51 protein-coding genes and 1 riboswitch (2 of these 52 running past the window's edge) are annotated in these 57,671 nt (G+C 66.2%); of the genes, 40 read left to right on the plus strand and 11 right to left on the minus strand.

What is annotated here, in order from left to right:
• From leuC to IAQ70_RS13395, 6 genes are all read left to right on the plus strand, one after another.
• Positions 1–945, plus strand: the 3' portion of a protein-coding gene (leuC, locus tag IAQ70_RS13370) for a 3-isopropylmalate dehydratase large subunit (RefSeq protein WP_190989796.1). The gene continues 510 nt to the left of window position 1, outside the view; 945 of the gene's 1,455 nt are visible here — the last part of the coding sequence; the start codon falls outside the window, past its left edge; its stop codon occupies positions 943–945.
• A gap of 10 nt (positions 946–955) precedes the next feature.
• The gene (gene leuD / locus IAQ70_RS13375; RefSeq protein ID WP_190989797.1) at positions 956–1,558 is read left to right on the plus strand and encodes a 3-isopropylmalate dehydratase small subunit; all 603 of its coding nucleotides are present in this window, start codon (positions 956–958) and stop codon (positions 1,556–1,558) included.
• Positions 1,559–1,784: 226 nt separating this feature from the next.
• The gene (gene murA / locus IAQ70_RS13380) at positions 1,785–3,110 is read left to right on the plus strand and encodes a UDP-N-acetylglucosamine 1-carboxyvinyltransferase (protein ID WP_190989798.1); all 1,326 of its coding nucleotides are present in this window, start codon (positions 1,785–1,787) and stop codon (positions 3,108–3,110) included.
• 10 nt (positions 3,111–3,120) lie between these two features.
• Positions 3,121–3,888 carry a lysophospholipid acyltransferase family protein gene (locus IAQ70_RS13385; RefSeq protein WP_190989799.1) on the plus strand — a complete coding sequence of 256 codons (768 nt, stop codon included), beginning with the start codon at positions 3,121–3,123 and terminating at the stop codon, positions 3,886–3,888.
• Positions 3,885–4,937, plus strand: coding sequence for an NAD(P)H-dependent glycerol-3-phosphate dehydrogenase (locus tag IAQ70_RS13390; RefSeq protein WP_190989800.1), 1,053 nt, complete (start codon positions 3,885–3,887; stop codon positions 4,935–4,937). The genes IAQ70_RS13385 and IAQ70_RS13390 overlap by 4 nt, the downstream gene beginning before the upstream one ends.
• Positions 4,938–4,939: 2 nt before the next feature.
• Entirely contained in the window at positions 4,940–6,088 is a 1,149-nt protein-coding gene (locus IAQ70_RS13395) for a D-alanine--D-alanine ligase family protein (RefSeq protein WP_190989801.1), read from the plus strand.
• Positions 6,089–6,092: 4 nt separating this feature from the next.
• Here IAQ70_RS13395 and IAQ70_RS13400 read toward each other — a convergent pair whose 3' ends face one another.
• Positions 6,093–6,602 (minus strand): DUF3515 family protein, encoded by a 510-nt coding sequence (locus IAQ70_RS13400; protein WP_190989802.1) that lies wholly within the window; start codon positions 6,600–6,602, stop codon positions 6,093–6,095.
• A gap of 136 nt (positions 6,603–6,738) precedes the next feature.
• Between IAQ70_RS13400 and thiL the strand changes: the two genes are divergently transcribed.
• The 4 genes from thiL to rsmD are packed head-to-tail and all read left to right on the plus strand — an operon-like array spanning position 6,739 to position 11,633.
• Positions 6,739–7,737, plus strand: a complete 999-nt coding sequence (gene thiL / locus IAQ70_RS13405; protein WP_190989856.1) for a thiamine-phosphate kinase — start codon at positions 6,739–6,741, stop codon at positions 7,735–7,737.
• A 22-nt stretch (positions 7,738–7,759) separates the two neighbouring features.
• Positions 7,760–8,770, plus strand: a complete 1,011-nt coding sequence (locus IAQ70_RS13410; protein ID WP_190989803.1) for a DAK2 domain-containing protein — start codon at positions 7,760–7,762, stop codon at positions 8,768–8,770.
• On the plus strand, positions 8,760–11,042 hold the full coding sequence (locus tag IAQ70_RS13415) for an ATP-dependent DNA helicase RecG (RefSeq protein ID WP_190989804.1): 2,283 nt from the start codon (positions 8,760–8,762) through the stop codon (positions 11,040–11,042). The genes IAQ70_RS13410 and IAQ70_RS13415 overlap by 11 nt, the downstream gene beginning before the upstream one ends.
• 9 nt (positions 11,043–11,051) lie before the next feature.
• Complete coding sequence (rsmD, locus tag IAQ70_RS13420) at positions 11,052–11,633, plus strand: 16S rRNA (guanine(966)-N(2))-methyltransferase RsmD (RefSeq protein WP_190989805.1); 582 nt, start codon at positions 11,052–11,054, stop codon at positions 11,631–11,633.
• Between the two features lie 3 nt (positions 11,634–11,636).
• Here rsmD and IAQ70_RS13425 read toward each other — a convergent pair whose 3' ends face one another.
• Complete coding sequence (locus IAQ70_RS13425) at positions 11,637–12,425, minus strand: spermidine synthase (RefSeq protein ID WP_190989806.1); 789 nt, start codon at positions 12,423–12,425, stop codon at positions 11,637–11,639.
• A complete protein-coding gene (locus tag IAQ70_RS13430; RefSeq protein ID WP_223860019.1) occupies positions 12,425–13,630 on the minus strand; it encodes an aminotransferase class I/II-fold pyridoxal phosphate-dependent enzyme in 1,206 nt (401 codons plus the stop codon). Before IAQ70_RS13430 ends, IAQ70_RS13425 begins: the two co-directional genes overlap by 1 nt.
• Before the next feature lie 65 nt (positions 13,631–13,695).
• Here IAQ70_RS13430 and coaD point away from each other — a divergent pair, with 65 nt between their 5' ends.
• From coaD to IAQ70_RS13470, 8 genes are all read left to right on the plus strand, one after another.
• Entirely contained in the window at positions 13,696–14,175 is a 480-nt protein-coding gene (gene coaD, locus IAQ70_RS13435) for a pantetheine-phosphate adenylyltransferase (RefSeq protein WP_190989808.1), read from the plus strand.
• A 144-nt stretch (positions 14,176–14,319) separates the two neighbouring features.
• Positions 14,320–14,844, plus strand: a complete 525-nt coding sequence (locus tag IAQ70_RS13440; protein ID WP_190989809.1) for a YceD family protein — start codon at positions 14,320–14,322, stop codon at positions 14,842–14,844.
• Positions 14,845–14,880: 36 nt separating this feature from the next.
• Positions 14,881–15,084 carry a 50S ribosomal protein L32 gene (gene rpmF, locus IAQ70_RS13445; protein ID WP_056738282.1) on the plus strand — a complete coding sequence of 68 codons (204 nt, stop codon included), beginning with the start codon at positions 14,881–14,883 and terminating at the stop codon, positions 15,082–15,084.
• Positions 15,085–15,105: 21 nt separating this feature from the next.
• Complete coding sequence (rnc, locus tag IAQ70_RS13450) at positions 15,106–15,831, plus strand: ribonuclease III (protein WP_190989857.1); 726 nt, start codon at positions 15,106–15,108, stop codon at positions 15,829–15,831.
• Between the two features lie 8 nt (positions 15,832–15,839).
• The gene (mutM, locus tag IAQ70_RS13455) at positions 15,840–16,811 is read left to right on the plus strand and encodes a bifunctional DNA-formamidopyrimidine glycosylase/DNA-(apurinic or apyrimidinic site) lyase (RefSeq protein WP_190989810.1); all 972 of its coding nucleotides are present in this window, start codon (positions 15,840–15,842) and stop codon (positions 16,809–16,811) included.
• 108 nt (positions 16,812–16,919) lie between these two features.
• On the plus strand, positions 16,920–17,621 hold the full coding sequence (locus tag IAQ70_RS13460) for a hypothetical protein (protein ID WP_190989811.1): 702 nt from the start codon (positions 16,920–16,922) through the stop codon (positions 17,619–17,621).
• A 15-nt stretch (positions 17,622–17,636) separates the two neighbouring features.
• Entirely contained in the window at positions 17,637–18,926 is a 1,290-nt protein-coding gene (locus IAQ70_RS13465; protein WP_190989812.1) for an MFS transporter, read from the plus strand.
• Positions 18,923–19,966 (plus strand): TolB family protein, encoded by a 1,044-nt coding sequence (locus IAQ70_RS13470; RefSeq protein WP_190989813.1) that lies wholly within the window; start codon positions 18,923–18,925, stop codon positions 19,964–19,966. Before IAQ70_RS13465 ends, IAQ70_RS13470 begins: the two co-directional genes overlap by 4 nt.
• Positions 19,967–20,342: 376 nt before the next feature.
• On the opposite strand, the gene IAQ70_RS13475 is transcribed toward IAQ70_RS13470, so the two are convergent.
• The 4 genes from IAQ70_RS13475 to IAQ70_RS13490 all read right to left on the minus strand — a co-directional run bounded on the left by IAQ70_RS13475 (position 20,343) and on the right by IAQ70_RS13490 (position 30,127).
• A complete protein-coding gene (locus IAQ70_RS13475) occupies positions 20,343–25,097 on the minus strand; it encodes a DUF4082 domain-containing protein (protein ID WP_190989814.1) in 4,755 nt (1,584 codons plus the stop codon).
• 316 nt (positions 25,098–25,413) lie between these two features.
• Positions 25,414–26,400 (minus strand): NAD-dependent epimerase/dehydratase family protein, encoded by a 987-nt coding sequence (locus tag IAQ70_RS13480; RefSeq protein ID WP_190989815.1) that lies wholly within the window; start codon positions 26,398–26,400, stop codon positions 25,414–25,416.
• The gene (locus IAQ70_RS13485; RefSeq protein ID WP_190989816.1) at positions 26,397–29,111 is read right to left on the minus strand and encodes an alpha/beta fold hydrolase; all 2,715 of its coding nucleotides are present in this window, start codon (positions 29,109–29,111) and stop codon (positions 26,397–26,399) included. Before IAQ70_RS13485 ends, IAQ70_RS13480 begins: the two co-directional genes overlap by 4 nt.
• Positions 29,105–30,127, minus strand: coding sequence for a 3-oxoacyl-ACP synthase III (locus tag IAQ70_RS13490; RefSeq protein ID WP_190989817.1), 1,023 nt, complete (start codon positions 30,125–30,127; stop codon positions 29,105–29,107). The genes IAQ70_RS13485 and IAQ70_RS13490 overlap by 7 nt, the downstream gene beginning before the upstream one ends.
• A gap of 236 nt (positions 30,128–30,363) precedes the next feature.
• On the opposite strand from IAQ70_RS13490, the gene smc reads away from it, so the two are divergent.
• Positions 30,364–33,954 carry a chromosome segregation protein SMC gene (gene smc / locus IAQ70_RS13495; protein WP_190989818.1) on the plus strand — a complete coding sequence of 1,197 codons (3,591 nt, stop codon included), beginning with the start codon at positions 30,364–30,366 and terminating at the stop codon, positions 33,952–33,954.
• A 55-nt stretch (positions 33,955–34,009) separates the two neighbouring features.
• Positions 34,010–35,221, plus strand: a complete 1,212-nt coding sequence (ftsY, locus tag IAQ70_RS13500; protein WP_190989819.1) for a signal recognition particle-docking protein FtsY — start codon at positions 34,010–34,012, stop codon at positions 35,219–35,221.
• A 59-nt stretch (positions 35,222–35,280) separates the two neighbouring features.
• Here the strand turns inward: ftsY and IAQ70_RS13505 are convergent, their stop codons facing one another.
• The gene (locus IAQ70_RS13505) at positions 35,281–36,429 is read right to left on the minus strand and encodes an MFS transporter (protein ID WP_190989858.1); all 1,149 of its coding nucleotides are present in this window, start codon (positions 36,427–36,429) and stop codon (positions 35,281–35,283) included.
• A 319-nt stretch (positions 36,430–36,748) separates the two neighbouring features.
• Here IAQ70_RS13505 and IAQ70_RS13510 point away from each other — a divergent pair, with 319 nt between their 5' ends.
• Both IAQ70_RS13510 and IAQ70_RS13515 read left to right on the plus strand, forming a co-directional pair.
• On the plus strand, positions 36,749–38,098 hold the full coding sequence (locus tag IAQ70_RS13510; RefSeq protein ID WP_190989820.1) for an ammonium transporter: 1,350 nt from the start codon (positions 36,749–36,751) through the stop codon (positions 38,096–38,098).
• Positions 38,095–38,433 carry a P-II family nitrogen regulator gene (locus tag IAQ70_RS13515; RefSeq protein ID WP_190989821.1) on the plus strand — a complete coding sequence of 113 codons (339 nt, stop codon included), beginning with the start codon at positions 38,095–38,097 and terminating at the stop codon, positions 38,431–38,433. Before IAQ70_RS13510 ends, IAQ70_RS13515 begins: the two co-directional genes overlap by 4 nt.
• Before the next feature lie 92 nt (positions 38,434–38,525).
• On the opposite strand, the gene IAQ70_RS13520 is transcribed toward IAQ70_RS13515, so the two are convergent.
• The gene (locus IAQ70_RS13520) at positions 38,526–39,929 is read right to left on the minus strand and encodes a glucose-6-phosphate dehydrogenase (RefSeq protein ID WP_190989822.1); all 1,404 of its coding nucleotides are present in this window, start codon (positions 39,927–39,929) and stop codon (positions 38,526–38,528) included.
• Between the two features lie 88 nt (positions 39,930–40,017).
• On the opposite strand from IAQ70_RS13520, the gene ffh reads away from it, so the two are divergent.
• Entirely contained in the window at positions 40,018–41,598 is a 1,581-nt protein-coding gene (gene ffh / locus IAQ70_RS13525; RefSeq protein WP_190989823.1) for a signal recognition particle protein, read from the plus strand.
• A 109-nt stretch (positions 41,599–41,707) separates the two neighbouring features.
• Positions 41,708–42,442 carry an alpha/beta hydrolase gene (locus IAQ70_RS13530; RefSeq protein WP_190989824.1) on the plus strand — a complete coding sequence of 245 codons (735 nt, stop codon included), beginning with the start codon at positions 41,708–41,710 and terminating at the stop codon, positions 42,440–42,442.
• Here the strand turns inward: IAQ70_RS13530 and thiC are convergent.
• Positions 42,425–44,269, minus strand: coding sequence for a phosphomethylpyrimidine synthase ThiC (thiC, locus tag IAQ70_RS13535; RefSeq protein WP_317983657.1), 1,845 nt, complete (start codon positions 44,267–44,269; stop codon positions 42,425–42,427). The genes IAQ70_RS13530 and thiC overlap by 18 nt on opposite strands.
• A riboswitch (TPP riboswitch) is annotated at positions 44,264–44,371 on the minus strand. It overlaps the preceding gene by 6 nt.
• 156 nt (positions 44,372–44,527) lie before the next feature.
• Between thiC and IAQ70_RS13540 the strand changes: the two genes are divergently transcribed.
• From IAQ70_RS13540 to IAQ70_RS13615, 16 genes are all read left to right on the plus strand, one after another.
• Positions 44,528–45,403, plus strand: coding sequence for a VOC family protein (locus IAQ70_RS13540; protein ID WP_190989825.1), 876 nt, complete (start codon positions 44,528–44,530; stop codon positions 45,401–45,403).
• A 114-nt stretch (positions 45,404–45,517) separates the two neighbouring features.
• Positions 45,518–45,955 carry a hypothetical protein gene (locus IAQ70_RS13545; protein ID WP_190989826.1) on the plus strand — a complete coding sequence of 146 codons (438 nt, stop codon included), beginning with the start codon at positions 45,518–45,520 and terminating at the stop codon, positions 45,953–45,955.
• Between the two features lie 211 nt (positions 45,956–46,166).
• On the plus strand, positions 46,167–46,583 hold the full coding sequence (gene rpsP, locus IAQ70_RS13550; RefSeq protein ID WP_190989827.1) for a 30S ribosomal protein S16: 417 nt from the start codon (positions 46,167–46,169) through the stop codon (positions 46,581–46,583).
• Position 46,584: 1 nt separating this feature from the next.
• Positions 46,585–46,827 (plus strand): RNA-binding protein, encoded by a 243-nt coding sequence (locus IAQ70_RS13555; RefSeq protein WP_056349097.1) that lies wholly within the window; start codon positions 46,585–46,587, stop codon positions 46,825–46,827.
• 113 nt (positions 46,828–46,940) lie between these two features.
• Positions 46,941–47,486, plus strand: a complete 546-nt coding sequence (rimM, locus tag IAQ70_RS13560; RefSeq protein ID WP_190989860.1) for a ribosome maturation factor RimM — start codon at positions 46,941–46,943, stop codon at positions 47,484–47,486.
• A complete protein-coding gene (trmD, locus tag IAQ70_RS13565) occupies positions 47,487–48,335 on the plus strand; it encodes a tRNA (guanosine(37)-N1)-methyltransferase TrmD (protein ID WP_223860021.1) in 849 nt (282 codons plus the stop codon). It abuts the gene before it with no gap.
• A gap of 250 nt (positions 48,336–48,585) precedes the next feature.
• Positions 48,586–48,945 carry a 50S ribosomal protein L19 gene (gene rplS / locus IAQ70_RS13570; RefSeq protein ID WP_190989828.1) on the plus strand — a complete coding sequence of 120 codons (360 nt, stop codon included), beginning with the start codon at positions 48,586–48,588 and terminating at the stop codon, positions 48,943–48,945.
• An 84-nt stretch (positions 48,946–49,029) separates the two neighbouring features.
• On the plus strand, positions 49,030–49,707 hold the full coding sequence (gene lepB / locus IAQ70_RS13575) for a signal peptidase I (RefSeq protein ID WP_190989829.1): 678 nt from the start codon (positions 49,030–49,032) through the stop codon (positions 49,705–49,707).
• A complete protein-coding gene (gene lepB / locus IAQ70_RS13580) occupies positions 49,708–50,529 on the plus strand; it encodes a signal peptidase I (protein WP_190989830.1) in 822 nt (273 codons plus the stop codon).
• A 14-nt stretch (positions 50,530–50,543) separates the two neighbouring features.
• Complete coding sequence (locus IAQ70_RS13585; protein ID WP_190989861.1) at positions 50,544–51,287, plus strand: ribonuclease HII; 744 nt, start codon at positions 50,544–50,546, stop codon at positions 51,285–51,287.
• Positions 51,288–51,362: 75 nt separating this feature from the next.
• Positions 51,363–51,689 (plus strand): DUF2469 domain-containing protein, encoded by a 327-nt coding sequence (locus tag IAQ70_RS13590; RefSeq protein ID WP_111909356.1) that lies wholly within the window; start codon positions 51,363–51,365, stop codon positions 51,687–51,689.
• 129 nt (positions 51,690–51,818) lie between these two features.
• Positions 51,819–52,175 (plus strand): YraN family protein, encoded by a 357-nt coding sequence (locus IAQ70_RS13595; RefSeq protein ID WP_190989831.1) that lies wholly within the window; start codon positions 51,819–51,821, stop codon positions 52,173–52,175.
• Positions 52,176–53,720, plus strand: coding sequence for a YifB family Mg chelatase-like AAA ATPase (locus IAQ70_RS13600; RefSeq protein ID WP_190989832.1), 1,545 nt, complete (start codon positions 52,176–52,178; stop codon positions 53,718–53,720).
• A 13-nt stretch (positions 53,721–53,733) separates the two neighbouring features.
• Positions 53,734–54,921 carry a DNA-processing protein DprA gene (gene dprA / locus IAQ70_RS13605; RefSeq protein WP_190989833.1) on the plus strand — a complete coding sequence of 396 codons (1,188 nt, stop codon included), beginning with the start codon at positions 53,734–53,736 and terminating at the stop codon, positions 54,919–54,921.
• Between the two features lie 47 nt (positions 54,922–54,968).
• Entirely contained in the window at positions 54,969–55,895 is a 927-nt protein-coding gene (locus IAQ70_RS13610) for a tyrosine recombinase XerC (protein ID WP_190989834.1), read from the plus strand.
• Between the two features lie 271 nt (positions 55,896–56,166).
• Positions 56,167–56,670: a DUF3145 domain-containing protein gene (locus tag IAQ70_RS13615; protein ID WP_190989835.1), complete on the plus strand. Its 504-nt coding sequence runs from the start codon at positions 56,167–56,169 to the stop codon at positions 56,668–56,670.
• A 121-nt stretch (positions 56,671–56,791) separates the two neighbouring features.
• Here IAQ70_RS13615 and IAQ70_RS13620 read toward each other — a convergent pair whose 3' ends face one another.
• Positions 56,792–57,671 carry the 3' portion of a beta-ketoacyl-[acyl-carrier-protein] synthase family protein gene (locus tag IAQ70_RS13620; RefSeq protein ID WP_190989836.1) on the minus strand. It continues 356 nt past the right edge of the window, so only the last 880 of its 1,236 coding nucleotides appear in the window; its start codon lies beyond the right edge, outside the window; it ends in the stop codon at positions 56,792–56,794.

The raw sequence follows: 57,671 nt of genomic DNA on the forward strand, positions 1-57,671 counted from the left end.
ATGGCCATCAATGTTGAAGGCACCCTCCGTCCGGGCGTCACGGCGAAGGACATCATCCTCGCGGTCATTGCCAAGATCGGCACCGGCGGGGGCCAGGGCTACGTCCTGGAATACCGCGGTTCCGCCATTCGCGCGCTGTCCATGGAAGCGCGGATGACCATCTGCAACATGTCCATCGAGGCCGGCGCCCGCGCCGGCCTGGTGGCCCCGGACCAGACCACGTACGACTACATGTTCGGCCGCCCGCACGCTCCCCAGGGAGCGGACTGGGATGCCGCCGTCGAGTACTGGGACACGCTGCGTACCGACGACGACGCCACCTTCGACGTCAAAGTGGACCTGGATGCCGACACGCTGGAGCCGTTCGTCACGTGGGGCACCAACCCTGGCCAGGGCGTTTCGCTGTCTGCTTCGGTGCCGTCACCGGAAGACTTCGGCGACGAAAACGCCAAGGCTGCCGCCGAGCGTGCGCTGCAGTACATGGGACTGGCTGCGGGAACGCCCATGAAGGACATCCGGGTGGACACCGTCTTCCTGGGTTCCTGCACCAACTCGCGCATGGAGGACCTCCGGGCCGCTGCGGATATCATCCGCGGCCGGCAGAAGGATCCGAACATCCGGATGCTGGTGGTTCCCGGTTCGGCCCGCGTGCGGCTCGAAGCCGAAGCCGAGGGCCTGGACAAGGTCTTCAAAGACTTCGGCGCAGAGTGGCGTTTCGCCGGCTGCTCCATGTGCCTGGGCATGAACCCGGACCAGTTGGAGGTGGGGGAGCGCTGCGCGTCAACCTCGAACCGCAACTTCGAAGGCCGGCAGGGCAAGGGCGGCCGCACGCACCTGGTTTCGCCGGTAGTGGCAGCCGCAACGGCCATCCGTGGAACCCTGAGCTCGCCGTCGGACCTTGATCCGGCACCCGAATCCGCCGCCATCCGCACCAGCGCAGCCTAGGAGACCCGCCATGGAAAAGTTCACCACCCACACGGGCATCGGCGTCCCGCTGCGCCAGAGCAACGTTGACACGGACCAGATCATCCCGGCCGTCTACCTCAAACGGATTACCCGCACCGGCTTTGAGGACGCGCTCTTCTCCGCCTGGCGCAAGGATCCTGCCTTCATCTTGAACCAGGCCCCGTTCAACGCCGGCTCCGTCCTGGTTGCGGGTCCGGACTTTGGCACCGGGTCCTCCCGTGAGCACGCCGTCTGGGCCCTGAAGGACTACGGTTTCAAGACCGTCCTGTCGTCCCGGTTTGCGGATATTTTCCGCGGTAACTCCGGCAAGCAGGGCCTCCTGGCCGCCGAACTTGCCCAGGACGACATCGAGCTGATCTGGAAGGAACTCGAGAACGCCCCGGGCACCGAAGTCACCGTTGATCTGGTGTCCAAAACAGTCATTTGCGGCAACATCGTGGCCCCGTTCGAGATCGACGATTACACCCGCTGGCGGCTCCTCGAAGGGCTCGATGACATCGGCCTCACGCTCCAGCACGAAGAGGACATTACGGCCTACGAAGCCACCCGTCCCGCCTTCAAACCAACCACCCTGCCGGCCCGGCTTTCCTAAGCACCCACTGAGGCAACGCGGGGTCACGTAACGCCCGATAACATCGAATTATCGGGCCTAAAGTGACCCCGTGTTGCTTCTGGCGGGACTGGCGGAACGGCGGAAGGAACGACGCCGCGCCGCAGGCTTTGACGCCGCCGTATTTCGGTTCGGTAACGCAACCTCCTATGCTTAGCTGGAGCCTTTGCAAGTGTTTGGGGGCGAGTAATCGTAAGGAAACCGGTATATGAGTAGTGTTCTGACAATCCGCGGCGGAGTCCCGCTTACAGGCCGCGTCAGCGTCCGGGGGGCCAAGAATCTTGTTCCCAAAGCGATGGTGGCAGCCTTGCTGGGCAACGAACCCTCGGTGTTGCGGAACGTTCCGGAAATCAAGGACGTCGAGGTCGTCACGTCCCTGCTGCAGCTGCACGGAGTGACGGTGGTCAAGGATCCCGTCACCGGCGATCTGACCCTTGACCCGAAAGCGGCCAAGACCGCGCCGAGCACCGCGATCGATGCCCACGCGGGGGATTCGAGGATCCCCATCCTGCTGTGCGGACCGCTCATCCACGCGATCGGTGAGGCTTTCATCCCGGACCTGGGCGGCTGCAAAATCGGCGACCGGCCCATCGACTACCACCTCAACGTGCTGCGCCAGTTCGGTGCCGTCGTCGAAAAGCGCCCGGGCGGCATCCACATCTCCGCGCCCCGGGGCCTGCAGGGAGCCAAGATCTCCCTTCCTTATCCCTCGGTGGGCGCCACGGAGCAGGTACTGCTCAGCGCAACCCGCGCCGAGGGGATCACAGAGCTTTCCGGTGCCGCCACCGAGCCCGAGATCATCGACCTGATTGCTGTGCTGCAGAAGATGGGCGCCATTATCAGCGTCCAGACCGACCGCACCATCCGCATTGAAGGCGTCAAGGACCTGGGCGGCTACAACCACCGTGCCCTCTCGGACCGCAACGAATCGGCCTCGTGGGCTTCGGCGGCGTTGGTCACCCGCGGCGACATCTTCGTCGAAGGTGCCTCGCAGCGGGACATGATGACGTTCCTGAACACCTACCGCAAGGTGGGCGGCGGCATGGACATCGGCGAGGACGGCATCCGCTTCTACCACCGCGGCGGCAAGCTCAACCCGCTGGTGCTCGAAACCGACGTGCACCCCGGATTCATGACCGACTGGCAGCAACCCCTGGTGGTGGCCCTGACCCAGGCCGAGGGCGTATCGATCGTGCACGAGACCGTCTACGAAAACAGGTTCGGTTTCACCGACGCCCTCATCCGCATGGGCGCCAACATCCAGGTGCACCGTGAATGCCTGGGCAGCGTGCCGTGCCGCTTCGGCCAGCGGAACTTCCTCCACTCAGCCGTCATTTCCGGCCCCACCCAGCTCAAGGGCACCGACATCGACGTCCCGGACCTCCGTGGCGGCTTCAGCCACCTCATCGCTGCGCTTGCCGCCACCGGCACGTCCCGCGTGACCGGGATTGACATCATTAACCGCGGCTACGAGCGCTTTAGCGAAAAGCTGGCCGGCCTCGGCGCCGATTTCGACATCACCTCGACGAAGTAGCGTTGGGGTCGTGAAGGAAACAGCCAAGAGCCAGGCCACATTCGTTGTGGTCGCAGCCATCGTGCGCACCCTGCTTAACGGCATGATGAACAAAAAGTGGGAGGGCCTGGAGAACCTCCCGGCCGGCGGCTTCATCGCCGCGCCCAACCATTGCACGGAGATTGATCCGCTCATCGTGGGCCACTTGCTCTACAACCAGAAGCGCGCGCCCCATTTCCTGGCCAAGGCCGGGCTCTTCAAGGTTCCGGTGGTGGGCGCCATCCTGCGGGCCACCCGCCAGATCCCGGTGGAGCGCTCGACGGCGGGAGCGAACCGCTCGCTGCAGCTCGCCCAGGAGGTCGTGGCCGACGGCGGGGCCATCATCATCTACCCCGAGGGGACGCTGACCCGTGATCCGGACCTGTGGCCGATGAAGGGCCACACCGGGGCAGCACGCCTCGCGCTTGAAGGTGGAATACCCGTGGTGCCCATCGCGCATTGGGGCGCCCACGAGGTCTTCCCGCGTTACGCAAAACGCTTCCACCTTTTCCCGCGCAAGACGTCGCGTGTAGTGGTGGGCAAACCCGTGGACCTCAGTCCTTTTATGGGCGGAACGCTGGACAAGGCAACCCTTACCGCTGCCACGGACGCCATCATGGACGCCGTGACGGAATTGCTGGCCGGCATCCGGGGCGAGGTGCCTCCCGCCGAGCGCTGGGATCCTGCCAAACACAACCAGGCCACGCACGGCCGCTTCGTTGACCGGAAACGGCCTGACGGCGCAGCGGACGCCACGTGACCGCTGAGGGAAGCCGTCCCGGCTCGGCCCGCTCTGTTGCCGTCCTTGGCGCAGGTTCCTGGGGAACCACGTTCGCCAAGATCCTTGCGGACGCCGCCAACGCGGCGGGCGTGGAGCGAAGCATCCGGCTGTGGGGCAGGCGCAGCGAGGTGGTGGAGCAGATCAACTCCTCCCATCGCAACGAGCAGTACCTGAAGGACACGGTGCTGCCCGCCAGCATCACGGCGTCCGTGGATGTGCGTGATGTCTTGTCCGGCGCGGACCTGGTGGTCCTGGCGGTCCCGGCACAGTCGCTGCGCCTCCAGCTCCGCGCATGGAAAGCCATGGTTGCCCCGGACGCGGTGGTGGTGTCCCTGATGAAGGGCCTGGAACTCGGAACGGATGCCCGCATGAGCGAGGTCATCAGTGACGAACTCGGGATTCCCGATCACCGGATCGCCGTGGTTTCGGGGCCGAACCTCGCCATGGAGATCGCCCGTGAAGAACCTACGGCCTCCGTGGTGGCGTGTACGGACGACGCGACCGCGGGCTGGATTGCCAGGAGCTGCACCGCTCCCTACTTCCGCCCTTACACCACCGGGGACGTGGTGGGCGTGGAGATCGGCGGCATCGTCAAGAACGTCATCGCGCTGGCTGTCGGCATTTGCGAAGGTAAGCAGATGGGGGACAACACCAAGGCCTCCGTCATCACCAGGGGCCTGGCCGAAACGTCCCGTCTGGCCCTTGCGCTCGGCGGTGAAGCACGGACCATGGCCGGACTGGCCGGTCTCGGGGATCTGGTAGCCACCTGCTCCTCGCCTCTGTCGCGAAACCACACTGCCGGCCGGCTGCTGGGTGAGGGACTCACCCTTGATGAGCTCGCCCTGAAGATGACGCAGACTGCCGAAGGCATAAAATCGGGCCAGGCCGTGCATGAACTCGCGGGGAAGCTGGGTGTCGAAATGCCCATTACCGCCGCCGTTGTAGCCGTCCTCGCCGGCAAACTTTCCGTTGACCAACTGGGGCCCCTGCTGCTGTCCCGGGACCTGAAACCTGAAGGCGATTACTGACAATGTCTGACCAAAACCTGGCCACACCGAACCCGGCCCACCGCGTCAAACCACGGGTGGCGGTGCTTTTCGGTGGCCGGTCCAGCGAACACGCGGTGAGCTGCGTGACGGCTGCCGGTGTGCTGGGGGCCATCAACAAAGACAAGTACGACGTGATTCCCATCGGCATCGCCAAGTCCGGGCAATGGGTCCTGGCCTCGGCGGACACTGCCCAGTGGTCGCTGTCCGCGGCGTCGCTGCCGGAAGTCCCGGCGTCGTCGGAGACTGTGACCCTTGCCGAAATCGGCGGGGAGCACCAACTGATTGTGGCCTCGCCGGACGCGGTTCCCCGCGAACTCGGCACCGTTGATGTGGTCTTCCCGCTGCTTCACGGCCCGTTCGGTGAAGACGGAACCATCCAGGGGCTGCTGGAACTCTCTGACACCCGGTACGTGGGCGCCGGTGTCCTCGCGTCCGCGGTGGGCATGGACAAGCACTACATGAAGGTCGTTTTCGAGGCTGCCGGCCTGCGGGTGGGACCGTATGTTGCCGTCACGGACCGGCAGTGGCTCAACGACGCCGAGGCTGTCCGCAAGCAGGTGGACCGTCTCGGCTTCCCGGTGTTCGTCAAGCCGGCACGGGCGGGATCGTCCATGGGCATCTCCAAAGTGGATTCGCTGGAGGAACTGGATGCCGCCGTCGGGGAAGCCCGCCGCCACGACCGCAAGCTGGTCATTGAGGCTGGCATCGTGGGCCGGGAAATCGAGTGTGCCGTCCTGGAAGGGCGCGGAACGTCAGCGCCGCGTACCTCCATGCCGGGCGAGATCTCCGTGGCCGGGGGCGGTCATGATTTCTACGACTTCAACGCCAAATACGTTGAGGACGACGCCGCTTCGCTCAGCTGCCCGGCCGACATCCCCGAGGAAGCAATCGCCAGGGTGCGGGAGCTGGCGGCAGTCGCGTTCGACGCCGTCGGGGCGGAGGGACTGAGCCGCGTTGATTTCTTCTACACCCCTGAGGGCGAGCTGATCATCAACGAGATCAACACCATGCCGGGGTTTACGCCTAAGAGCATGTACCCGCAGATGTGGGCAGCATCCGGCCTGGACTACGCGGACCTTATCGACGAGCTGATCTACCTGGCGCTGAACCGGAAGACCGGACTCCGCTGACCACCTACTTGGTGCTCGGCAGGTTCTGCAGGTCTTCCTGGCCCACGCAGTTTCCGGTGGCGGGGATCTTTGCGGCAGCCCCCGAAAGGTCGGCGAGGACGGTGGCGGAACTGATCGACTCCTGATCCTTCGTGAGGAGGATCTCCGTAGCCGGTTTGCGGCCGAACGTCGTCAGCGTCCACGCGGCGTCCGCTTCCCTGATGACCCAATCGACGCCGTTGACGCTCACGCAGCGGTCCGTGGTCGGACCCGGAACGTTCACACCGCAACGCAGGATCACCTGCGAGGGATCGCCCCAGGCAGCAGTGGCCTGGCTGTTCGTCTTCCGCAGTGCCGCGTCGCCGATGGCGTCCGGCAGCGCCACCATCATGGAGGCGCACGCCGGGTTGGCCGCGTCAGCGGCCGGGGCCACATCCACGGCGGGGGCGCAGCCGGACAGGACAGCGCCAGCCAGGGCGGCGGTCAGCAGGCTTACGGACACACGGGCAGGAAAGGGCAAGCGCGGATGGTGCATTCTTCAAGCCTAGCGCCGCCGCGCACGTGCGCCGCACCTCTGGCGTTGGTGCAGGATCAGCATTGTCGGTGCCGGGCTGTAGCGTAGGGGCGTGCCTGAAAAACCGCTGACCGAAGAAACCCCCACAGTCTCCGCCATGTCCGAATCCGGACTCCTGGCCCGCATCTTTCCCCGCCTGGAGATGGTCGGCGGCGCCCACGGCTCGGCCACACTGCTTGGTCCGGGGGACGACGCCGCGCTGGTGGCGGCACCGGACGGCAGAACGCTGATTTCCATTGACACCCAGGTCCAGGATCAGGACTTCCGGCTGCAGTGGGCCAATGGCTACCGGACCACCGGTTTCGACGTCGGGTGGAAGGCTGCAGCCCAGAACCTGAGTGACATCAATGCGATGGGCGGCAGGGCCACCTCGCTGGTGGTCAGCCTCACCCTGCCGCCGGAGACACCCGTCAGCTGGGTCGAGGACCTGGCCGATGGCCTCACCGCGGCCATCACGGGACTGGGCGCCACCCACTGCTCCGTGGCCGGAGGTGACCTGGGCCGCGGAACGGAAATCTCCGTGACCGTGGCGGTGCTGGGCACACTGGAAGGCGGAAATCCCGTGCTCCGCTCCGGAGCCCGCCCCGGCGACGTCCTTGCCCTGGCCGGCACAGTCGGCCGGGCCGCGGCCGGGCTGGCGCTCCTGGAAGCCCCAACTCCCATGCAGGCCCTTGCCCCGGCGCAGCGCGCACTCGTGGAAACCCAGTGCCGCCCGAGGCCTCCCCTGGCAGCGGGCCCGCGGGCCCGGGCGGCCGGCGCTACCGCCATGATGGATATCTCGGACGGACTGGTGCGCGACGGCGGCCGTCTCGCCGCCGCCAGCGGCGTGGTGCTGGACCTGGACCCGCTGGAACTGAAGCGGCAGGCGGAAGGCCTCAGGCCGGCGTCGGACGTCCTCGCAGCGGACCCCCTGGCATGGGTGCTGGGCGGGGGAGAAGACCACGGACTGCTTGCCACATTCCCAGCCAACATTCAGCTTCCGGCCGGATTCACTGCGATAGGCTCAGTACAAGCCCCGGGAACCCACACTGGCCCGGGCGTCACAATTGCGGGCCGCGTCGCTGGCGCCACGGGATGGGATCACTTTGCAGACTAAGGTTGCCGCGAATGCCCAAGCGATGAAGCGGTGGTTGGACAAAGCCGAAACGGCCATCGGCAACCACAGCGACCGCATCAATGCCATCAACATTTTCCCCGTGGCTGACGGCGACACCGGGACCAACCTTTACCTCACCGTCCGGGCAGCGGCCCGTGCCCTGCACAGCGGCACGGCAAGCCTGGACTCAGCCGCCCCCTCAGATCCGCGCCAGGCGGATGTGGGAGCGGTGCTGGCGCATGCCGGCCGGGCGGCGATGGAGCAGGCACGCGGTAACTCCGGCACGCTTTTCTCCGTGTTTCTCTGCGCCGCCGCCGAGCCGTTGGCCGGGCACACCCGCCTGACGTCAGCCCTGCTGGCAGCGGCGCTGAACCGCGCCCAGATCCGGGCGTGGTCCGCACTAAGCGATCCCGTGCCGGGCACCATGCTTTCAGTGATGGAGGCCGCAGCCCGAGCCGCCGCGGCAGTGGATGCGGGCCACAACGGCGACGACAGCAACCTCGCCCTCGGTAAAACCCTGGACGCCGCCGTCGAGGGCGCCCTGCAGGCAGTGGTCAGCACGGAGAACCAGTTGGCCGCCCTGGAAGCCGCACACGTAGTCGATGCCGGGGGCGTTGGCATGCTGCTCATCCTCGATTGCCTCCGCTCCGCTGTCCTGGGCGAGGGCCTGCAGGGGGAACTCCTCGACGGCCTGCACGGCTACGACGTCCAGGACCCGCACATCCACACCAGCATGCCGGATGACGACGGCGTTGAAGTCATGTGCACCATCAGCCTCTCACCGCTGAACGCCGCCACACTCCGGCAACGGCTGGACGAGATCGGCGACTCCGTCATCATGAGCCAGGTGGGCAACGCCGCGAATCCGGAAGGCAATTACCGCTGGCGTGTCCACGTCCACGTCCCGGACGCCACACCGGCCGTAAGCCTGATCCGCTCCCTGGGGCACCCTTCAGAGCTCACCGTCAGCGAACTCGCCGTAGCCCGAGATCCCGAACCGGCTCCCGCGAGCTCCCATGGACATGAGCGCTGAACTCGGCCAGCGCCTGGAACGGCTGATCGGAAAACGGTCAGCGTCGGCCATCGAGAAACATTTGGGGATCAGCACCGTCGGCGGCCTGCTGAACTATTTCCCCCGCCGCTACCTGAACCGGGGCGAGCTGACACCCATCGGCGAGCTGCCCGTCGATGAGGAAGTCACCCTGATTGCGCGGGTCCTCTCCAACAGCACCCGCAAGATGCACACGCGCCGCGGGTCCATTACCGATGTCATCATCACCGACGACGCCGCATCCCACGGCCGTCCGCGCCTTGCCTCCGTAGGCCCCGGCAGCGGGCACGGCACCCTCAAGATCACCTTCTTCAGCGGCTACCGGGCACAGGCCGAACTCCTGCCCGGACGGCGCGTGATGTTCTCCGGCAAAGTGACCCGGTACGGTGCCTCCCTGGGCCTGACCAATCCGGACTTCAACCTCCTGGACGAAGACCCGGACATGCCCGGCATGGACCCCGAAAAGCTGGCTGCCATGCCCGTCCCGGTGTACCCGGCCACGGCCAAGCTCACCAGCTGGTCGATCCAGAAAGTGATCGCCACGCTCCTCCAAACAGTCGATCTGGACGCGCTGCCCGATCCGCTGCCGGACGACGTCGCCCGCCGCGAAAAGTTCCTGCCGGTGGCCGAGGCCTACCGGCTCATCCACAAGCCCGAAACACAGGCCGACTGGAAGCGCGCCCAGGACCGTCTCCGGTTCCAGGAAGCCCTGGTCCTGCAGGCGGCCCTGGCGCGGCGGCGTGCACAGCTGGCGGCCGAGGAAGCCACCGCCCGGCGGCCGGCAGCCGATGGGCTGCTGACGGCGTTCGACCGGCAGCTGCCGTTCACCCTCACCGCCGGCCAGGCTGCCGTCGGCAAAACCCTTGCCGCCGAACTCGCGCAGGACAGCCCCATGAACCGGCTCCTGCAGGGGGAGGTCGGCTCGGGCAAAACCATTGTGGCGCTGCGGGCCATGCTGCAGGTGGTGGACGCCGGCGGGCAGGCGGCACTGCTCGCCCCCACCGAGGTCCTCGCGGCCCAGCACTTCGAATCCATCCGCCGGACCCTGGGTTCCCTCGCCCGGGATCCCATGCTGTCCGCGGACGGCCTCCTTGGCAGCCTCGCCGAAGGTGCCGTCCAGGTCACGCTGCTCACCGGCTCCATGCCCGCCGCCGCCCGCAAACGGGCCATGCTCGACGCCGCGTCCGGTTCGGCCGGAATTGTGATCGGCACGCACGCACTGCTGAGCGACAATGTGGCGTTCTATGATCTGGGCCTGATCGTCGTGGACGAACAGCACCGGTTCGGCGTGGAGCAGCGGGACGTCCTCCGGTCAAAGGCCAACAAGCCGCCGCACCTGCTGGTCATGACGGCCACGCCGATTCCCCGGACCGTGGCCATGACCGTTTTCGGCGATCTCGAAACCTCCATCCTGGACGAGCTCCCCGCAGGCCGGGCGCCGATTTCCACCCATGTAGTGGGCCTTGCCGAAAACCCCGGCTGGGCAGGGCGTATCTGGTCGCGTTCACGCGAGGAGATCGACGCCGGGCACCAGGTCTATGTGGTGTGCCCAAGGATCGGAACGGACGACGACGGCGATTTCAGTCCGGGCGAAGCGGAACCTTCCGCGGCCGGCCTGGCAGGGGACGGCGGCGAACGCGAACTCGCGTCGGTAACCGCCGTCGTCGAACAACTGCTCCAGGAGCCGGCCCTGTCCGGCGTCCCGCTGGGACCGATGCACGGCCGCCTCGACACGGCGGTGAAGAATGCCGCCATGGCTGATTTCACGGCCAACCGGACCAAGCTCCTGGTCGCCACCACCGTGATTGAAGTCGGCGTGGACGTGCACAACGCCACGTTGATGGTGATCCTCGACGCCGACCGCTTCGGCATCTCGCAGCTCCACCAGTTGCGTGGGCGGGTAGGCCGTGGCGGCCTCCCCGGAACCTGCCTGCTGGTCACCAGCCTGGAACCAGGGCACCCGAGCCGGCGGCGGCTGGATGCGGTGGCTTCCACCACTGACGGCTTTGAGCTCTCCCAGGAGGACCTCAAGCTGCGCCGCGAGGGCGACATCCTGGGCGCGTCACAGTCAGGCGGCCGATCCACCCTGAAGCTGCTGCGCGTGCTGGAGCACGAGGACATCATTGCCCGGGCACGGCAGGACGCCCAGGACGTCGTGGGCGCGGACCCGTCCCTGGCACGGCATCCCCGCCTTGCCGAGGCCATCAACGAATACCTGAATCCCGAGAAGGAGGCGTTCCTTGAGCGCGGATAGTAGGCGGGCATGAGCCGCATCATTGCGGGCGCCGCCGGCGGGACCCCGCTGGTCAGCGTCCCGGGGTCCATGACCCGGCCCACCACGGACCGCGTCAAGGAGGCGTTGTTCTCCCGCCTTGACGCTTTCGGCATCATTGCCGGTGCCCGCGTCCTGGACCTCTACGCCGGCTCCGGAGCGCTGGGCGTGGAGAGCGGCAGCAGGGGCGCCGACGCCGTTGACCTGGTGGAATTCGATGCCAAAGCCAGTTCCGTCTGCCAGCGCAATGCCGACCTCATCAACGGCGTGCTGGCCCGCAAGGCCGTCACGGTCCATCGTTCCAAAGTGGAGTCCTTTTTGGAGCGCACATCAGAGGAGGTCCGCTGGGACCTCGTCTTTATGGACCCGCCCTATCCGTTGGATGAGGCTGCGGTGTCAGCGGTGCTGGCAAAACTCGCGGACCATCTCGCTCCGGCTGCGGTGGTGGTGGTGGAACGGTCCTCACGCTCGCCGGAACCGGGCTGGCCGGCCGGCCTTGAACGGTTTGCGGAGCGGAAGTACGGCGAAACCAAGCTTTGGTACGCCGAGCCCTCCGTGCTTCCGGAGGACTGAAATTCAGCCATCGAGCCTGTCCAGGTCCACGCCGGCCAGAACCTTGGCGGGGTGGGGGCCGCGGGCTGTCAGTTCGGCGGTCCAACCCCCGGGCCACGCTGTTTGTGTGCCGGCAAGGATGATGTTGCCGGGGTAGCGGCCCGCAAACATGCCCGTCTCCGCGAACGCCGCCACGTCCGTCATGGCGCGGCGCATGGCGGCCACCTGGCTGCGGACCAGCGTGAGGCCGGGTTCGTCGCCCACGTTGACGATCAGTACGCCACCGGCGGTGAGGCGTGCACGGGCCTCCTCGTAGAACTCCGTGCAGGCAATGTGCGCCGGGGCTTCGGGCCCGGAGAAGATGTCCAGGATGACGACGTCGAACTGAAGGTCCGGATCCAGTTCCGCCAGAGCGTCGCGGGCATCGCCGATGATGGTGTGCAGATTGGTTCCGTCGGGCAGCGGGAGCTGCTGCAGGACATAATCGAGGAGCTCCCGCTCCAGCTCCACCGCGTACTGGACGGAACCGGGCCGGCTCGCCTGGATGTAGCGGGCAAGCGTCAGTGCCCCGGCGCCGAGATGCAGCGCCGCGATCGGCTCCCCTTCGGGCGCGGCAAGGTCCACCACGTGGCCGATCCGCCGCAGGTATTCGTAAAAAATCTCCTCCGGGTGGGCCAGATTGACGTGGGACTGTTCGGCCCCGCCGATGCTGAGGACGAAGGCGCCGTCCGTGAAGGCATCAGGCTCGATGGCGGCATGCTGTCCCGTGGTGCGCAGAAACCTGGCGGACCGTGCACCGCCAGCCTCCGGCATCACAGCTTTCCGCTGAGCGTTGCCAGCCGGGCGGCGGCCTCCTCGAGGACTGCCACCTTCTTGCAGAACGCGAACCGGAGCAGGCTGCGGGTCCGTTCCGCGCCTTGCGGATGGCAGAAGACCGGCACGGGGATTGCGGCGACCCCCACCAGGGCGGGAAGGCGGCGGGCAAGGTCCACGGAGTCGGCAATGCCGAGGGGCGCGGTGTCGACGTTGACGAAGTAGGTGCCCTGCGGGGTGAAGACATCGAAGCCTGCGGCGCGGAGGCCTTCGCTGAGGATGTCCCGCTTCTTCCGCAGCGTGGCTGATATCCCGTGGTAGAACTCGTCCGGCAGTGCCAGCCCGGTGGCGATTGCTGCCTGGAACGGCGTGCCGGAACTGTAAGTCAGGAATTGTTTGACGGTGCGGACTGCCGCCACCAGGTGCTCCGGTCCGGTCAGCCAGCCGATCTTCCAGCCGGTGAAGGAAAAAGTCTTTCCTGCTGAGGAAATGGTGATGGTCCTCTCGGCGGCACCCGGCAAGGAAGCCACCGGGATGTGCCGGGCACCGAAAGTAAGGTGCTCGTACACCTCATCGGTGATGATCAGGCAGTCATGCTTGCGGGCAAGCTCGACGACGCGTTGAAGGACCTGGCGGGGGAACACCGCGCCCGTGGGATTGTGGGGGTTATTCAGCAATACCACCCGGGTACGGCCGGTGAACGCTGCTTCGAGGGCTGCCGGGTCCGGGAGGAAGTCAGGGGCAAGCAGCGGGGCGGTGGTGTGGGTGGCGCCGGCCAGTCCGATGACTGCACCGTACGAGTCGTAGAACGGCTCGAACGTCAGCACCTCATCGCCCGGCCCGACGAACGCCAGCAGGGCAGCCGCGATGGCCTCGGTGGCCCCGGTGGTGACGATGACCTCCGTCTGCGGGTCCAGGGTCAGACCGTAGAACCGGCCCTGGTGGGCCGCGACGGCCTCCCGCAGTTCCGGGATGCCCTTGCCCGGCGCGTACTGATTGGCACCCGCCTCGATGGCGGCCATGGCTGCGGCCTTGATTTCAGCCGGCCCGTCCTCGTCCGGAAAGCCCTGCCCCAGGTTGATGGCGCCGGTCTGCGCCGCCAGGGTGGTCATCTCCTCGAAGATGGTGACGCCCAGCTGGCCGGCAGGTCCCAGGAGGTTTGCGCCGGCCGCGGTCCGCTGCCACGGAGCCGGTGCTGCGGGCATGGAAAGTTCCCGTGGTGGATGCATTCAGTCATGGTATCCCGGCGTCCATGCGGTAGGTTCGGTGCATGAGACGCGCTGTCTGCCCCGGATCCTATGACCCCATACACAACGGTCACCTCGAGGTTATCGCCCGTGCGGCCGGCCTCTTCGATGAAGTGATTGTGGCTGTTTCCACCAACTACGCCAAGAAGTACATGTTCAGCCTGGGGGATCGCATCGACATGGCCCGCGAAACCCTGGCTTCGCTGCAAGGCATTGTGGTTGAGCCTGTGGGGGAGGGCCTCCTGGCCGAGTATTGCCGCCAGCGTGGTGTGTCCGCGATCGTGAAGGGTCTCCGTTCGTCATCGGATTTCGATTATGAGCTCCCCATGGCCACCATGAACCGCCAGCTCAGCGGCGTTGAGACGGTGTTCCTGCCAGCCGAGGCGCACTACCTCCATTTGTCATCCACACTCATCAAGGAAGTGGCCAGCCTGGGCGGCAGCGTTTCCGACTATGTACCGCGTTCAGTGCAAAAAAGGCTGCTCTCAGGCGAGTCTGCGTAGGACCAACTGCCAAGAGGGTAGGCTTATCCGGTACTTCGGCGGCTGTCCAGGCCCGGTTTGAGTCCCTGCGGCTCTTCAGGCTAAGATGGTACGTCGGTCATATGTTCAACAGGAGTTCTCATTAAACGAGATGCTAGTTCGCCCTTGGCGTTCGACGTCAAGGATCTCGGGCGCAGCCCGGGCAGCATGCGGACGCTGAAAGAACATGTACCCGCGCCAAGTGATTTTGGCGTGGCACTCATTGGCGTTCAGGAAGGCTCGGATATCGGGCTGGACTTGAGGCTTGAGGCCGTACACGAAGGAATTCTGGTATCAGGAACCGTGGTCGCCGAAGTTACAGGCGAATGCGGTCGATGCCTGGATCCCCTTGCGTATGACCTTGAGGTCAATGTGCAAGAACTTTTCTTCTATGAGGGCGTCCTGCTTTCAGATGAAGAAGACGAAGAAGAGCAACGTCGAGTCGAGCACGATCTAATCGATCTTGAGCCGGTGTTGCGGGACGCAGTTGTAACCATGCTGCCGTTCCAGCCGGTGTGCCGGGAAGACTGCCAGGGCCTTTGCTCCGAATGCGGAGTCCGCCTGGAAGACGAGCCGGGGCATCACCACGAGGTCGTAGATCCTCGCTGGGCCGCCCTGGCTGACTTGGCTAAGCCTGACCGGCAAAACTGATCTGTACGTGTTTGTCTAGAGAGAAATGAGTTAGCCGTGGCTGTCCCGAAGCGGAAAATGTCTCGCTCGAATACCCGCGCCCGCCGCTCCCAGTGGAAGGCAACCGCCCCCCACCTGGTGAAGACTGTCGAGAACGGCCAGGTTGTTTACAGCCTGCCGCACCAGGCAAAGGTCGTTACCGACTCGGCTGGCACTGCGCTGTTCCTTGAGTACAAGGGCCGCAAGGTCGCAGACGTCTAATCGGCCCCCAAGGCTGAGATGATATCTTCAACTGAAGAGCTTCTGAAGCGTCTCGGTGTCTCTATTGACGCCGGGACGCTTCGTCTTGCTCTGACCCACCGTTCCTACGCCTACGAAAACGGCGGCATACCCACGAACGAGCGCCTTGAGTTCCTCGGCGACTCCATCCTTGGTTTCTCTGTGACGGACGCCCTGTACCGGGACAATCCCACGCTGCCCGAAGGTGACCTCGCCAAACGCCGCTCCGCGGTAGTCAGCACACGTGCCCTGGCGGGCATCGGCCGAAGCCTGGGCATCGGGGACTACATTTACCTGGGGCAGGGCGAAAAGCTCACCGAGGGCAAGAACAAGGCCTCAATCCTGGCGGACACCATGGAAGCACTCATCGGTGCCACGTACGTGTCCAACGACATCGAGACTGCACGCCAGCTTGTCATGCGACTGATCGGCCCGCTCCTGAAGGATGCGGCGGCCCTTGGTGCGGGAACGGACTGGAAAACCAGCATCCAGGAGCTCGCCGCAAGCCGGCAGCTCGGCACCATCTTCTACGCAGTGGAGGGAGCCGGTCCTGACCACGCCCGTACCTTCAAGGCTGTCCTGAACATCGGCGGCAAGCCGTACGGCAATGGCTCAGGCCACTCCAAAAAGGAAGCCGAGCAGGAAGCTGCCGCGGACGCCTGGCGTGTTCTTTCCGGAACCAGGGAAGCCGCGGCCGGCGGATCAGCCGGGTCCGGTTCCGGCGCCTAGGTCCAGCCGTGCCCGAACTGCCTGAAGTTGAAGTGGTCCGCCGCGGGTTGGTGAGCTGGCTCCGCGGCCGCACCATCACGTCAGTCGACGTCCTGGACCCCCGTTCGCTCCGCCGCCACACCCTGGGCCCCGAGGACTTCATTGGCAACGTCCAAGGCGCCACGGTCGTGGACGTGGTGCGGCGCGGAAAGTTTCTCTGGATGCCGCTGCGCGAAGCGGAAGAGCCTGCCGCCGCCGGTCCTGTCCCAGCACCCGCCGCGCCAGCCGTCGCCCTCATGGCGCACCTTGGCATGAGCGGCCAGCTGCTGATGCAGGATCCGGCGGTCCCGGACGAAAAGCACCTGAAGGTGCGCCTCCGGCTGAGCCCGGGTGAGGGCATGCCGGACCAGCTCCGTTTTGTGGACCAGCGCATCTTTGGCGGCCTGTTTGTGACGGCCCTGGTCCCCACGGACGACGGCGGTCCTGGCGGCCTCGCGGAGTCACCTGTTCCCTTGATTGCCGAAGAGGCAGCGCACATCGCCCGGGATCCCCTCGATCCCGCATTTTCCTTCGAGCTTTTCTACAGCCGGCTCAAAAAACGCAGGACTGGCCTCAAGCGCGCCCTCTTGGATCAGGGGCTGGTCTCAGGCATCGGCAACATTTACGCCGACGAGTCGCTCTGGCGTGCTGGCCTGCATTACGCCCGGCCCACGGACAAGCTGCGCCGTTCCGAGGCGCAACGCGTGATCGCATGCGCCCGCGAGGTCATGCTTGACGCGCTTGCGGCCGGCGGGACCAGCTTCGACTCCCTGTACGTCAACGTCAACGGCGCCTCCGGCTACTTCGACCGCTCCCTGAACGCGTACGGCAGGGAGGGGCAGCCCTGCCACCGGTGCGCCGCCGTCGGAATTAACTCCTTGATCCGCCGCGAACAGTTCATGAACCGCTCGTCCTACACGTGCCCCGTCTGCCAGCCGCGCCCACGGAACGGACGCTGGTAGGAAGAAACGAAAGTGTGCGGATTCTGCGGTTCCGCAATGTGGGTTCCATTGGCAGACTGAGCCCATGAAAGTCTGGGGCGTTGTTACCGCGGTTGCTGTGGCGCAGCCATGATCACCAAAAAACTGGTCCTCGCGGGAGTTGTAGCCGCTGCCTTGCTGGGCGGCGGGGCGGCGGTGCTTGACCAGATCGCCCCCGCAGGCATAACCCCGCCTAGTGCAGGCACGGGTCACTCCTCTGCGGACAGCAGTCTTCCGCACCCTTCCGGGACAGGGGCCGGCGGCACCACCGGGGCCGGAGACGGTACGGAGTCAACTTCAGCCGAGGCATCACCGTCGGAAGGAGCGCCGTCCGAAGCGGCCGCGTCGGATCCGGCAGGTCGCCGCGTCCTGGAAGTCCTTCCGCCGGCCAGTGCCGCGCCAACCGGCCTGCCCATGCCTTCACCTCCGGCCGCCCTGATCCGAACTCCCTTGCCGGCCCCGGCGTCAGCCCAAGGCAAGGTCGTCGAGGGCTTCCCCGTCCACGTGGTGACTTTCCCCGAGCGGACTGTCCTGGTGTCTACCAGTGTGAGCTCCGGTGATCGGACGCTGCAGGTCACCGCCGACGGTATCTCGGAGCTGAGCGCCGCGCAGATAACGGGTCATTTTCAGCAGTCCCTGCTGGCCCTGGGCTTCCAGTCCGAAGCAGTGACTTCCGGGGATGGCCAGCAGTCCGTTCGCCTGTCGCGCGGGACTGACACGGTGACAGTGGCCATTACGACGACGGGGACCGGAAGCACACGGTTCACACTTCTAGGCACCCTCCATGCGTAAAGGGACCAACAGCTGATGTACATCTCCGTTTCCGACCGCAACGGCGGCAAAAAGGACGGGCACGTTGCCGGCGGCGGCCGAACCCGCCGCCCCGAAACGCGGTTCAAACTCTCGCACACCATAGTTTGGCTGGGCGTCGTCAGCATGTTCACCGACATCTCCTCCGAGTCCGTGGCCGCCATTCTGCCCCTGTACATCACGGGCTTCCTGGGGCTCTCGGTGATCGCGTTTGGTGTACTCGACGGCATCAACCAGGGGGCCAGCGCGCTGGTCCGGATCGCGGCCGGGTGGGCTTCTGACAGGATGGGCCATCCCAAGCGTGTTGCCCTCGCCGGCTATGGGCTTTCGATGGCCGCCCGGATCGGCCTTCTGTTTGCCGGCGGATTTTGGTCCCTCACGGCGATCATTACCGGCGACAGGATCGGGAAAGGGATCCGCACTGCCCCCCGTGACGCGCTGATCACTGTATCGGCGCAGCCTGAACATCTGGCCCGGCACTTTGGCGTCCACCGGATGCTCGACAACATCGGCGCCGCGACCGGGCCCCTCCTGGCCTTCTTTGTTCTCATGCTCATCCCCAATGGCTACTCAACAGTCTTTGTGGTCTCGCTGGCATTCGCAGTCATTGGCGTGGCTGTGCTGGCACTGCTCGTCCCGGATCTGCGTGCCGGAAGGCCTCGCTCCGGGAAGGATGAGCCGAAAATTCCGGCACTTTCATTTCGCTGGCGGATGCTCCGGGAACCAGGGCTTGGGCGGCTGCTGATAGTTGCCGGAATCCTGGGGTTGCTTACTGTGGGAGACGGCTTTATCTACCTCGTGCTGCAGGATAAGAATTCGTTCGCCGTGCAATGGTTCCCGCTGCTGTATGTGGGCACCAACCTCGTATTCCTTGTGCTTGCGGTACCCCTGGGCAGGCTCGCTGACAGGTGGGGCAAAGCCAAGGTTTTTATCTCGGGGCACGCGGCGCTGCTCGCCTGCTATTTGCTGACAGCCATGCCGTTCGCAGGAATCGGCCCGACGCTCGGCTGCCTTGTCCTCCTCGGCGTGTTCTATGCCGCCACGGATGGGGTGCTGGCAGCCCTTGCCAGCCAGCTCACACCACCTGAGAGGCTTGCAACGGGCATCGGCGCGGCGCAGACCGTAGTGGCGGTAAGCCGGATGGCTGCTTCAGCAGGTTTCGGGATTCTATGGTTCGCCCTGGGTCCGGCGACGGCGATGGTTGTGGTTGGCTGCATGTTGACCGTTGCCGTCCTGGCGTCTCCGTTCATCCTTAACGGGATCGGGCATGAGAGGCGCGTGGCATGACCCGGCGCCGGTGGGAGACTGACGGAAAACTCCGATGGGTCATCCTGTTGGTACTGACCGTGATCGTGATTGCCGGCGCGGGCACGTATGCCGCTCAAGCGTTCCAACGGTTCCAGGCCGCCAGCCTGGCGGCCTCCTCGGCTGACATCGCGTCCGGCGGTTCGTCGCTGCCGGACCAGCCGTTTGTCCTGTTCCGCAACACCGCCTCCGGCGTGGGCTATGGCCAGGCCGCAACGGTACTCTTGTCCGCCCCGGGAGCGGAAAGGACGGTGGGCGGCGTCGCCTGCGACCGCGTCTACGGGACGTCCGGCGAAGTGATGTGCCTGCGGACCAACCGCGGTCTCGTCACCAGCTATGAGGCGGCCATCTATGACAGGAACTGGCAGGAGATCCGCAGCTGGGCGCTGCGCGGGATCCCCAGCCGCACAAGACTTGATGAAGCCGGAAGCACCGCAGCAACAACAGTCTTCGTGACCGGGCACTCGTATGCCGGAACAGGATTTTCCACTGAGACTGTGATCAGTCCCGTGGACGGCGGTCCCGGGACAGGAAGCCTCGAGGATTTCGCATTGTGGGTCAACGGCGCCCAAGTCAGTCCTGCGGACAGGAACATCTGGGGAGTGACCTTTCTTCCGGGCCAAGCCGATTCCTTTTACGCCACGGCGGCGTCGAACGGCCGGATTTGGCTTGTCGAAGGAAGCGTCTCGTCCCGTAAGCTCACCGCAGTCCACGACGGCGCTGAATGTCCGTCAGTCTCTCCTGACGGCAAGCGAATTGCATTCAAAAAGAACATGGCGGGCACCGTGACACCGCTCTGGAACATCGCGGTCCTCGATATTTCCACGGGCACAGAGACGCTGCTTGCGGAGACACGGAACGTTGATGACCAGGTTGAATGGCTGGATAACAGCACCCTGCTCTATGGACTGGGTCGGGATGATGCTGCCGGAGACAGCGACATCTGGCGTCTCGGCACCAACGCCGAGTCCCGGCCCGAACTCTTCATCCAACACGCCTGGTCCCCATCCGTTGTTCGGTGACCCGGGCGACCGGTCAACTATTCGATGACCCGGGCGACCGGTCAACTATTCGTTGACCCGGGCGACCGGTCAACCATTGCGGACAGCGTCACGCCCGGTAAGCCGGCACAGCGCCACCCCGGTCGCGGCGACAACACTCTGGACGACCCCGCACTGCAGGCTACCTGCGAACGCGGGTTGAGAAGGCGGAGCTGACCCCGCACTGCAGGCTAACCTGCGAAACCGGCTTGAGACGGGCGCAGCTGACACCGGACCGCAGCACCATCGGCGCCTGGGCGCCGGACAACAGGACCAAGCAGGGGAACGGACACACAAAAGAGCGGTCCAAGACAAACCAGCCTTGGACCGCTCCCTCTTGCCAGGGAACACCTACATATCAGTTGAACACGACGTCCACCAGGTAGCTTGCGTTGGAGGATGAGCCTGGGAAATCGTTGCTGTAGGAGTAGGCGCCGGACCCGCCGGTGGTGCGGAGTGGTCCGCTGGTGAATCCTGAGCTGAATCCTCCCTGGGTGTAGGAGTAGGTGCCGGTGGGGGTTCGGTAGGCGGCGATGTATTCGGTGTCGGGCGTGATTGCTACGGGTTGGTCGAAGGTTGCGGTCTGCCAGCCGGCGGTCGTTTCCCCGGTGAAGGTTACGGTGGCGAGCTGTTGGCCGTCGGCGGTGAAGAGGGTGCCGGTGTGGGTGCCGGTGTTGCCTGCGGCCTTGTAGAACCGGATGCCGGTGATGGTGCCGGCGGCGGAGCTGGCGAACCTGACGCCCAGGACCAGTGGTGTGCCGTCTTTGACCTCCATCACGGTTGGTGTCACTGTGTCCTGGTAGAGCGTGCAGGGGCAGGCTCCTTCGGTCTGCGGCGACGGGACGGTGGTGAAGGTCCAGGTGCTGCCGGCGCTCAGTTGCTGGTCTGTTGTAGAGGTGGCTGCCACGGCTACGGTGTAGGCCGTGCCGGCCGCCAGCGGGGCGGACGGGGTGAAGGTCACCTTGGAAGTGGCTGCGTCGTAGCTGGTCGATCCGGGAACAGCGGTTGTGCCTGGGCCGGTCACGGTGGCTGTCACCGTGGAGGCGTTGACCGGCTTGGAGAACACAGCAGATACGGTGCTGTTCGGGTCGATGCTTGACGAGCCGGGCAGCGGAGCCTGCGAAACGGCGGTAAACGGCAGATCCGACTGTTGGAACACGACGTCCACCAGGTAGCTTGCGTTGGAGGATGAGCCTGGGAAATCGTTGCTGTAGGAGTAGGCGCCGGACCCGCCGGTGGTGCGGAGTGGTCCGCTGGTGAATCCTGAGCTGAATCCTCCCTGGGTGTAGGAGTAGGTGCCGGTGGGGGTTCGGTAGGCGGCGATGTATTCGGTGTCGGGCGTTATTGCTACGGGTTGGTCGAAGGCGGCGGTCTGCCAGCCGGCGGTCGTTTCCCCGGTGAAGGTTACGGTGGCGAGCTGTTGGCCGTCGGCGGTGAAGAGGGTGCCGGTGTGGGTGCCGGTGTTGCCTGCGGCCTTGTAGAACCGGATGCCGGTGATGGTGCCGGCGGCGGAGCTGGCGAACCTGACGCCCAGGACCAGTGGTGTGCCGTCTTTGACCTCCATCACGGTTGGTGTCACTGTGTCCTGGTAGAGCGTGCAGGGGCAGGCTCCTTCGGTCTGCGGCGACGGGACGGTGGTGAAGGTCCAGGTGCTGCCGGCGCTCAGTTGCTGGTCTGTTGTAGAGGTGGCTGCCACGGCTACGGTGTAGGCCGTGCCGGCCGCCAGCGGGGCGGACGGGGTGAAGGTCACCTTGGAAGTGGCTGCGTCGTAGCTGGTCGATCCGGGAACAGCGGTTGTGCCCGGGCCGGTCACGGTGGCTGTCACGGTGGAGGCGTTGACCGGCTTGGAGAACACAGCAGATACGGTGCTGTTCGGGTCGATGCTTGACGAGCCGGGCAGCGGAGCCTGCGAAACGGCAGTAAACGGCAGGACCGGGTACTGGACCACAACATCGACCAGGTAGCTGGCCGATGACCGAAGGTTCGGGAAATCGTTGGAATAGGAGTAGGCGCCGGCGTCCGAAGACGCCCGCAGGTTGCCTGCGCTGAGGCCCGTCCCAAATCCATTGACCGTGGCTGAATACGTGCCGGTAGTGGTCTTGTAAGCCACGATGTACTCCGTGTTGGGTGACATTGCCACCGGCTGGTTGAAGTTCGCCGTCTGCCATCCCGAATTGCTTTCGTTGGCGAACACCACGGTGGCCAGCTGCTGGCCTTCGGCCGTGAACAGCGAGCCGGTGTGCGTTCCCGTATTTCCTGCGGCCTTGTAGAAGCGGACGCCGGTCACAGTGCCTTCAGTTGTGCTGGAGAACCTCACGCCGAGGGTGAGCGGCACCCCGTCCCTGATCTCCGGAAGGCCAGGCACCACGGAATCGTCATAGAAGCTGCAGGGGCACGTTCCTGGCACTGGCGGCGAGACCACCGTGGTGAAGGACCACGTACCCCCTGCGGTCACCGTATCTCCGGTGGTGGACGTGGCACTGAGCGTGGCCGTGTACGTGGTGCCCAGGTCAAGGCTGGACGCGGCCGTAAAGGTTGCTTTTCGGGTGGCGGGGTCGTAAATCGTCGTACCTTCGACGTTGGTCCCGCCGGGGGCGGTGAGCCTGAGCTGGACGCTCGAGGCTGTCACTGGCTTCGAGAAGGCGGCCCCCACGGTGGTGGACTGTGGAACGCTCGACGAGCCGTCCAAAGGCCAATGCCCGGAGACCGTGAGCGGCGTATTGTCCGTCGTGTCAAAGACGGCGTCGACGAAGTAGTTTCCGTTTCCGTAGCTGCTCGTCGGGTACACGCCGGGGCTGCCGTAAACACCCGCTGATGGGCTGCCGAAACCACCGGCCACCGTCAAGGGGGGATCGGCCAAACCAAAGCTGTCCCACTGGGAGTCCTTGCTGGCGTAATGTCCCTGCGGCGCCGTGTAGGACGCTGTATAGGCTTGGCCGGCGACGACGGCAACGGGCTGGGCAAAGAGGAGTTTCTGCCAACCGGAAGCCGTTTCCGACGTAAATGTTGCATTGGCGAGACGCTGGCCGGCGGAGTCCCACAGCGATCCGACATGGGTTCCGGAGTTTGCAGTGCTCTTGTAGAACCGAACCCCGGTGATGAACCCATCCACCGTGGGCGTGACCGTCATGCCGAGCTCGTAGGCTCCGCCATCCCCGGAATCAGGTACGGCGGGGACCTGCTCGCCGAATACCGTGTACGGTCCGGCGAGCGCAATATCGCGCACCGCGGGCGTGCCGATATTGGCGCTGTCGTCCATGGCACGGACCTGCAACGTGGCGCTGGACAAGCCCTTCTGGATGTAGGTGTACGTCCAGTTCTGTTTTCCTTGCGCCGGATGCCAGTTGGTTCCGCCATCTGTGGAAACCTCCACGCCTGAAACAATGCCGCCGGTATCGGTGGCAGTTCCGGAGGCAGTGACACTGGTGCCTTGCGGTATCGCAGCTCCCTGGGCAGGAGAGGCGATGGTGACCACAGGGCCGGTCTTATCACTACTGGGCGTGGCCGGGGCCAGGGCGGCATCGCGGGTGCCCGGCTGAGCGCCCATATCCGCCAAGAGGTTGATCTGGGCCTGCTGCATGCGGGGATCCGCCGGCGCTCCCGCGCCGTCGTGCTCTTGGTCAAGGCCCCAGGTCCACTGGACGGTGCCCGCGGAGAACACCAAGGCCCCGCTGGCCGCACGGTAAAGAGTGGTGTTGTGAGTAGTTGTTCCGGCTTTGACCGTGTTCCCGTAGTCCTGCAGATACTGTTCCACGGGTCCTGTGGTTGTGGACAACCGGATGAGTCCGGCAGGCCGGAAGCCGTTGTCCAGGTCTTCGTTGGATTCATAGCCCACCGTGTGAGGAGCGAGTTGCGCTGACGTCCCGGTGGCAAGCGTGGCAAGCGACGTGCTGCGCCAAAGCCGTGACTTGCCTTCCGCGGCGCTGACGGTAATGGGCAGATCGGAATAGTTCGACATGTACATGGTGCCGGTCAGGCCATTTTCAGGCAGGCCCCCGCCATTGGCCTGTGAGGCATACCGGGGATCGCGCCACGTGCCGGTCCATTCGTTGCTGGGATCGATCTTGCTGTTGGCCCAGGTTTCCTTGTAGGAGGTGATGGTCCGATACGCGGCCCCGTCAACGGCAGACGGTTCGTAGCGCGTACGCCAGTACATCTCGTTTCCGGAAAGGAACTGAAGGTTTACGCCCGCGTCACGGGCTGCCGCCACATTGGTGCGCTGCGCTCCGGACCAATATTCATCGTGCCCCACCGAAAGGAAGACTTTGTGGTTGAGCAGCAGCCCGCCGCTGCGGTCAGTATCCACACCGCTGATGTAGCTGACGTCGTAGCCGTTCTTCTCAAGGAAGCGGACCAGGGGGTATTCGTTACTGAAGTAGAAATCCCGGCCGTCCGGTCCGCCCCTTGTGTCGACGGGACGGTTGTAGCTGATTTTGTATGCACGGCCGTTGACGGCGCCTTGGTAAAAGTCAGCGCCGCCGTAGGTGTTGTAGGCCTGCCACGAGGTGTCGGAAGTTTGGAAGACAACGTCCGAGTGGCTCGCATCATTGCGGACAATAAACGTGATGTGGCTTTGGCTTCCGTTGTCCGGGCGGGTGAGGAGCGCAAAGTAAACGCCCGAGACTGCTGTCGAGGGCACCTGCCATGTGGCTGAAACGGCCCAGTTGCCGCAGTCGTACAGTTCCGTGGTGACGTCTGTGAGGCACTGCGGCTGGTTCTGCCGGAAGGCGGATGGGGTCACCGTGGCGACCTTGCGGGCGCCGAGACCCTGGTACCAGCCTGTCCGGTAGATGTTGATGGTGTAGTTGGCGGCGCTGGTGTCCACCTTGAAGGGGATGGGCTGCCCGGCATTGACACTGATCTCGGTCGCGAATCCTTGAATGTCGGAATCGCCGGCCCCCGAAATGTCCCACTCGGAGGCCGGGCTTCCCGGCTTTGAGTTCTCGCACGCGATGGCGTTGACCAGCGGAGCGCACGGGTCTGCCGCCGACGCACTGGAGAGAAAATTCGCCGGAAGGCCTACGGGCAACATCGCGGCTACGAGCGCGAGAGTCACCGCCACAACCATCCGCCGTAGGGGCTTCAGGGAACGCTCGGCTGGGTATGCGGGCATGTGAACTCCTGGATTGAGTACGCTGTTGCGAAGCAGGCCCGGAGCGAGTTGCTTCGGGCCAATTGCTGCTCCCCCAGGAGCAGCCAAAAACCAAGACATTCAGTTGTCCGCAGGGCCGGGACGTCGGTGCTGCCTCCGCACCGTCTGCACCGGTGATGGATTTAGCTTTGGCTGGAACCGGTCCAAGGACCCGTGAGAGACCGCCAAGCTAAGCAGCACATAACAACCCTGTAGCTGCGATATTAGGCACGGCATAAACACGCAACAAGGAAATTGGCGCGCCTGCGACGAAGTCTGTGGAAACCCGCAGGACGAGTCAGGGCGTCCGCAGCGTCCGGCCGCCGTAGTGCTGGGCCAGCTTCGCCAGACCTTCGTCGAGTGAGACGGCCGGAGTCCAGTCAAGGAGCTCGCGGGTCTCACGCTGATCGAACCAGTGGGCGGTGGAGAGCTGCTCGGCGAGGAACCTGGTCATCGGCGGCTCGTCCTCCCTGGCGGCACGGATCCAGACTTTCTCCACCACCGATCCCGCCGCACGGGCAAGCCTGCCCGGCACCCGCCACGATGGCGCCGGCACGCCGCCTGCGGCACAGATGCCGGCCAGCAGCTCACCAACCGGGCGGGGCTCGCCGTTGCTGACCACGAGCGCCCGGCCATGGACGTGCTCCATGCGGTGCAGCCCGGCGACGATGGCCGAGGCGGCATTCTCCACATAGGTGGTGTCGATCAGGGCGGCACCGGCGTCGAGCAGCGGCAGGCGGCCGCGGGCGGCACGCTCCAGCACCCGTTCCACTAACTGGGTGTCCCCGGGGCCCCAGACGACGTGCGGGCGCACCGCCGCGACCCGGAATTCCGGTGAGTCGGCAGCCAGCGCCAGCAGTTCGGCCGCCGCTTTCGTGCGGGAGTAGTCCCCGTGTGCGCGGGCCGGGTCTGCCGGCTCGGCGCCCAGTCCGGCGATGGCGGCCCCGGAGTTGGCCACGGACGGGGAGGAGACGAACACCAGGTCCCGCACGCCTGCCCCGCGGGCGGCACGCAGCAGGCGGCGTGTCCCTTCAATATTCACGTCATCGAAGTCAGCGGCGTGGCCGGTGAAGGAGACTTTCGCCGCCAGATGGATGACGCCCTCGGCGCCGGCAACGGCGCGGCGGACGGCGTCGTCGTCGGTAATGGACCCCGAAAGGTCCGTGGCGCCGTCGACCCCTGCAGCACGGCGCTGGAACGTCGTGACGGCGTGGCCCTGCCGCACCAGCAACCGGGCCACCTCACGGCCGAGCAGGCCGCTGGCGCCGGTGACGAGAATCCTCACGGCGTGCCCGGACGGCCGCCGGCCAGAACGCGGGACGCCCACCGCGACAGGCGGGTCCTGTCGATCTTGGCGTTGTGGCGGATGTCGGTCGGCTGGGCGGGGACAGCGAGCACGGCAGAGACGCTGACTCCGGCCAGGCGCGCCGCGGTCCGTACACGCCCCGCCAGTTGCGGTGCGGCAGGACCGGCCCGGCGCGCGGGAGGCACGGTCTCAACGACGGCGATGACGGCCTGCGTGCCGGCGGGACCGACCCCCACGACCGCGGCCAGTCCGACGTCGTCCAGGCGTTCGATGGCCTGCTCGGCGCCCACGGGTGTCACCACGGAACCCGGCGCCGTCACGACGTGCGCAAGGCGTCCCTCAACCCAGAGCCGGCCCGCGGCGTCAAAGTGCCCGACGTCGCCCGTGCGGTGCCATCCGGCACTGCGGACGCTCTCCCGCTGGGTCAGCCAGAGCCTGTCGTAGGCTTCCTTCACATGGGGGGCGCTGACGAGGATTTCGCCGGTCACCCCCGCTTCGGTGACGGGGTGGTTCCCCGGGGCGGTCCCGTTTGCGGCGAGGGGGATAAGGGCTACGCGCGCGCCGTGCACGGGCAGGCCCACACACACGCCGTTGCCGGCCCCGGCCATGGTTCCGGCGTCGGCGTCCGCCTGCGCAGTGCGGATCTGTTCGAGGCTGATGTCGGTGACCGGCAGCGCTTCGGTCATCCCGTAAGGCGTATGCAGGGAAGCCCGTGGCAGCAGCCGCTGCACTTCTGTGAGGAGCGGCTCCGGCACGGGCGCGCCGGCGGAGAGCAGCAGCTCCACGCGCTCCAGGGCCTCGTGCCCGGCACGGCGCAGGCCGTCCTTGGTGCTGAGCACGTTGCGCAGCGCCGCCGGCGAGGCGAAGACTACCGTGGCATCAACGGCCGCGGCCGCGTCTGCCAACGCGCTGGCCGTCAGGGTGCGGGGCGCGGTGACATCCATGGCGGGCGTCACCGAAACGGCTCCGAGCGCCGGACCCAGGAGGGCAAACGGCGCGAAGCCGGCAACCAGGCGTGCGCCGGGACGGATCCCCAGCGTCGCCGCCAGGGTGTCCCGCATCGCGACCAACTGGCGGTGGGTGTAGAGCACGCCTTTGGCGGGGCCGGTGGAGCCGGAGGTGAAGAGCACGGCTGCGGGCGCGTCGGGGCCAAGAGCCGCGTCCGGAGCGGCCTCCAGCGCGTTCGACGGCGGTACCTCGCTGACGCTGTCCCCGCCGCGGGCGAGCGCGGCGAGGGAGGTCTCCACGCCGAGGAGGCGGCGACGGGCCGCCGGCAGCTCCCGCACACTGATGCGCCGGCCCGGCCAGCCGAGCACCGAGGCAGCCGCCAGAGCCTTGTCGATGCCGATCAGGAAATCCGGGGCGGCGCCCTTCACGGCACGGCTCAGGCCGCGCGTTCCGAGGCCCGCGTCGGCTACGACCACCACCGCACCGATCCGCAGGCAGGCGTAGAGCACCACGGTCAGGTCCACACCGGGCGGAACCATCAGGCTCACCCTGTTGCCGGGCCTAACGCCGACGTCGAGCAGGCCCGCCGCAAGGGCGGCAATGCAGTGTTCCAACTCCCGCCAGCTGAGCGAACGGGAGACACTCCCGCCGGCGGCCATTTCCGCGACGGCGGTGTCCCCGCCGTCGGGTCCTGCTGCCAGCTCGGTGAGCTGCGCCCAGAGGGGCGGAGCGCCGGTGCCTGGCTGGCGCCTCCCGGCGCCGTCGGGGGCGCCTGTCATGACGTCCGTCAGGTGAACGCCGGATGCGGTGTCCCGGCCGCGCCCGGCCAGCCATTCGAAAACGGGGGCGGCGATGTCCCGGTCTTCGGCAACGAGATGGCCTGCACCCTCGAAGCGGTGAACCTCCGCATGAGGCAACCGGCCGATGAGGTCCTTGAGGTAGCGGTCGGAAAAGATCGGGTCCCGCGGCCCCCACAGCATCAGGGCCGGAACCGTCAGCCCGCGCAGCCCTTCGGCGACGCGACTGAGTGCCGGGTAGCTTGGATGGGACGGGTCTGCCGGAATGTCGGCGACAAAGTTTCCCACGCCCGCGCGCCGGCCGGCGCCGCGGTAGGGGGCCATAAAGGCGCTGCGTATGTCCGCGGCGAGCGGCGGGTGGGCCAGGGAATGAGTCACCCGCAGGAACGCGTCCGACGTCGTTGTTCCCCAGCGGTGTATGGCGGGGTGCAGGGCCAACCGCAGCGCCGGCGGGATGGGAGAACCGGCGGGCTGGTGGACGGCCGTATTGGTCAGCACCACTCCGGCGAGCTGGTCCTGGTGTGCCAGGGCCCAGCCGAGGCTGATGACGCCGCCCCAGTCGTGGCCGACCGTGACCACCGGCCCGTCCAGTTCGAGGGCGGCGGTAAGATCGCCCAGGTCGTTGATGCGGTCTTCCAGGCGCCGGAACGTGCCGGTGCGCTCGGAGAAGCCCATATCCAGCTGGTCCACGGCCACCACGCGCCACGGGTGGGCGGGATCAGCTCCGGCGGCCAGCAGGGTGCGCCAAAGGAAGGACCACGTCGGGTTGCCGTGCACGCACAACAGGGTGCCGGCAGGAACCAGGCCGCGGCGTGCGAGCTGCGCACCGTTGTCGAGCAGGTGCCAGCTGCGGACCGCTCCGGGTGTATCCGCGGAGGAGGTGGACGTCACCTGGATTTCCCGGGACCACCCGGGGTCCACGCCGGGCCAGTCGGCGGCTACCACTCGATTTCCAACAAGGCGGTGTTAAGGCCGGAACCGACGCCCATGCAGAGTACCCGGTCCCCGGTTCCGAGGGTCTGGGCTTCGGCGGCAAGGGTCATGGGGAGTGAGGCCGGGCCCACGTTGCCCCAGTGGGGGAACGTGATGGGAACCTTTTCCGGATCCAGGCCGATGGCGTCGATGATGGCCTGCGTGTAGGCGTTGCTCACCTGATGCGTGACATAGCGGTCCATCGCCGCCCAGTCCCACTCCGGCTGGGCCTCGTGCCAGGCGTCCACTACCAACTGCAGGCCGCCATCAAGCAGGCCTTTGGTGTCGGTGGCCATGCCGTCGATGCCGCCCACGCACAGCTCATGGTGCTCGGTACCGGCGCGCATCACGCCCCCGATGATCCGGTGGGCCCCTGGGTGCTGGTCCGCCGGGCCCAGAACTGCTGCGGCGGCCCCCGAACCCAGGGTGAGCGTGGCGAACTCACGGCCAAAGTCCTCGCGGGTGGTCTCCGGCCGCTGCAGCCGGGCCAGGGTGGCCTCCTGCGTGGCCTGGGCGTCTTCACCGTTAACGATCATCGCGTACTTGATCTGGCCGGAGTCGATCATGTTGGCCGCCAGTGTCAGGCCGTTGACGAAGCCGAGGCATGCGTTGGCGAGGTCGAAGTTCATGGCCGACGACGGCAGGCTGAGTCCGTGATGGATCTTCACCGCTACTGACGGTTCGAGGCTGCGCCGCGTGACAGAGGTGTTGATCAGCAGACCCACCTCCGACGCTTCGACGCCGGACTCGGCCAAGGCCTTCGCGCCGGCCTCGATGGCGGCGTCGTCGAACGATGTGCCCGGCGCCCACCAGCGCCGATGGGTGATGCCCGCGACCCGTTCGAGCAGCCGTGGCGGAAACTTCAAGCGACGCAGGGTGGGGGCCAGCCGCAGGTCGAAATCGGCGGAACTGACGATCTTTGGAGCTTCGACGCTACTCACCGACAGCAATGCGGTGTTGTTGTGCCGGAATGTTGCATTCCCTGTCAAAATTAAGCCCCTATTCGTGTCTGCCCTGCGCTCCGGCGGCTGACCGCGCCACCGGGCACCAGCCCAAGTGCTTAACTATGCCGGGTCCGGGACAATTCCTGCACATGCAGGCGGCAGCGGCTTCGGCGTCCCCGCACGGATCTGCGCGGAAATGTCGTAGCCCCGCAGTAGATTGTAAGTAGCAGGGGCCGCCCTATACCCGTGCCCAGTCCGCCGAGCAGGAGACCCGAAACACCTTGCACCTCAAGAGCCTCACCGTCCGGGGATTCAAGTCGTTCGCGTCGGCCACGACGTTCGACTTCGAGCCCGGAGTCACGGCCGTGGTGGGACCGAACGGCTCCGGGAAATCCAATGTGGTGGACGCCCTGTCCTGGGTGATGGGGGAGCAGGGGGCCAAAACGCTGCGCGGCGGCAAGATGGAGGACGTCATTTTTGCCGGGACATCCGGCCGCGCACCGCTGGGCAGGGCCCACGTCTCCCTGACCATCGACAATGCTGACGGGGCCCTGCCCATTGAATACAGCGAAGTCACCATCTCCCGGACTTTGTTCCGCGCCGGGGGATCCGAATACGCCATCAACGGGGCCGCCTGCCGCCTGCTCGACATCCAGGAACTGCTCTCCGATTCCGGCTTGGGCCGGGAGATGCACGTCATTGTGGGCCAGGGGCAGCTGGACAAAGTCCTGCATGCCACCCCGGAGGACCGGCGGGGTTTCATCGAGGAAGCCGCCGGCATCCTGAAACACCGCCGCCGCAAGGAAAAAACCGTGCGCAAGCTCGAGGCCATGCAGGCAAACCTGCAGCGCCTGAACGATCTCACCGGCGAGATCCGGCGCCAGCTGACGCCGCTCGGCAAGCAGGCCGACGTGGCGCGCCGTGCCCAGCGGGTCCAGTTTGATGTCCGGGACGCGCGCGCGCGGCTGTTGGCCGATGATCTGGCCCGGGAGCGACATTCCCTGGCGCAGGACGTCGCGGATGAGGCAGCGGTGAAAGCCCGCCGGACCGCGGTGGAGGAGGAACTGGAGGCCGGGCGCCGGCAGCAGGCCGCCATGGAACAACTCGCGGCAGAGGCCACGCCCAGGCTTAACGCGGCGCGGGACACGTGGTACCGGCTGACCGCGGCGCGGGAACGCCTCCGCGCCCTTGGTTCCTTGGCCCAGGAACGCGGCCGGCTCCTGGGCGCGGTTGACGCCGAACCGTATTCGGGCAGGGACCCGGAGCAGTTGGAGCGGCAGGCCGCCCGGGTCCGGGACGAACTGACGGAGCTCGAGCGTCACATCCTCGACCGGCGCAGCGCGCTGGAGTCCGCCACGGCCGCCAAATCCGAGGCTGAACGGGCCGCGGCTGCCGAAGATCAACGGCTCACCGCTGTCCTCCGCGCCGCAGCGGACCGCCGCGAAGGCCTCGCGAAGCTGGCCGGCCAGGTGGGTGCGGCCAGGTCGCGGGTCGAGTCCGCCCAGGCTGAACTGGGCAGGCTCCGCGAGTCACTCGCCGCAGGGCAGGACCGCCGCAGCAAGGCCCAGTCCGAGTTCACCGCCCTCGAAAGCCAGGTGGCGGGCGTTGAGGAAGGCGAGGAGACCCTCGACGCCGACTACGAGGACGCCACCACCGAACTGGACGCCGTGGTCGGGGAGATTGCCGGTTTGACGGCCGCCGGAAGGGAAGCTGTCCGCGAACGCGATGCCCTGGTGGCCCGGCGTGATGCCCTGCAGCTTGGGCTCAACCGCAAGGACGGAGCGGCCCACGTGCTCGGCTCCGGCCTCGACGGCGTCGCAGGCACGCTCGCAGCGGCGCTCGCCGTTGAGCCGGGCTACGAAACGGCCATCGCGGCCGCGCTCGGCGATGCTTCCGAAGCGATTGTGGTCCGGGATCCCGCGGTGGCTGCCACCGTCGTGCAGTTGCTGAAGGAGGACGACGCCGGCCGGGCCGCCCTGCTGCTGGAATCGGCTGCACCACCGGCGCACCCCAGCCCCACGACGGCGGGTTCTTTGCCTGCTGGTGCCCACTGGGCTTTTGACCTGGTCACCGCGGGCGAGGGCCACGGGCCGGCGGTGGCGGCACTGCTGGCGGGATCCGCCATCGTCGATAGCTTTGCGGGCGCCCGCACCCTTGTCACTGAACGGCCGGACCTGACGGCCGTGACCACGGCTGGAGACATTCTGACGGCACTGACCGTCACCGGGGGCTCCGCGAAGGCGCCGTCGCTGCTTGAGGTGCAGGCCGCCGTCGACGACGCCGAAACCCGGCTCGCCGCTGTCACGGCCGATCTCGAGCGGAACCGGTTCGCCCTCGCCGGCGCCGAAGCACGGCGCACCAAAGCCCAAACCAGGGCCGACGCTGCCCTGGACAGGCTCCACGACTCGGACGCCCGGCTGGCGGCCGTCGCGGAACGGCTGGGGCATCTGAACTCGATCCTGCGCAGCGCCGTCGGCGAAAGCGACAGGCTGGCCGCGTCACTGGCCAAGGCTGAGGCGAATGTACGGACCGAGGAGGAGGCTCTTGCTGCCATCGCCGCCCGCCTGGCCGCGGCGCAGGAAGCCCCCGCCGAGGAGGAACCGTCCACGGAACAGCGCGATGCCCTGGCCCGGGCGGCATCGCAGGCCCGGTCCGCCGAGATGGAGGCGCGGCTGTCGCTCCGCAGCACCGAAGAACAACTGACAGCCACCCGGAACCGGGCCGTCTCGCTCGAACGCGCCGCCGCCACCGAACGCAAGGCCCGGGAAGAGGCAGCGGAGAGGGCACGCCGCCGGCGGCTCCAGGCGCGGCGCGCGGCCGCAGTATCTGCATGCGTGGAGCGGGCCATCCGCTTCGTCGACGTGTCCGTGGACTTGGCGCGGGAGGAACGCGATCTCGCCGAAGAGAACCGGGAACAGCGGGACCGTGAACTCCAGTCGATCAGGACAGGCAATGATTCGCTCGCCCGCGAGCTGGCGGTGCTGACTGACTCGGTCCACCGGGACGAGCTGGCCCGCACACAGCACCGGGCCCGCATCGAAGCACTGGAGACACGGTCCATCGACGAACTCGGCATCACCCCGGACGTGCTCCTGGCTGACTACGGCCCGGATGTTCCCGTGCCCGTCCCGGCGGAGGAAAAGGGCGACAAATGGGCCGCCCTCCGCACACCCGTGGATGAGGCCGGCGCGCCGATCATCGAAGGCAAGCCGTTTGTCCGGGACGAACAGGAAAAGCGCCTCCGCAAAGCCGAACGGGACCTGTCCGCACTGGGTAAGGTCAACCCCCTGGCGCTGGAGGAATTTGCGGCGCTCGAGGAGCGGCACCAGTTCCTCAGCACCCAGCTCGAGGACCTCAAGTCCAGCCGCAAGGACCTGCTGGACATCATCAAGGAAGTGGACGACCGCGTCCAGCGGGTCTTTGCCGAGGCTTTCGAGGACACCCAGGCCCAGTTCGTCCGCGTTTTTGGCCGGCTCTTCCCGGGCGGCGAAGGCCGCCTGATCCTGACCCACCCGTCAGACATGCTCACCACGGGCATTGAGGTGGAGGCCCGGCCAGCCGGCAAGAAGATCAAGCGGCTCTCGCTGCTCTCCGGCGGCGAGCGGTCCCTCACCGCCGTCGCCCTGCTGGTGGCCATTTTCAAGGCCCGGCCGTCACCGTTCTACGTGATGGACGAGGTGGAGGCGGCGCTCGACGACACCAACCTCGGCCGGCTGATCACCATCTTCGAGGAACTCCGGGAATCCAGCCAGCTGATCGTGATCACCCACCAGAAGCGCACCATGGAAGTCGCCGACGCACTCTATGGCGTCACCATGCGGGGCGACGGAGTGTCCACCGTCATCAGCCAGCGGCTCGGAGCCGACGTCTAGAGTCACCGCAGGTGGCGGCCGCTAGCGCCTGCCGCCTTTGTGAGAAGCTAGGGGAGTGAATGACATCCTCCCCATTATTCTGTCCATTGTTGCTGCCCTGGCGGTTATTGGCGGGCTGATCCCGGTCCTGATGAAGACGCGCAGGAACATCAACCAGTACCCGGGCACGCGTGACGCCAATGACCCCGTCGCCGGCGGCGGAACGCTCCTGGAGGACGCCCCCGTGGCCCCGGCGGAGCGGCAGGCGCCGGCCGGCGTCGACCTCGAAGACCTCGAAGACCTTGAAGTCACCGACGTGCCGGACGACGCGGCGGGCCTCGAAACCATCCGGGTCGAGACGCCCCTGCCGGTGGCCGGCCGCCTCACCCGCCTCCGTGAGCGCCTGGTCCGGTCCAACAACATCCTGGGCAAGGGTCTGCTTGCCCTGCTTTCCAGTGACAAGATCGACGAAAATGTCTGGGACGAAGTCGAGGAAACCCTCCTGCTGGCAGACCTGGGGACCGAACCCACAATGCAGCTGGTTGACGCCCTCCGGGAACGGGTGAAGGTCCTTGGCACCAGGACCCCCGAACAGGTCAAGGCGTTGCTCCGCGAGGAACTCATCAAGCTCGTGGATCCCACCATGGACCGCAGCCTCAACACCCAGAGGCACGGGGACAAGCCGGCCATCGTGCTGGTGGTGGGCGTCAACGGCGTGGGCAAAACCACCACGGTGGGCAAGCTCGCCCGCGTGCTTGTCGCCGAGGACAAGGACGTCCTGCTGGGCGCGGCGGACACGTTCCGCGCTGCCGCGGCCGAGCAGCTGGCCACGTGGGGACAGCGCGTGGGCGTTCCCACCGTGAAGTCCGACGTCGACGGCGCAGACCCCGCATCGGTCGCCTATGAGGCGGTCAAGGCAGGCATTGACCAGGAAGTCGACGTTGTCATGATCGACACCGCGGGCCGCCTGCAGAACAAGACCGGCCTGATGGACGAACTCGGCAAGGTCAAGCGCGTCATCGAAAAGCTGGCCGAGGTGGACGAGGTACTGCTGGTCCTGGATGCCACCACCGGCCAGAACGGCCTCAACCAGGCCCGCGTCTTTGCCGAGGTAGTGAACATCACCGGCATCGTCCTCACCAAGCTCGACGGCACCGCCAAGGGCGGCATCGTGGTTGCCATCCAGAAGTCACTTGGTGTTCCGGTCAAGCTCATCGGGCTCGGCGAGGGCGCCGATGACCTGGCTCCCTTTGACGCCGAGGGCTTTGTGGACGCCCTGCTCAACTAAGGGCTGCACCATTGAGGGGTGAGCCATCACCGCTAAGCGCACGCTTTAGCGGTGGTAGCTCACCCCTCGACGCGTTTTAGGGGTTCGCGTGTGACGGCCCAGCAGACGGCGGCCACCACCAGGACGACCCCGGTGACGCCGAACGCCCAGCCGTACCCCAGCCGGTCAGCGAGGAATCCCACCAGCACCGGCCCGGCAATCGCCCCGATGTCTGAGGTCATCTGGTAGGCGGCCAGGACCTTCCCGCCGGACCGCTCGTTCCCGATGACGTCCGCGACGGCGGCCTGCTGGGCGGGACCCAGTAGGCCGGAACCCGCTCCGGCCACGGCGGAAGCAGCCAGGAACCAGCCCAGCTCCGAGGTGAACCCGATGGCGGCCGTGGCGAGCCCGGCCACAAGCAGTCCGGCGATCATCAGCGGCTTCCGGCCCAGGCTGTCGGCCAGCCGCCCGGAAAATGTCAGCGCGGCCGCGTTTCCGCCGGCAAACACGGCCAAGGCCAGGCCTGCGGTTTCAGGTCCGGCACCCAGCGCGGCAACAGCAAAGAGCGGCACGGTGGCCATCCGCACCCCGAAGGTTGCCCAGCCATTGGCGAAGCTCGACACCAGCACCGAGCGGTAGGCACCCACTCCGAGGGCGTCGGCAAAACGCATGGCCGGGGCCCGGTCGCCGGCAGACCGCGCCGAGGATGGTGTGTGGCTGAGCTGGGTCTGCACCACGATGGCAGCAAGGACAAGTGCCGCGGCGTAGCAAAGGAACGGCACCCGCAGCCCGAAGCCGGCCAGCAGGCCGCCCACCACCGGACCCAGGACGCTGCCCACCAGGAACGCGGACGCGTAAGCACCGGACACCCGTCCCCGGCTCTCAGGCGGTGCCAGCCGGACCACAAGCGCCATCGAAGCCACGGTGAACATCACCGACCCCACTCCGCCGAGGCCGCGGAAAACCAGGAGCTGCCAGTAGTTCTGGGCGAAGGCACAGGCCGCCGTCGAGACTGCCACGATCAGCAGGCCCGACACATAAACAGGCCGTTCACCGAGGCGGCCAATGAGGGCGCCTCCGGCCGGCGCGAACACCAGCCGCATGAAAGCAAAAATGCTCACGATCACCGCGGCGGCCGTCGCCCCGACGTCGAAGGTGGTGGCAAATTGCGGCAGCACCGGCGCAACGAGCCCGAAACCGAGGGCGATAAGGAAGGCGGCGGCGAGCATCACCTTCACGTCACGCGGGAGTGCGGGCCGGTCCGGCCGGATGACGGCGAGAATCCTTGATGTGGCGCGGCTCACAGGGCGGCTGCCGTCATGATACTGGTTTCCTTGCAGGGCATTGGGCCGGGGGCCGGTGGAAGTGGTGAAACATAACCGTAACAAGCCAGATATGCACCATTTACTTCCTAGAGGTTGTTGTAACAAACCAGCAATGAAATACCTCAGCGGTAGAAACACGGCACGGACAAACTCATTTCAGGACGCAAAAGGCGTTGGCAGGCGGAACACATCCGCAGCATCGATAAGAGGGAGGACGTGCACCATGGAACTTACCGCAGGTCACGTATGGCTCATGGTGGCGGCAGCACTCGTGCTGTTCATGACACCGGGTCTGGCATTTTTCTACGGCGGCATGACACGCGCCAAAGCTGCGCTCAACATGATGATGATGAGCTTCATCTCCATCGGCATGGTCGGTGTGGTCTGGGTGCTCTGGGGCGCGTCGATGAGCTCCGGTGAAGGGTTCCTCCAGATCGTCGGAAATCCGTTCGCCACCTTCGGCCTTGAAGGCATCACCAGCCCCGACGGCCTGATCAAGGTGGGCTACGCAGCCACCTTCGCCATCATCACGGTAGCCCTCATCAGCGGCGCGATCGCTGACCGCGCCAAGTTCGGCGCATGGACCGTCTTTGTGCCTGTCTGGGTCACGCTGGTCTACTGCCCCCTGGCTTACATGATTTGGGGCGGCGGGCTGTTCGGCCCCGAGGGTGCCATTGGACAGGCGCTCGGCCCTGCCATCGACTTCGCCGGTGGCACCGTGGTCCACATCAACGCCGGTGTCGCGGCCCTCATCCTCGTTCTGATCATCGGCAACCGCCGCGGCTTCGGCAAGGACCCGAACCACCGCCCGCACAACATCCCCTTCGTCATGCTCGGTGCTGCCATCCTCTGGTTCGGCTGGTTCGGGTTCAACGCCGGTGCAGCCACCACCGCTGAGCAGGGCGGCCTGATCTGGGTCAACACCCTCGCAGCCCCGGCCGCAGCCATGCTGGGCTGGCTCGTCACCGAACGCATCCGCGACGGCCACCCCACCTCCCTCGGTGCCGCCTCCGGTGTAGTCGCCGGCCTCGTGGCCATCACCCCTGCCTGTGCCAACGTCAGCCCCGTCGGCGCCCTCGGCCTCGGTGTGATCGCCGGTGTGGCCTCCGCCCTCGCCGTCGGACTCAAGTTCCGCTGGGGCTTCGATGACTCCCTGGACGTTGTGGGGGTCCACCTCGTATCCGGCATCATCGGCACGGTTGCCCTGGGCTTCATCGCCCTCCCCACCGACGGTGTGGGCGGCGGCCTGTTCTACGGCGGCGGACCGGCCCAGCTCTGGGCGCAGCTCGCAGCAGCCGGCATTGCCATCGCCTACTCGGCCATCCTGACCTCGCTCATCGCCCTCGCCATCCACAAGACCATGGGCTTCCGCGTCTCGCAGGAGCAGGAATCAGTTGGCGTGGACCTCAGCCTGCACGCTGAGACGGCGTACGAATTCGGTGTTGGCGGGCAGGGCGGGAGCTTCCAGCCCCTCCATGAACTGATCACCGGCAAGTCACCGGCCAGTGAAGCCGAACTGTCCGGAGCCAAGAAGACAGAGCCGGCTGCCGGCAAGGAAAGCGTGGAAGCATGAAACTGATCACAGCCATCGTCCGCCCGGAGAAGCTGGAAGCGATCCGGGAAGGCCTGGAGGCCTACGGAGTCCAGGGACTGACGGTCAGCGCGGCCAGCGGGTATGGACGCCAGCGCGGCTACACCGAGGTTTACCGGGGCGCTGAATACAACGTGGACCTCCTGCCCAAGATCCGGGTGGAAGTGCTCGCCACGGACGAACAGGCTGATGACATCCTGGACGTCATCATCGCCAGCTCCAACACCGGACGCGCAGGAGATGGCAAGGTCTGGACCGTGGAAGTCTTCGAGGCAGTCAGGGTACGCACGGGAGAACGCGGCGTGGCAGCAATCTAACAGCCCTCCGCAGTGATCGCCGGCGCACCGGCGATATCAGCGGAGAGGGCGGGCAGGGAACCAGGTTCCCTGCCCGCCCTCTGCGTTAAGGCTTACTCCGCCTGCACCAAACCCGCCCAGCCCGCAGGACCCGCCGACCCGGCGTCGTACTCTTCCAGCGGTACCGTCCCGCGCTGCCAGGCCTTCAGTACCGGCTCAAGGATCCGCCAGCAGTCCTCCGCGGTGTCCCCGCGGACCGACAGCAGGGGATCGCCGTTGAGCACACCTTCCAGCACTTCGCCGTACGGCAACAGGTCCGAATCGCTGAGCTCCGCGTTCAGGGTGACCCGGCCCAGCGAGAAAATATCGCCCGGACCGTTGACGTCGACGTCGAACTGCAGCGTGTCCGGTCCGAATCCGATCCGCAGCTGGTTGGGGGAGTCGACCCCGGTGAATCCACCCGGGAGGTGCGGGACCGGGAGGAACGTGACCACGGCCTCCTTGCGTTTGGTGCCGAGGGCCTTGCCGGAACGCAGGATGAAGGGGACTCCCTTCCAGCGCCAGTTGTCGATGTCCACCTGGACCTCCGCCAAGGTTTCCGTTTCCCGGCCTGCATCCACACCCTGCTCCCTGGCGTAGTCCGGGACTTTCTTCCCCCCGATCGAACCCGCCGTATACCTGGCGCGGTGCGTGGACGTGGCGTAGGGCGCGCTGATGCTGCTGGCCCGCAGGACCGTTGCCACCGCGTCGCGCAGGTCGCGCTCGCCGATGGTAGCCGGCGGCTCGATGGCCAGCAGCGCCATGATCTGCAGGAGATGGCTCTGGATCATGTCCCGCAGGGCCCCGGCGGAGTCGTAATACCGTGCACGCCCCTCCAGTGCCAGGTCCTCGTCGAAGATGATCTCCACCTTCGCCACGTGTTCACGGTTCCAGACGGGCTCAAGGAAATTGTTCGCGAAGCGCAGGCCCAGGATGTTCAGTACCGTTGCTTTCCCCAGGAAATGGTCCACCCGGTGGATGTGGTCCTCCGGGACCAGCCCCGCCAGCGTGTGGTTCAGGGAGCGGGCCGAGGCCTCACTGGAGCCAAAAGGCTTCTCCATGACCAGCCGGGTGCCGGGCGGTACCTGGTCGCGGTGCAGGGACTCGCAGGCCAGTTGGCTGATCCGGGGCGGCAAAGCGAAGTAGATGGCGGTGGGGCCTTCCAGGCCGGCCAGCAACGCTGCCAGCGCTCCGTTCGCGGTGACATCAACCTGATGGTAGGCCGTGGTTTTCTCCACAGCGTTGAGTGCTTTTCTTCCGGCAGCGTCCGCCTCCTTCGACGCAGCGGCGAAGGCTTCGTGGACCCGGGCCTGCCACTGGTCCGGGGTCCAGGCATCGGAGCCGGCGCCCACCAGGTTCAGTCCCTCGGCGCGACCCTTCGCCACCAGCCGGGCCAGGCCCGGAAGGAGCAGGCGGCCGGTCAGATCCCCGGAGGCACCCAGGATGAGCAGGGTTTTTACACTCGTTTGGCTCGTCACCTTGCCAGCATGCCATCATGCATGCCCGTCTTGGTACCCTAGATAGTCGAGTCCCCCCTGTAACTCCACTGAAAGAAGTGCGCGGCGCGTGTTCAATTCACTCTCTGACCGGTTGACAGCAACCTTCAAGAACCTCCGTGGCAAGGGCCGCCTCACCGAGGCTGACGTTGATGCCACAGTCCGCGAGATCCGCCGTGCCCTCCTGGATGCCGACGTTGCCGTGCCCGTGGTGCGGGAGTTCACCGCCCGCGTCCGTGAGCGTTCCCTGGGGGCTGAGGTATCCGGGGCGCTGAACCCCAGCCAGCAGATCGTGAAGATCGTGAACGAGGAACTGGTGGAGATCCTCGGCGGCGAGACCCGCCGCATCCGCCTGGCCAAGACCGGCCCCACCATCATCATGCTCGCCGGCCTGCAGGGCGCGGGCAAGACCACCCTTGCAGGCAAGCTCTCCAAGTGGCTCAAGGCCCAGGGGCACAGCCCCATGCTGGTGGCGTGCGACCTCCAGCGCCCCAACGCCGTCACCCAGCTCCAGGTGGTGGGCAAGCGTGCCGGCGTGCCCGTCTTTGCGCCGCACCCCGGAGCCACCTCCGAACTTGACCACCCCGCCGGTGACCCTGTCGCCGTCGCCCGTGCCGGCGTCGAGGAAGCCCGCCAGAAACTGCACGACGTTGTCATCGTCGACACCGCCGGCCGCCTGGGTGTCGACGCCGAGATGATGGAGCAGGCGCGCCAGATCCGCCGCGCCATCGTCCCCAATGAAGTTCTTTTTGTGATCGACTCCATGATCGGCCAGGACGCCGTGAACACGGCGATGGCGTTCGATGAAGGCGTCAACTTCACGGGCATCGTGCTGTCAAAGCTCGACGGCGACGCCCGCGGCGGTGCCGCACTTTCGGTTGCGTCGGTCACCGGCAAGCCGGTGATGTTCGCGTCCACCGGTGAAGGTGTGGACGACTTTGAGCTCTTCCACCCGGACCGGATGGCCTCCCGCATCCTGGACATGGGTGACGTCCTCACCCTGATCGAGCAGGCAGAAAAGAACTGGGACAAGGACGAAGCAGCCCGGATGGCGAAGAAGTTCGCCGACCAGGAAGACTTCACCCTGGACGACTTCCTGGCCCAGATGCAGCAGATCCGCAACATGGGCTCCATGAAGAAAATGCTCATGATGATGCCCGGCGCGCAGAACATCCGCCAGCAGCTCGAAAACTTCGACGAGCGTGAGATCGACCGCGTCGAGGCGATCGTCCGCTCCATGACGCCGCACGAGCGCGTGGCACCGAAGATCATCAACGGCTCCCGCCGCGCCCGCATCGCCAGGGGTTCGGGGGTGCACGTGTCCGAGGTCAACGGCCTGCTGGAGCGTTTCGCCCAGGCCCAGAAGATGATGAAGAAGATGGCCCAGGGCGGCGGCATGCCCGGAATGCCTGGTATGCCCGGCATGGGCGGGCCCGGTGGCGCACGGAAGAATGGCAAGAACGCCCCGAAGAAGAAGGCGCGTTCCGGCAACCCGGCCAAGGCAGCCCAGGAGCTCAAGGATGCCGAGGCCCGGCGCGCCGGTGCGGCGAAGGCCCTGCCGACGGGCGCGGCATTCGGCCAGCAGGCCGGCGACTTCGATCCCTCGCAGCTGAACCTGCCCAAGGGCTTCGACAAGTTCCTCGGCAAGTAACCACCACCCGCCCGCCCAACTAGGTAGCAGTAAGTGTCGTTTTGAACGCTCTAAACGACACTTGCTGCTACTTACTTTTGATGTCATTGCCGTGGAATAGGGTTGGGTCATGTTCAAGCAGAGGATAGTGTTCGTGCACGGCGCCGGACCCTTCGGTGCGGCGGCTTGGCCGCGGCAGCACGGAATGGCGCTGAAATACGATGCACTTTTCCTGCGGCGGCATGGTTTCGACCCTGTCGCTGAACCGGTTGAATCATCCTTTGACGCGGACGCCGCCATCGTGCTCAGATCCCTGGCGGATGATGGCCGGGGGGCAGCAGGCGGTCATGTCGTGGCGCATGCCGAAGGTGCTATTGCCGCCATGATGGCAGCCGTCCAGCGCCCGGACCTTGTGTACTCACTGACGCTCGTGGAGCCGGCGTGTTTGTCGCTGACTGCTGAATTGCCCGCAACCGCCGCACACCGTGCCCTCATGCAACCGCTTTTCGATGTCAGGCATCAACTGGGCGACGACGACTTCCAGCGCGAATACGTCCGGCGCATGTTTGCCGTGGATCTCCACGAGCCGGCGTCCACGGAGGAGAAGCGGTCGGCGCGCCGGCTCCGGCTGCAGGCACCGTCGTGGGAAGCTCCGCTGCACATTGTGCCGGGCGTCCCCACGATGGTGTTGACCGGCGGCTGGGAACCGCTCTATGAGGAAATCGCCGGCTACCTGAAGGAGACCGGCGCCCTGCACCGCATTGCCGCGGGCGGGCACCGGCCTCAGGATTCAGTTGAAGGCGACCGTGCCATCCGGTCCTTCATTGCCGACGTCAGCCGGGCACACTCAGTCCAGGCCTCCTGAGGGCACTGCCCCGGCGGGCCGGGGGACCTGCAGTTCCGGCAGGTAGACCTTCGCGCCCTTGGCCAGGAACTCCTCGCTCTTTTCGCGCATGCCGCTGTAGATCCCGGCAATGGCAGCCTGGGCATCAGCGGAGCCGTACTCGTCCCGGATGTCCTGGCTGATCTTCATCGAGCAGAACTTCGGGCCGCACATGGAGCAGAAGTGCGCGGTCTTGGCGGGCTCAGCCGGCAGCGTCTCGTCGTGGAACGCCTCGGCAGTCACCGGATCCAGGGACAGCGCAAACTGGTCGCGCCAGCGGAATTCGAACCGTGCCTTGGACAAGGCATCGTCCCGTTCGTGGGCACCGGGGTGGCCTTTGGCGAGGTCGGCGGCGTGTGCGGCGATCTTGTAGGTGATCACGCCGGTCTTGACGTCGTCCTTGTTGGGCAGGCCCAGGTGCTCCTTGGGCGTCACGTAGCAGAGCATGGCGGTGCCGTACCGGGCGATTTCGGTGGCCCCGATGGCCGAGGTGATGTGGTCGTAGCCGGGTGCGATGTCGGTCACCAGCGGTCCAAGGGTATAGAAGGGGGCGCCCTTGCAAAGCTCCTGCTGGCGTTCCACGTTCTCCCGGACCAGATGGAACGGGACGTGGCCGGGGCCCTCCACCATCACCTGCACGTCGAACTCCCAGGCGCGCTGGGTCAGCTCGGCCAGGGTGTCCAGCTCGGCGAACTGGGCGGCGTCGTTGGCGTCCGCCGTCGCTCCCGGGCGCAGCCCGTCGCCCAGGGAAAACGCGACGTCGTACTGGGCGAAGATTTCGCACAGCTCATCGAAGTGCGTGTAGAGGAAGTTCTCCTGGTGGTGGGCGAGGCACCAGCCGGCCATGATGGACCCGCCGCGCGAGACGATGCCCGTGACGCGGTTGGCGGTGAGCGGCACATATCGCAGCAGGACTCCGGCGTGGATCGTCATGTAATCCACGCCCTGCTCACACTGTTCGATCACGGTGTCGCGGAAAATCTCCCACGTCAGCTTGTTGGCCTCACCGTTGACTTTCTCCAGCGCCTGGTAGATCGGCACAGTGCCGATCGGCACAGGGGAATTGCGGATGAGCCATTCACGGGTGGTGTGGATGTCGTCGCCCGTGGACAGGTCCATGACGGTATCTGCGCCCCACTGGGTGGCCCACTGCAGCTTGTCCACTTCCTCGGCAATGGAGCTGGTCACGGCCGAGTTGCCGATGTTGGCGTTGATCTTCACCAGGAAGGCCTTGCCGATGATCATGGGCTCGGATTCCGGGTGGTTGATGTTGTTCGGGATGATGGCGCGGCCGGCGGCCACTTCGCTGCGGACCAGTTCCACGTCGCAGTTTTCGCGGAGGGCCACGAACCGCATTTCGGGCGTCACCATACCCTGGCGGGCATAGTGCATCTGCGTGACGGTCTTGCCGCCGACGGCGCGGCGGGGCACCGGCTGCGCCCCTTTCCACTCCGCGGAGGCGGCGCCGCGGCGCACGGCCGATTTGCCGTCGTCGAGCAGGTTCCGTTCCCGGCCGCTGTACGGTTCGGTGTCGCGGCGGGCAGCGATCCACTCCGACCGGAACGGATTGAGGCCAATCACCGGATCGCTGCCGGGACCGGCGGTGCGGTAGACGCGGAAGGGGCCATTTGCTTCGCCGTTGGGCGACGGCTCCAGGGCGATTTCCGTGACGGGCACCCTGATTCCGGAACTTTCGTCGCCTATGAACGCCAGTGAATGGGACTTCAGCGACTGGGTTTCAGCCTGGAGCGTCTGATCCACGTCGGCTTCATTTTGGGCAGCGATCAGCTGTGTTTCTTGTGTATTCAATGAATACTCACTTCCTTCGCCGGCATTACCCGGACAGGTTCGACGGTCGCAGGCTGCATCAGCCCGATCTCAGCCCCTGCAAGGGCTCCCGTGTGGTCAAGTCGAAGCTACCACAGGGTGAGGGAGGCTGCGTGACAGCAATCACGGGAGGCAGTCACAATCGGAGCTACACCAGCGCTTGAATTAAATTGAAGCTTCAAGTAAATTAGATGCATAACGGCTTTCAACCCCGAAGGCCGGCGGACCGGGAGCGTTCACATGACTGCAGAAGCCACCAGCCAGGATCTTCTACCTGCCGACCTCTCCATGGGCACCGTGATGCTCAAGGTGGGCGACATGAAGCTGATGACCGATTACTACCAGCGGGCACTTGGCCTGGAGGTTGTCGCCGAGGAGGATGGCGGCCTGTACCTCGGCCGTCGCCAGCGCCCCCTGGTCCACCTGGCACCCGCGCCGGCGCTGCACCTGCCGGGCAGGGGAGAGGCCGGGCTGTTCCACACGGCCCTGCTTTTTGAAGACCAGTCCGCGCTGGCTGCCACGGTTGCCACCGCCGCCCAGTTTGACCCCCGGCTCTTCACCGGGAGCGCCGACCACCTGGTCAGCGAGGCCTTCTACTTCAACGACCCGGAGGGCAACGGCATTGAGCTCTACTGGGACCGCCCCCGCAAGAACTGGTCCTGGAACGGCACCGAAGTGGTGATGGACAGCCTGGCGCTGCCGCCCCAGCGCTACCTGGAGCAGCACCTTTCCCAGGAATCCCTGGACGGCCAACTGGCCACCGACGCCGGCGTGGGCCACGTCCACCTGCAGGTGGGGGACGTTCAGTCGGCCCACGATTTCTACGTGGGCACCCTGGGCTTCGAGAAGACCGCAGGCTGGCATGGGCAGGCCCTGTTTGTCTCGGCAGGCCGGTATCACCACCACATGGCCATGAACGTGTGGAACAGCCGCGGCGCCGGTCCCCGCAAAGACACCCTCGGTCTCGGCGAGGTGCTCATCGAGGTGGCTTCCGGTGACGACGTCGGGGCGCTCGCCGACCGCCTGAAGGTCGCCGGTGTGGCCTCCCACCACACTGGCGCCGAGCTCCGGTTCGAGGATCCTTGGCGCAACAATATCCGGGTCGCTGTCCGCTGACTGCCCTTGGCCCGAAGTGCGGCCTGCCATGCACTAGGCTGATTTTGAACGGCCGGGGCTGCACTCGATGCTGCCCGTCCGGGCCGCACCGTCGACGGAATGAGGGCTGTTCCCATGGGCTTCACTGAAATCTTTGTAGCTACCCACGATGCCGCGCTGAAACGCGCCGGCGTCCTCGATGCCGGCGGCTCGCCGTCCGGCCCCGCGCTGCGGATACCTGGCGTCAGTGATTTCGAAATCGAACAGCTTGGCGATCTCGCCGGGGCTGCGGTCCACGCCGGCGGCGAGGGGTACGAACTCGCCATGGTTGACGTCTCCAGCGACTCCCTCCTTGGCGTTCCGCCGGCCATGGTCCGGGCTCTCGCGGACCTCCTCACCTATGAAACTGAGGGTGAGGGCAACGTGTTGGACGACGTCGCCGAAAAATGGGCCGCCCAGGACGACATGCCCTTCGGCGCGGCTGACGCCCGGACATATGTCCAACAGCTTGCCGAGCTCGCCGGCGGAATCGACGACGCCGATCGCACCGGTTTGTACGTCTGGTCGTCCTAGGCCCGCAAGAGGCCCCGGGTCCCTCCGTCTGCCGCTTCCAACCGTGTCAAGTCGAAATCCTGGCGCTGATCTGGCACAATAAACAGGTACTCGATCTGCGTGGCCCCTCTCTCCGCGTCCGGATCCTGTCCTTCGAACCCTCAAGTATGGCCCGCCCCACGGGTGCAGAACGTCGGTTCAACCCTTTTCTGAAACAGGAGTGACCACAAAAGTGGCCGTAAAGATTCGCCTTAAGCGCTTTGGTAAAATGCGCGCACCGTACTACCGCATCGTCGTCATGGATGCACGCTCCAAGCGTGACGGCCGTGCCATCGAAGAGATCGGCAAGTACCACCCCACCGAAGAGCCCTCATACATCGAGGTCGACACGGACCGTGCCCAGTACTGGCTCGGCGTCGGCGCACAGCCGTCCGAGCAGGTTGCCGCGATCCTCAAGATCACCGGTGACTGGCAGAAGTTCAAGGGCCTCCCGGGCCAGGAAGGCACCCTGAAGACCAAGGCTCCCAAGGCTGCCTTTGTTGCCCCGGAAAAGGGTTCCGTGATCATCCCGGAAGCCATCACCAAGAAGGCAAAGCAGTCTGACGCAGCCGAGGCCCCGGCCGAAGCAGAAGCCACCGAGGCTGAGTAGATTGCTGGCAGAAGCGCTCGAACACCTGGTCCGGGGAATCGTTGATTCGCCGGAAGATGTCAAGGTCAGCTCGAAGAACAACCGCCGCGGGGACACCCTCGAGGTCCGCGTTCATCAGGATGACCTGGGACGGGTGATCGGCCGCCAGGGCCGCACCGCACGTGCACTGCGCACCGTTGTGGCGGCACTGGCAGACGGCGAACCGGTCAGGGTCGACGTCGTCGATACCGACCGCCGCCGCTAAGCGCTCGGCAGTATCAGTTTTTTGCTCCGGCCCTTCCACCCATCAGGGTGGAGGGGCCGGAGTGCTTTCATCAGAACACCGTGGATCATCCCACAACCGGAACAGAGGAACAGATGCAGCTTCAGGTGGCACGAATCGGCAAACCGCACGGAATCCGCGGGGAAGTGACGGTCCAGGTGCTCACTGACGCTCCGGCCGACCGGTTTGTTCCGGGTACCGAGTTTGTCGTGGAGCCGGCCTCGGCCGGGCCCCTGACTGTTGAGGGCGCCCGCTGGAACAAGGACATCCTGCTGCTCGCGTTCGAGGGAATTGAAACCCGCAACCAGGCCGAGACCCTGCGTGGTGCCAAGCTGTTCATCGAAACCGAAGAGCTGGACGAGGACGATGACGAAGGCTGGTACGAGCACGAACTGGTGGGACTCGAAGCGCGGGTGGGCTCCCAGGTGGTGGGCAAGGTTGCCGGCCTGCACACCATGCCGGTCCAGGACCTGCTGGTGGTCGAGGACGCTGACGGCAAGGAAATCCTCATCCCCTTCGTTGAGCAGATCGTGCCGGAAGTCAACGTTGCCGAGGGGTTTATCCTGCTGACGCCGCCGGACGGACTGTTTGAGATCAACTCCGACGACGCTGCTGACGGCGAACCTGAGGGCAACGCTTAGATGAGAGTCGACGTCGTCAGTATCTTTCCCGAATACCTGGCGCCCCTGGAGCTGTCGCTCATCGGCAAGGCCCGGCAGGACGGCCTGCTGGACCTGCGTGTCCATGATCTGCGCGGGTTCACTACTGACAAACACCGCACTGTGGACGACACCCCCTACGGCGGTGGGGCCGGCATGGTGATGAAGGCGGAACCGTGGGCGCAGGCGCTGGCTTCGGTGGCTGCGGCAGGCGGGGGCAACGGGGCCAAACCGGTGCTCATCGTGCCGTCACCGGCGGGGGAGCGGTTTACGCAGGCGCTGGCCCATGAGCTCGCCGAAGAGGACCAGCTGGTTTTTGCCTGCGGCCGCTACGAAGGCATCGATGAGCGTGTCATCGAATGGGCCGCGGAACACTTCACCGTTCGGCCCATGAGCCTGGGTGACTATGTGCTCAACGGCGGCGAAGTGGCTGTCCTGGCCATGGTGGAGGCCATCGGCAGGCTCCTGCCGGGCGTGGTGGGCAACCCGGAATCCCTGGTGGAGGAGTCGCATTCCGATGGTCTGCTGGAATATCCGGTGTACACCAAGCCGTCCACTTGGCGGGACCGGGAGGTGCCCGCGGTGCTTTTGAGCGGCAACCACGGGAAGATCGCGCAGTGGCGCCGCCACGAACAGTACCGGCGGACGGCTGAACGCCGCCCCGACCTGCTGGAAGCGTTCGACGCCGGGAAGCTGCCGCGTGCCGACCGTTCGGCTCTCTACGACCTCGGGTACGACGTCGTTGAAGGTCACCTCCGTGCCAGGCCTTCCGTGGCAGGGACAAACGGTGCGGACACCCAACACGACGCCGAAGCGGACGCTTCCGCCTGAGCGCGCGGCCCGCATCAGCGGCAATTGGCTGAAGACCCGCGAGTGTGGCAAAATTAGTGCTTGTGTCTGCTGGGTCCGCACCTGCCACAGGGGGAGCGCAACCAACAGCTAAGACAACCCGGTACTTTCAATCAGCGAAGGAACCGGACCACCTAACTTTCGGCGGTACTTTCCGGGGCGTCCTGCGTTCCCGGGCTTGCCCGCCGTTACCTAAAGTGAATGACCTGTGGCGTTCACCAGGAGTGCAATTATGCATATTCTCGATTCCGTAGATGCAGCTTCGCTGCGCACCGATGTTCCCGAGTTCCGCGCGGGTGACACCCTCAAGGTGCACGTGAACATCATCGAAGGCAAGAACTCCCGTGTCCAGGTATTCCAGGGCTTCGTCCTGGGCCGCCAGGGTGACGGCATCCGCGAAACCTTCACGGTCCGCAAGGTTTCCTTCGGCGTCGGCGTGGAGCGTACCTTCCCGGTTCACTCCCCGATCATCGACAAGATCGAACTCGTCACCAAGGGTGACGTGCGCCGCGCCAAGCTTTACTACATGCGTGAACTGCGCGGCAAGGCTGCGAAGATCAAGGAAAAGCGCGACTTCCAGACCGCCAAGTAAGTCCCCGGGACCTACAAAGCAGGCCCCAGCCGTACCAGGCCAGCGCCGGAGCCACCAGCAACAGCGCCCCAGGAAATACGGATCATGGACCAGACAAAACGCCAGCCCAGAAGAATGGGCTGGCGTTTTGCGTTCCTGGCACTTCTCCTCGCGGTGGGCATCAGCGGACTGGTCCGCTCGCTCTGGCTTGATGTCTATTTCATCCCGTCCGACTCCATGGAGCCCGGGCTTGAAGGCGGCGACCGCATCCTGGTCTCCAGGACCGATTTTCACAATGAACCGATCCGCCGGGGCGACGTTGTGGTTTTTGACGGCAGGGGATCCTTTGCCCCGCTGAACAGCGGCAAGGGCCCGGTGCTTGACTCCGTCGCTGCGGCCGGCCAGTGGCTGGGCCTGACCGGCAGCGACACGACGTATGTCAAGAGGGTCATCGGGCTTCCGGGAGATACTGTGATCTGCTGCGATGCCGACGGGAAGATCACCGTGAACGGGACAGCGCTTGTGGAGCCGTATCTCTTTGCAGGTGACAAGCCAAGCACCCGGGTTTTCACCGCCGTGGTCCCCGAGGGAAGGCTCTGGCTCCTGGGCGACCACCGCTCCGTCTCCGCTGATTCACGCAGCCTGCTCGGCGCACCGGGCGGCGGTATGGTGCCGCTGGCCAGGGTTATCGGCAGGCCGGTCCAAATCATTTGGCCGCTTGATAGATTTGCTGCAATACCACGGCCGCTCGCGGCCGGACCAACGACAGAGGACGGACCGTAGATGCCCGAGAACAATGCGCCGACGCCCGAGACGCCTCGTGACGGCGCCGCGGGAAGTGCCGCTCAGCCGGTTACCGACGGCGGCGCTGACGCATCGCCGTCGGCGCCGGCACAGGGCAGGCATTCGGTATCTTCGAAGCCGAAGGACGGGGCGTCCAGCCACATTTTTGTCTGGCTGAAGGAAGTCGCCACAGTCGTGGTGATCGCCGTGGTGCTGTCGTTCCTGATTAAGACTTTCCTGTTCCGGGCGTTCTACATCCCGTCCGAGTCAATGGTTAACACGCTGGACGTCAACGACCGGATCTTTGTCAACCTCCTGGTGCCTGAGCCGTTCGCACTCTCGCACGGTGACGTGGTGGTCTTCCGCGACACCCAGGGCTGGCTGGCCGCGGCACCCGAGAAAGAGACCGGCCCCTTTACCTGGGTACAGGACGGCCTGACCTTCGTGGGGCTGCTGCCGGACAGCTCGGAACAGCACCTCGTCAAGCGCGTCATCGGTCTCCCCGGAGACCACGTGATCTGCTGTGACGACGCCGGTAAACTGACCATTAACGGAACTCCACTTGATGAAACCTACGTCAACACCGCCGAGGTAGCGCAGATCCGCCCCTTTGACGTTGTCGTTCCGGAAGGGAAGGTCTGGGTCATGGGCGATAACCGTAACCATTCGGCTGATTCCCGCTCGCATCTGGATGCCAATGGCGGATTCGTTAATCTGGTGGACGTGGAGGGCAAGGCGGCCGTCATCGCGTGGCCGCTCAACCGGATCTCTGTCCTGGAGAATTACCCCGACGTCTACCGGAATGTGCCCGCGGGGAAATAACCGTGTCCACAGCAATGCCAGCCCCTCCAGTCGCTCCTGCCCCTCCTGCCAAGCCGGCGGCCCGCCCCGCCTCGGGGCCGCGTTCCAAAGCCCCCACGCTTCGGCATGAGCGGACCTTCAAGGCCCAGGGTGCCCGCTACCTGGCCGGCGTCGACGAGGTGGGACGCGGAGCCCTGGCGGGACCTGTCAGTGTAGGGATTGCCGTCGTCGACCTCCTCACCCAGAAGCCACTGTCCGGCGTGCGCGACAGCAAACTGCTCAGCCCCATCGAGAGGGAGCGCCTGGAACCGTTGGTGCGAAGCTGGAGCGTGGCTTCGGCGGTGGGCCACGCCTCCGCCCGGGAGATCGACGCCCTGGGCATCATTGCGGCCCTGCGGCTCGCAGGAACACGGGCATGGCTGGAGATCCTCGCCGCCGGCGTGAATCCGGACGTGGTGCTGCTCGATGGCAGCCACAACTGGCTCTCGCCGGCAGGTCAGCTGTCCTTGTTCGACGAGCCCATGCTGGAACCCGGCTGCGAGGCGCCGGTCCACACCAAGGTCAAGGCGGACATGCAGTGCCTGAGCGTTGCCGCCGCCAGCGTGATCGCCAAGGTGGAGCGCGATCAGCAGATGCGCGGCCTGCACAACGAATATCCCGGTTTTGGCTGGGACGTCAACAAGGGATACGCCACCGCGACACACCGCGACGCCCTGCGAGCCGCCGGCCCCACCCCCTACCACCGGGTGAGCTGGAACCTCCTCGGCGGCGAGCTCTGATACCTCGCGCCGGTCGGCAACGCGCGATGCTGCGCCGGGGCGCCCGGGGCGTCCCCAATGGTGCAAGATGGAAGTATGAGCGCTGAGGATCTTGAAAACTATGAAACCGACATGGAGCTGCAGCTCTACCGTGAATACCGGGACGTCGTCGGGCTCTTCAGCTACGTTGTCGAAACTGAGCGCCGCTTCTACCTTGCCAACCACGTTGACCTCCAGGCCCGCAGCGCCGACGGCGAGGTCTACTTCGACCTGACGCTGCAGGACGCCTGGGTGTGGGACGTCTACCGCTCGGCCCGGTTTGTGAAGACCGTCCGGGTGCTGACCTTTAAGGACGTCAACGTCGAAGAATTGCCGCGCAACGAGGAACTTGCCCTGCCGAAGGACGTTGACCTTGGCAACTGACGCCGGCCGAAGCCCCACTTCTCCTCCACATGTTGCCACGGCGGCGGTTTCTGCTGAGGTTACCCACATAGGCTCATAGCTTTCTGCCGTCCGCTGTCCTGCCCCTGCAGGCTTGAGGCGGAGGTAGAAATGAAAGCCAAAGACCTGTTGGGCCAGCGCGGCGAGGAGCTCGCCGCCGGCTATCTTGAATCGCTGGGCATGCTGGTGGTGGAGCGGAACTGGCGCTGCGCCGAAGGCGAAATAGACATCGTGGCCCTGGACGGGGACGCCTTGGTGATCACCGAGGTGAAAACGCGGCGCTCCCTGGACTACGGCCACCCCTTTGAAGCTGTGGGTGCAGCCAAACTCGCCCGCCTGCACCGGCTCGGAGCGGCGTGGTGCCGGGACCGGGAGCTGAGGATGCCGCTGCGGCGGGTCGATGTGGTGGCCGTGGTGGACGACGGCGGCGGCGACCCTTTGGTGGAACACCTCAAAGGGGTAGGCTAGATGGCGCTGGGCCGGACCTACTCGGTGGCCCTGGTGGGTTTGAACGGGTACATCGTCGAAGTCGAAGCTGACATCGGCCAGACGTTGCCGGCGTTTGTGATCCTCGGCCTGCCGGACGCGGCCCTCAACGAAGCCAAAGAGCGGATACGGTCGGCCGCCAAAAATTCCGGCATTCCCTTGAGCAGGCGGAAGATCACGGCCAATCTCATCCCGGCCTCGCTCCCCAAGCGCGGTTCGGGTTTTGACCTGGCTGTCACCATGGCGGTCCTGAGGGCCGCCAACGACATCCAACCCACCGAGCGGACTGTCTTCATCGCCGAGCTGGGTCTGGACGGCAGGCTGCGGCCCGTACGCGGCATCCTGCCCGCCGTGATGGCAGCTGTACAGGCCGGATACCAGGACGTGGTGGTAGCGCAGGCCAACCTCGCCGAAGCATCGCTGGTCCCCGGCGCCAGCGTCCGGGGATACCGGACCCTTGCCCGGCTTGCTCTCGATTTCGGAGCAGATCCGCAGGAACTGGCACTGGACTTCGAACCGGAGGATGAACCCGGTCACGGCGATGCCGCACCAGGCGCACCCGCTGTGCCGGACATGGCCGACGTCTCCGGCCAGGGCGATGCCCGGCGTGCGTTGGAGGTGGCCGCAGCCGGAGCACACCACCTGCTGTTGACAGGACCGCCCGGCGCGGGCAAGACCATGCTGGCGGAGCGGCTGCCGGGGCTCCTGCCGGACCTGGCTGACAACGAGGCCATGGAAGTTACCGCCATCCACTCGCTGTGCGGGCTTCCCTCGTCCAACGCTCAGCTCCTGCGGCGCCCGCCGTTCGAAAACCCTCACCATTCGGCCACCGCTGCCGCGATCATCGGCGGCGGTTCCGGCCTGCCCCGCCCCGGCGCCGCATCGCGTGCCCACCGCGGGGTGCTGTTCCTGGACGAAGCACCGGAATACGAACGCAGGGTACTGGACGCCCTGCGGCAACCCCTGGAGAGCGGGGAGTTGGTCATCCACCGTTCGGCTGGCACGGCCGCCTATCCTGCCCGCTTCCAGCTGGTCCTGGCCGCGAATCCGTGTCCGTGTGGCAAAGCCTCAGGAAAGGGTCTGGACTGCACGTGCACGCCCATGATGAGGCGCCGCTATGTGGCAAGGATGTCAGGGCCGCTCCTGGATCGGGTGGACATCCAGCTGCAGGTGGAACGGGTCTCGCTGGCTGACTTTGGCCAGGGAGGGAAGGAGGAGGACACCGCGGCGGTGGCAGGACGCGTGCGGGACGCCCGCGGGCGGCAGGCTGAACGGCTGCGGCCGCTCGGGCTGGAAACAAACTCCCAGGTTCCCGGCCGGATTCTGCGCGGCGCCTTGCGGCTGCCGGCGTCGGCCACCCGGATCCTGGACCACTCCCTGGAGCGGGGCGTGCTGACGGCCAGGGGCTATGACAGGGTCCTGCGGCTCGCGTGGACCTTGGCAGATCTGTCGCACCGCGACGCGCCGGACACCAATGACATCGGCCAGGCCCTAGGCCTGCGCCAGGCTGCCTCGGCAGCTGCGTGAAGGACGGATACCCATGGATAACGAACGGATTGCCCGGGCCGCGCTGTCGCGGCTCATGGAACCCCAGGACGCTGCGGGCCTTGCGCTCGTGCAGGCGGCCGGCGCCGAGGACGCCCTGCGGATTGCCACGGGCCAAGCTACCGCCGGGCCGGCGCTGGAACAGGAGATCACGGGCCTGCTGGCTGACAACGGCGCCGGAGCCAGCTGGGGCGGGCTGACGGCAGCACGGAAACGTTGGGCGCCGCGCGTCCCCGATCTCGCACCGGAGCGCGATCTCGCCACCATGGCCCGCCTGGGTGGACGGGTGATTGTCCCGTCAGACGAGCTCTGGCCCGAACAGCTCGGCGACCTGGGCATCCACGAGCCTATTTGCCTCTGGTGGCGCGGCCTCGAGCAGGAGCTGCCCGCCTTGGCCCGGTGCGTGGCGCTGGTGGGTTCCCGCGACAGCACCAGCTACGGCGCATCGGTGACCGGGGACCTCGCATACTCCTTGGCGCAGCGGGGCTTCACCGTGGTTTCCGGAGGCGCGTACGGCATTGACGCCCACGCCCACCGGGCAGCGCTGGCCGGGGGATCAGGGCACTTGCCCACCATCGCTGTCATGGCGGGTGGCGTGGACCGGTTCTACCCGTCCGGCAATGAGGACCTTCTCCGCGCCGTCTGCAACCAGGGGGCGGTGATCGCCGAGGTCCCGCCGGGATCGGCGCCGACCCGCTACCGGTTCCTGCAGCGCAACAGGCTAATCGCTGCCCTGGCCGCCGTGACGGTGGTGGTGGAAGCCCGGTGGCGGTCCGGTGCGCTGAATACCGCCCACCACGCTGAAAACCTTGGTCGTGCCGTCGGGGCGGTCCCCGGCTCAGTCCACAGCGCAAACTCGGCCGGCTGCCACCGGCTGCTCCGCGATGGCGGCGCGGTCTGCGTGACGGACGCCGCCGAGATCGCCGAGCTGGCTTCGCCCAGCGGTGACGGCCTTCCCGGGCCGGGCACCGGGCATTCGGCCGAGCACGACGGCCTGACGTTGGAAGACCTGATCCTCCTCGATGCCCTGCCCCTGCGGTCCACCACCTCGATGGAGAAACTCTGTGCCGTCGCGGGCCTCAGCGTTGAGTCGGTTCGCGCCGGGCTGGGCAGGCTCGGCCTCCTGGGGCTCGCCGTCTCGGAAAGGGGCGGCTGGAAACGGGCCAAGGATTCCGGCCACTAGCCTGTGTCCCGGACCGGATTTGCCGCGCATTCTGGGACAGTGGAACGGTGAAGAATCAGGATCTGCCCGCGCCGTTTGAGCGGGCGCTTGCGGGCTTCGGCCGGTACCTCGAGGCCGAGCGGGCCCGGTCCGATCACACCCGCCGGGCCTACCTCTCTGACCTTCGAAGCTTCCTGGAATACGCCGTTGCGGACGGAATCACGGATCTGTCGGCCTTGGAGCTGGGGACTTTCCGCGGCTGGCTGGGCGCCCAGAGCCAGGCCGGGATGTCCCGTTCCACACTGGCCCGGAGGTCGGCCACAGTACGGTCCTTCACCACCTGGGCCATGCGGGAAGAACTCATCGCCGTGGACCCCGCCCTCCGGCTGAGAGCTCCCAAAGCCGAGAAGTCGCTGCCGGGCGTTCTCCAGTCCCAGCAGCTGGTCCGGCTGCTCGGCAGCCTGGAGGAGGCTGCAGCCGAGGGCTCGCCCATTCCGGTGCGGAACCGCGCCATGGTGGAAGTCCTGTACGCCACCGGGCTCCGCGTGGGGGAGCTGGCCGGCCTGGACGTGGACGACCTCAACCCGGACCGCCGCACCCTCCGCGTCATCGGCAAGGGCAACAAGGAAAGGACCGTCCCCTATGGTGTTCCGGCTGCCGTCGCCGTCGACGATTGGCTCCGCCGGGGCAGGCCGCTCCTGGCAACGGGCCACAGCGGTCCGGCTCTTTTCCTCGGCGCAAGAGGCAACCGTGTTGACCAACGCCAGGTCCGGACCGTGGTCAAAGACCTCTTCGAGGCCTTGGGCGACACCTCAGCAACCGGCCCGCACGCCCTCAGGCACTCTGCGGCCACACATCTGCTGGACGGCGGGGCGGACCTTCGGGCCGTCCAGGAAATCCTGGGCCACAGCAGCCTGGCCACCACCCAGATTTACACTCACGTATCGGTGGAGCGGCTGCGTCAAAGTTACCAGCAGGCCCACCCGCGAGCCTGAACACCGCCGGACGCCCGCCCAGGAAACACAACACCCCTCGAGGGCGCCCGTTCCGAATCGCACTGGCGTAATGACGCGGTGTACGGCACAATAAGAGTCACGTCCGGCAACTTTCAAGTTTCGCTTGAAGCTCTTTCGCTTCGCGCGTTACCGTGAGTCCGGACACAGTTTAATAATCGGGCAGGAACACCGCCGCTGGAGGGACAGCACAGGCAGTTTCATCCAAGCAGAGGTCGTTGGGGAAGACGTACCTACAGCTATGGAGGATGGAATGTCTGTTGCAATGACCCGCGGGGTGCTGTTCGTACACTCGGCCCCTACGGCACTGTGCCCGCATGTCGAGTGGGCCATTGGATCCGTCGTGGATAAGCGAACGGATCTTGAGTGGACCCCTCAACCTGCTGCGCCCGGAATGTTTAGGGCGGAGCTCTCCTGGACGGGGACCCCGGGCACGGGTTCCCTGCTTGCGTCCTCGCTTCGTGGCTGGGCACATCTGCGCTATGAGGTCACCGAGGAACCGAGCCAGGGCGTTGACGGCGGGCGCTGGTCCCACACCCCCGAACTGGGAATCTTCCACGCCACCACCGACGTCCACGGCAACATCATGGTCTCGGAGGACAGGATCCGCTACGCCTACGAATCAGGCGCAGGCGATCCCGCGGCCGTGTATCACGAGCTTTCCCTGGCCCTCGGTGAGGCCTGGGATGAGGAACTGGAGCCCTTCCGCCATGCCGCCGAGGGCGCACCGGTCCGCTGGCTGCACCAGGTGGGCTGACAACCGCGGCCCGACGGCCGGAAGGCCCCGCCGTCGTCCTTTAACTCCATAGCAAAGAGGAGGCCCCGCTGTTGTGCAGTGCACAACAGCGGGGCCTCCTCTGGTATCAGCGAAATTGTTCCTAGACGCTGCGGACGGCTATGACGGCATTGTGGCCGCCGAAACCGAACGAGTTGCTCAGCGCCACGATGTCGCCGGCGGGCAGGTCCCGGGCCGAGGTGACGACGTCGAGCGGGATCTCAGGATCCTGGTTCTCGAGGTTGATGGTCACCGGAGCCTTGCGTTCGTAGACGGCCAGTACCGTGAGTACTGCCTCCACCGCGCCTGACGCGCCCAGGAGGTGGCCCATCTGCGACTTGGTGGCGGAGACTGCAACGTTGTCGATGTGGTTCCCCAGGGCGGCACGGAGCGCCGTGTACTCGGGCTTGTCCCCGACCGGGGTGGAGGTGGCGTGCGCGTTGACGTGGACCACATCCTCAGCCTGGATGCGGCCGTCGAACATGGCTGCCTTGAGTGCGCGGGTGGCGCCCAGGCCCTGGGGGTCCGGAGCCGTGATGTGGTAGGCGTCCGCGGTCACGGACGTGCCGGCGAGTTCGCCGTAGATGCGCGCGCCCCGGGCGAGGGCATGTTCCTCGGCCTCCAGGACCAGGGCACCGGCGCCTTCGCCCATCACGAAGCCGTCGCGGCCCAGGTCATACGGGCGGGAGGCGCCCTGGGGGTCGTCGTTGCGACGGGAGAGCGCCTGCATGGAGGCGAACGCAGCCAGGGGCATGGGGTGGATGGCTGCCTCGGCGCCGCCGCACATGACCACGTCGGCCTTGCCGGAGCGGATCAGGTCCAGGCCCAGGTGGAGGGCCTCGGTGCCGGATGCACAGGCCGAAACGGGGGTGTGGGCACCGGCACGGGCGCCCAGGTCGAGGCTGACGGCTGCTGCGACGCCGTTGGGCATCAGCATGGGCACGGTCATGGGGAGGACGCGGCGCGGGCCCTTTTCCTTCAGG

It is taken from the genome of Pseudarthrobacter sulfonivorans, from assembly GCF_014712225.1.
Lineage (GTDB): Bacteria > Actinomycetota > Actinomycetes > Actinomycetales > Micrococcaceae > Arthrobacter > Arthrobacter sulfonivorans.

Excerpts from the sequence above, each read along its gene's own strand:
- leuD (WP_190989797.1), top strand. The coding sequence starts at position 956 with ATGGAAAAGTTCACCACCCACACGGGCATCGGCGTCCCGCTGCGCCAG.
- murA (WP_190989798.1), top strand. The coding sequence starts at position 1,785 with ATGAGTAGTGTTCTGACAATCCGCGGCGGAGTCCCGCTTACAGGCCGC.
- IAQ70_RS13395 (WP_190989801.1), top strand. The coding sequence starts at position 4,940 with ATGTCTGACCAAAACCTGGCCACACCGAACCCGGCCCACCGCGTCAAA.
- IAQ70_RS13400 (WP_190989802.1), bottom strand. The coding sequence starts at position 6,602 with ATGCACCATCCGCGCTTGCCCTTTCCTGCCCGTGTGTCCGTAAGCCTG.
- thiL (WP_190989856.1), top strand. The coding sequence starts at position 6,739 with ATGTCCGAATCCGGACTCCTGGCCCGCATCTTTCCCCGCCTGGAGATG.
- IAQ70_RS13410 (WP_190989803.1), top strand. The coding sequence starts at position 7,760 with ATGAAGCGGTGGTTGGACAAAGCCGAAACGGCCATCGGCAACCACAGC.
- IAQ70_RS13415 (WP_190989804.1), top strand. The coding sequence starts at position 8,760 with ATGAGCGCTGAACTCGGCCAGCGCCTGGAACGGCTGATCGGAAAACGG.
- rsmD (WP_190989805.1), top strand. The coding sequence starts at position 11,052 with ATGAGCCGCATCATTGCGGGCGCCGCCGGCGGGACCCCGCTGGTCAGC.
- IAQ70_RS13425 (WP_190989806.1), bottom strand. The coding sequence starts at position 12,425 with ATGCCGGAGGCTGGCGGTGCACGGTCCGCCAGGTTTCTGCGCACCACG.
- IAQ70_RS13430 (WP_223860019.1), bottom strand. The coding sequence starts at position 13,630 with ATGCCCGCAGCACCGGCTCCGTGGCAGCGGACCGCGGCCGGCGCAAAC.
- coaD (WP_190989808.1), top strand. The coding sequence starts at position 13,696 with ATGAGACGCGCTGTCTGCCCCGGATCCTATGACCCCATACACAACGGT.
- IAQ70_RS13460 (WP_190989811.1), top strand. The coding sequence starts at position 16,920 with ATGATCACCAAAAAACTGGTCCTCGCGGGAGTTGTAGCCGCTGCCTTG.
- IAQ70_RS13465 (WP_190989812.1), top strand. The coding sequence starts at position 17,637 with ATGTACATCTCCGTTTCCGACCGCAACGGCGGCAAAAAGGACGGGCAC.
- IAQ70_RS13470 (WP_190989813.1), top strand. The coding sequence starts at position 18,923 with ATGACCCGGCGCCGGTGGGAGACTGACGGAAAACTCCGATGGGTCATC.
- IAQ70_RS13475 (WP_190989814.1), bottom strand. The coding sequence starts at position 25,097 with ATGCCCGCATACCCAGCCGAGCGTTCCCTGAAGCCCCTACGGCGGATG.
- IAQ70_RS13505 (WP_190989858.1), bottom strand. The coding sequence starts at position 36,429 with ATGCTCGCCGCCGCCTTCCTTATCGCCCTCGGTTTCGGGCTCGTTGCG.
- IAQ70_RS13510 (WP_190989820.1), top strand. The coding sequence starts at position 36,749 with ATGGAACTTACCGCAGGTCACGTATGGCTCATGGTGGCGGCAGCACTC.
- IAQ70_RS13515 (WP_190989821.1), top strand. The coding sequence starts at position 38,095 with ATGAAACTGATCACAGCCATCGTCCGCCCGGAGAAGCTGGAAGCGATC.
- IAQ70_RS13530 (WP_190989824.1), top strand. The coding sequence starts at position 41,708 with ATGTTCAAGCAGAGGATAGTGTTCGTGCACGGCGCCGGACCCTTCGGT.
- IAQ70_RS13540 (WP_190989825.1), top strand. The coding sequence starts at position 44,528 with ATGACTGCAGAAGCCACCAGCCAGGATCTTCTACCTGCCGACCTCTCC.
- IAQ70_RS13545 (WP_190989826.1), top strand. The coding sequence starts at position 45,518 with ATGGGCTTCACTGAAATCTTTGTAGCTACCCACGATGCCGCGCTGAAA.
- rimM (WP_190989860.1), top strand. The coding sequence starts at position 46,941 with ATGCAGCTTCAGGTGGCACGAATCGGCAAACCGCACGGAATCCGCGGG.
- trmD (WP_223860021.1), top strand. The coding sequence starts at position 47,487 with ATGAGAGTCGACGTCGTCAGTATCTTTCCCGAATACCTGGCGCCCCTG.
- rplS (WP_190989828.1), top strand. The coding sequence starts at position 48,586 with ATGCATATTCTCGATTCCGTAGATGCAGCTTCGCTGCGCACCGATGTT.
- lepB (WP_190989829.1), top strand. The coding sequence starts at position 49,030 with ATGGACCAGACAAAACGCCAGCCCAGAAGAATGGGCTGGCGTTTTGCG.
- lepB (WP_190989830.1), top strand. The coding sequence starts at position 49,708 with ATGCCCGAGAACAATGCGCCGACGCCCGAGACGCCTCGTGACGGCGCC.
- IAQ70_RS13585 (WP_190989861.1), top strand. The coding sequence starts at position 50,544 with ATGCCAGCCCCTCCAGTCGCTCCTGCCCCTCCTGCCAAGCCGGCGGCC.
- IAQ70_RS13590 (WP_111909356.1), top strand. The coding sequence starts at position 51,363 with ATGAGCGCTGAGGATCTTGAAAACTATGAAACCGACATGGAGCTGCAG.
- IAQ70_RS13595 (WP_190989831.1), top strand. The coding sequence starts at position 51,819 with ATGAAAGCCAAAGACCTGTTGGGCCAGCGCGGCGAGGAGCTCGCCGCC.
- IAQ70_RS13600 (WP_190989832.1), top strand. The coding sequence starts at position 52,176 with ATGGCGCTGGGCCGGACCTACTCGGTGGCCCTGGTGGGTTTGAACGGG.
- dprA (WP_190989833.1), top strand. The coding sequence starts at position 53,734 with ATGGATAACGAACGGATTGCCCGGGCCGCGCTGTCGCGGCTCATGGAA.
- IAQ70_RS13615 (WP_190989835.1), top strand. The coding sequence starts at position 56,167 with ATGTCTGTTGCAATGACCCGCGGGGTGCTGTTCGTACACTCGGCCCCT.